Here is a 57671-nt window from a genome sequence, read left to right as displayed (position 1 = left end):
GGCATTGTAGCATCTTTCAATAAGATAACGGAATTTAAAACGAGATGAAAAACAAACACAAACGTCAAAATCAAATACAAAAACGAAAGGCAGGGGCTGTATTCTTGAATTTGATTTTTAAACTTGAATTTGAATTTGAAATATGAATCTATTCGATGTTTATCCATTATACGATGTAACCCCGGTTTCCGCCAAGGGCGTCGTAGTGACCGATGAGAAGGGAGAGGAATATTTGGATTTTTATGGGGGGCATGCCGTCATTTCCATCGGACACTCGCATCCACATTATGTCAGCCGTTTGAAAGACCAGTTAGACCAAATCGGCTTTTATAGCAATGCAGTCCAAAATCCGTTACAGGCAGCACTGGCTACCAAGTTGGGAAATCTTTCAGCCTGTGGGGATTACAACCTATTTCTTTGCAATTCAGGGGCCGAAGCCAATGAAAATGCCCTAAAAATGGCCTCCTTTCAAACGGGAAAATCAAGGATTATTGCCTTTCATAATAGTTTTCATGGTAGAACCTCCGCTGCTGTGGCGGCCACTGATAATCCGGCCATCAATGCCCCTATCAATCAATTACAACAGGTCACTTTCCTAGCGTTGAACGACCTGGCGGCCTTCAAAAGGGAGGTAGATAAAGGGGATGTGTGTGCAGTGATCCTGGAGGCCATACAAGGGGTCGGAGGACTGGATGAACCGACGACCGAATTCTATAAAAACATCGCTCGATTGTGCAAGCAAAACCATGTAGTATTGATTGCCGATGAAGTGCAGTCGGGTTTTGGCCGTAGTGGAAGGTTTTTCGGGTTCCAACATCATGACATCCAACCGGATATCATTAGTATCGCCAAGGGCATGGGCAACGGCTTCCCCGTAGGAGGTATTTTGATTCACGAGCATATCAAAGCCAGATACGGCATGTTGGGTACCACCTTCGGGGGCAACCATCTGGCTTGCGTCGCTACCCTGGCCGTTTTGGAAGTGATCGAACGGGAAAACCTCATCGAAAATGCTGCTGCATTGGGGAACTACTTTATCGAAAAAGCTAAGGAAATACCCCAAGTAAAACGGGTGAAAGGAAGAGGGTTGATGTTGGGGCTCGAATTCGATTTCGAAGTAGCCGAACTGCGTAAAGGATTGATTTATAATCAACATCTATTTACGGGAGGAGCCAAAGACAAACATGTACTTCGTGTTTTACCGGCATTGAATATCACCAAGGAGCATCTCGATATGTTTTTCGATGCACTTAAAAAAGAATTGTACAAAGCCTAAGATCGACACTGCGTCGGGACGAGTCCTGGCGCTTTTTTAAAACAAGGCCCGATGAGACCGTTTGGACTCTACGTTATAAAGGATAATGGACTCTCTCCTTCGAGGGAAGGATTGCAAAGAAATTAGTTATGAAACATTACCTATCTATCAATGACATCGACTCACTACCCGATTGGGTGACCGAAGCCAGGGAGTTGAAAAAAAACCCGAGGGCCCATCGATTACTGGGAGCAGAAAAAACACTATGCATGCTGTTCTTCAACAACAGCCTACGTACCCGCCTGAGTACCCAAAAGGCGGCAATGCACTTGGGAATGGAAGTGATGGTCATGAACTTCGGCACTGAGAGTTGGAGCCTGGAATTTGGAGATGGTACTGTAATGGATCAAGGAAGTGCCGAGCATATCAAGGAAGCAGCTAAGGTTGTGGCCCAATTCTGTGATATTGTCGCAATTCGCTCCTTCGCCGGTTTGAAAGATAAGGAAATCGATGCCGCCGACGTGGTGTTGAACGGATTTGTGGAACATGCCGCTATTCCCGTAGTGAACATGGAAAGCTCGATGGGCCACCCCCTACAGGCGTTGGCCGATGCGATTACGCTGGCCGAAAATGCACAAAAGAAAAGACCCAAGGTGGTACTTTCTTGGGCGCCTCACCCCAAGGCCCTACCCCACGCGGTTCCCAATTCTTTTGTACGGATGATGCAGCGACAAGAGGCCGATTTCGTAATCACCCATCCAAAAGGTTATGAACTCGACCCTTCAATTACCAAAGGAAGTACCATCGAATATGACCAATACAAAGCGCTGAAAGGTGCAGACTTCGTCTACGTCAAAAACTGGTGTTGTTATTCCGATTACGGTAGCGTGTTGAATCGGGATACCAGCTGGATGATGACAAAAGGGAAATTGGGCCAGGCGAAATTTATGCATTGCTTACCGGTGCGCAGAAATGTTGTGGTCGAAGATGCCGTCCTGGACGGATCTCGGTCATTGGTCATTGAACAAGCCAACAATAGGACCTATGCCGCACAGGTGGTGTTGAAAAAGATATTGGATAGCAATCCGTAAAAACCCAACTTCTCGGTGTAACTCATCGAATAACAACAGAAATTGACCAGCGAAGTTACACCGGGACGACATAGAGGCTCAAAAGAAGAAAATGGATTTATGAAACTTTCAATAATAAAAATCGGAGGAAACGTCATAGAGGGGCGTGAAGCGCTGAAACAATTTCTCGTATCCTTTGCCCAAATGGAAGGCAATAAGATCCTAGTACATGGTGGCGGAAAACTTGCGACCCGATTGGCCACCAAACTGGGAATCGAATCCAAAATGGTGGGTGGCCGCCGCATTACCGACGCCCAAACCTTGGAGGTCATTACCATGGTCTATGCCGGCCTGACCAATAAGAACATTGTTGCCGAATTACAAGCCCATGATTGCAATGCCATTGGGTTAAGCGGTGCCGATGGCAATACCATTCAGGCCCATAAACGTCCCGTTAAAGATATCGACTATGGCTTTGCAGGGGATGTTGATGGAATAAATACCGCTACCATCTCAAGATTATTGAGTGCCGGACTCACTCCTGTTTTTTGTGCCATGACGCATGATGGCAAAGGGCAATTATTGAATACTAATGCCGATACGATTGCATCCGAACTGGCTATTGGCTTGAGCAAAAGCTATAAAATCACCCTGTATTACTGCTTTGAAAAAAAAGGGGTTTTATTGGATATTTCGAACGAGGACTCCGTCATCGAACATATCGATTCAAAAAAATATCAAGAGCTTGCAACGGAGGGCATCATAGCCGATGGAATGCTGCCCAAACTCGAAAACTGCTTTCATGCCTTGCATCACGACGTACACCAAGTCTGTATCGGCGATACTTCGATGATTTTGCCCGGAGCAGACTTATTTACTACTATAACCTTATAAAAATGGAACAGGAAACACTCACGGAAAAGGCATTGGAGCTATTGAAAAAATTGATTTCCATTCAATCGTTCTCTGAGGAAGAAGACCAAACAGCTGAGGCCATTCAAGACTGGTTCAAAGCTTTCGACATTCCTTTCCAAAGGATAAACAACAATGTGTTTGCCGTTAACAGACACTTCGATGAGCGAAAGCCCACCTTGCTCTTGAATTCGCACCACGATACGGTAAAGCCAAACAAGGCCTATACCAAGGATCCCTTTCTTCCTCACATAGAGGACGGAAAGCTCTATGGACTGGGAAGTAATGATGCCGGCGGGGCTTTGGTTTCGCTGCTAGCGACCTTTACGTATTTTTATGAAGCCGAAAACCTCGACCACAACATTTTGATGGTCGCCTCAGCGGAAGAGGAGAACGCAGGAAAGAACAGTTTAAGGGGCTTGCTCCCCAGTTTACCAAAAATCGATGTGGCCATCGTAGGCGAGCCTACCCAGATGCAGTTGGCCATTGCGGAAAAAGGGCTAGTGGTCTTCGATGCGGTCGTGAAAGGCACCCCTTCGCATGCGGCGCATCCGAACGGCGACAATGCTATATATAATACGATCGAAGTATTGGATTGGTTTAAAAACTATACCTTCGGGAAGGTCTCCGAAGCCTTGGGAGCTGTGAAATTGACCGTAACCCAAATCAACGGCGGCAGTCAGCACAATGTGGTGCCCGCGCAGGTAAATTTGGTCATCGATGTGAGAGTCAATGATCAGTACACCAATTCGGAAATTGCCCATTTGCTAAAGTCCGAGGCCCCGTGCGAGCTGCAGGAACGCGGGCTGGACCTAAACTCCTCGGCGATTGCCAAAGACCACCCCTTGGTACGGTCGGGCATTTCCCTGGGCAGGGAAACGTATGGTTCGCCTACGCTGTCCGACCAAGCGGCCCTGAGCTGTCAATCATTAAAACTGGGACCGGGAGACAGCACCCGTTCCCATTCGGCCAATGAGTATATTTACGTACATGAAATCGAGGAAGGAATTGATTTGTATATTAAAATTTTAAAAGGATTTTTAAAAAAAATTAAGACCTGAGATTTTAGATTCATTGGAATCGGTCTTAGTCTTACGTCTACAATCTAACATCTGAACAAATGAAACTCTGGGACAAAGGTTTTAGCACCGACCAAAAGATAGACCATTTTACCGTAGGTAACGACCGGGAACTGGATTTGCACTTGGCCAAATACGACGTGATAGCCTCTAAGGCCCATGCAAGGATGTTGGGGAAAATCGGATTGTTGACCCAGCAGGAAACCACAGCCTTGGTCGATCAACTGAATACCATTGCATTGGCTATTGAAGAGGGCCGTTTTACCATTGAGCAGTCGTTCGAGGACATGCATTCCAAAATCGAATACCTTCTTATCGAAAAGCTGGGGGACACCGGAAAGAAAATACATACCGCACGATCCCGGAACGACCAAGTATTGGTCGCCATGCATTTGTACTTAAAGGCAGAGCTTACAGACATCAAGGCAGAAACCAAGACCTTGTTCGATTTGCTGCTCAATTTGGCGGAACGATACAAAAAGGTGCTCCTTCCCGGCTATACACATTTACAGATTGCAATGCCATCCTCCTTTGGACTTTGGTTCTCAGCTTATGCGGAAAGTCTAATCGATGACTTATATTTCATCGATGCGGCCTACAAAGTGGTCGACCAAAATCCTTTAGGTAGTGCTGCTGGTTACGGAAGTTCGTTTCCGATCGACCGAAGCTTTACCACTGAGGAAATGGGTTTTGAAACCTTGAAATACAATGTGGTCGCTGCCCAGATGGCACGTGGAAAAGTAGAGAAAGCCACCGCCTTCGGAATGGCCAGTATCGCTTCCACCCTATCCAAACTGGCAATGGACATCTGTCTCTATATGAGCCAGAATTTCGATTTTATCTCCTTCCCCGATGAACTGACGACAGGTAGTAGCATCATGCCCCATAAAAAGAATCCGGACGTGTTTGAACTGGTCAGGGCCAAATGCAACAAGTTGCAGGCGGTGCCCAACCAATTGGCCTTGGTCATCAATAACCTTCCCAGCGGCTATCATCGCGATTTGCAATTGGTAAAGGAAATTATTGTACCTGCCATTCAGGATATGAAGGCCAGTATTGAGATTTTGACATTCAGTTTAAAGGAAATTCGTGTGAACGAAAACATTCTTCAAAACCCCAAATACGATTATCTTTTTAGTGTGGATACCTTGAACGAACTCGTACAAAAAGGAATGCCTTTTCGCGACGCCTATAAGCAAATGGGGCAGCAAATTCAACAAGGTACCTTTACCCCAAAACGCGATATCGAACACACCCATGAGGGCAGTCTGGGGAATTTGTGTTTGGATGAAATCCGGAAGAAAATGCAACAGGTAATTTCTATGGATAGGTGACTCTTCCGGTTATTGTATCATTCCCAAATTAATAACCTCCTGCTCGCTTAGGTATCGCCAATGGCCACGGGGAAGGTCCTTTTTGGTGAGCCCGCCATAAACCACCCGATCGAGTTTTACGATTTCATATTCCAACTCCTCAAAAAGGCGACGTACGATATTGTTCCGGGTACTATAAATTTCAACACCCACCTGATTCTTAGGCGCCTTATCGACGAAACTGATTTCCTTTACCTTCACCACTTTTTCATCGACCGGCAACCCTTCTTGAATTTTTTTTAAATCGGCACTTCGGAGCGGTTTGTTCAGTTCAACGTGATACAACTGTCGAAGCCCGTTTTTTGGACTGTTTAACCGCTTGCCCATTTCGCCGTCATTGGTGAACAACTGGAGTCCCATGCTGGCTTTATCGAGTTTTCCCACTGGTTTCAATTCCGATTTGGATGCCTTTGAGATGAGGGAAAGAGCAGTACGACGGCCTTTGTCGTCACGTCCGGTGGTAGCAAAATCCTTAGGTTTGTTCAGCAATACGTATTCTCTTTTCGCAGGATTGAGCAAACGCCCATCGAACTTTACCTCATCGGTCAGTCGCACCTTATGGCCCATTTCAGTAATGGGCTTACCGTTTACGGTTATATTGCCTGCCGCAATATAAATATCGGCCTCACGCCGGGAACAGACCCCTGAGTTGGCCACATAGCGATTTAAGCGAATTAAATTAGGGTCTGAGGGTTGCCGAGGCCCCGTTTTTTTTTTGATCGGGGCATTTCCGCGAGCGTAGCTCTTTTTTCGATAAGCACCCCCCTGTCTTCCCGATCGTTTATTGTCTTTGTTAAAGTCTGACCTACCCATGGCTTCATTTTTGGCAAAGGTACACAAGGGTTTTGGATGTACTTGCCTTCCGGCCCTAGGATTTCGTCATTCGTTCTTGAATACGCCTCTTAAATACCTGGGCATAACCGCTCGAAAATGCTTACCGATAATCAGGGATTGGGGTTAATCCTTGAAAAATGTGGTGGACTGGCGCTCCCGATTCACCGATAGCTTTGTGACATCGGGTCGTGAGTAGTGTCCTACTGGGTCAAAGCTCTGCCGCTCCTCATACACCCGGTTGAAATCCAAGGTTTCAAAAATCAGTCCTTCTTTTTGTAATACCGGACTTAAAATCCATTCCCCATCGGGACCCGCAATGCAGGAACCCCCATTGGCCAACACCTCCGGGGCCTTTCTCAGGATAATATCCAAGTGTGGGGTATCGGTTGGAAAATCTTCCTTCCGCATCAAGGAGGACACCGAAATTACGAAGCTACGCGATTCCCTGGCAATAAAACGGGTAATATCCCTGGTGTTATGCTCGCTTCCTGGCCATACGGCGACATGCAGATTTTCCCCTTGGCCATACAAGGCGGCACGTGGCAAGGGCATCCAGTTCTCCCAGCAGTTGAGCCCACCCACGGTAAATTGCTTCAAGGAGTGTACTCGTAATCCATTCCCGTCGCCTGGGGCCCAAGTAAGTCGTTCGTCATAAGTGGGCTGTAATTTTCGATGTACGGAACGAACTACCCCCGTCATATCAATGTAGACCAATGAGCAATAAATACTGTTTCCCCCACGGTCTTTTGGACGTTCAATAATTCCAAGATATACGGCAATACGCTTGTTTTTGGCCAGCTGACAAAGCGTATCGAGTTCTCCCTTTTCTATCTGTATGGAATTTCGAACATAGTGTGCATGCAACTCTTTGTTCACCTTGAGATTCCATGACGCACCCTCAGTTAACGCCAACCAAAAGGGATAGCCAGGTAACAGTGCCTCCCCGAAAACGATCAATTCAGCCTTTTCATTTGCGGCATCGACAACGGTCGCTTCGATTTTTTGAAGGGTCTCCTTTTTGTTCAACCAAACCGGTGCTATTTGCGCCAAGGCTACTTTTAGATGATTTTCCATGAAAGTAATCGATTTAAAACTAGATCTACATCGATCAATAAAATACTGAATACGCCGACGATGATGACAAACTTCAATATGTTATGCAACCAAACATAGTCTTTTTTAGTATTGGAACGCCAAAGCAACATTAGAAACAGAACCAGCAACAGAACGCATCCTTTAAAATAGTAGTCCATCGAACCGATTTCGAATTTTTTTATCAGCAACCAGGAAGGGACTAACGTTAGTAGAATTAAAATGGATATCCCGATTTTAGAGATTCTTGCCCCATAGATTATCGGAATCGTCCTGTAATCTTGGGCAAGGTCCCCGGCGATATTCTCGAGGTCTTTGATCATCTCCCGAGCGAGCATGAGGCAAAAAAGAAAAATAGCGTGTACAAAAATGACGGTTTCAAAGTTTTTGTAATACACAAATACCGCGAAGAAGGGTGCTATGGCCAACGTTACCGAAACGACATTCCCGACAAAAGGAACTTTCTTTAGCTTGTGGGAATAAAACCAAATACCAAAAATGTAAGCCGAAAAGAATACCACAGCTTTAAAGGAGACATAGCTGGCAGCGAATACAGCTAGAAAATTAAGTAAGAAATAGGTGGTTAGTTTAAAACGTTGGCTTACCAGACGATCCAACATACTTTTACGTGGCTTATTGATAAGGTCTTTTTCGGCATCGTAAAAATTGTTGATGATATAGCCACTGGCAATGACCATGGCGGATGCCAAGACTATTAAAAAAAGATTGATGTCGAATACCACCTTCCTAAGCTGCAAATCGGGCGACAATATAAAAATCGAGGCCAGATACTGGGCGATTACAATGATGAGAATGTTGTAACCCCGCACCACGGAAAACAGGCTCAACAACTTTAAAAGCAAGAGCTTGTTCTTTCGACTTAACATGTAGGGAAGGAATTAGAAGTTATAAACCACTTCCAAATTGTAGTCCTTGAGGGCTTTTTGCGCTTTGCCGAAATCTTCGGTAAAGCCTAATATATATCCACCGCCTCCCGAGCCGCAGAGTTTGAGGTAATACTCATTGGTGTCGATACCCCGCTTCCAGAGTTCGTGGAACTTAGCGGGGATCATCGGTTTGAAATGATCCAAGACCACATGGGAAAGCTGTTTCAAATTTCCGAAGAGTGATTTTACATTGCCGTTCACAAAATCTTCGACACAGGCATCGGTGTGTTTAATAAATTGATCTTTTAACATGCTCCTAAAGCCCTCGTTCTTCATTTTTTCCATGAAGATTTGTACCATGGGCGCCGTCTCGCCGGTCATGCCACTATCCAGTAAAAATACGGCTCCTTTTCCTTCGGTGTTTTGCGAGGGAATGCTGGTCGACTCGATATTATCCTGTGAGTTGATCAGTATAGGAAGGCTCAAATAGCTATTTAAGGGGTCGAGCCCGGAAGATTTTCCGTGGAAAAAGGACTCCATCCTCGCAAAAATCCGCTTTAGCTTCAATAGTTTCTCCCTGGTAAGATTTTCAAGAACCGTTATTTTATCGTGGGCATATTTGTCATAAATAGCAGCTACCAACGCACCGCTACTACCTACCCCATAGCCTTGTGGAATAGAGCTATCGAAATACATGCCTTTCGAAATATCGGATGTCATTGCATTGATATCAAAGCGTACCAATTCAGGGTCTTCCACGGCAAGCTTTTCCAGATAGCCCTTAAAGGCCCGAAGGTTCTTATTCGACCTAATGGCGCTTTCCGATTCGTTACCATCGGTCTTTAAAGCTCCTTTAAAAAAATTATAGGGTATAGAGAGTCCTTTGGAATCTTTGATGATGCCGTATTCCCCAAAAAGGAGAATTTTAGAGTAAAACAGGGGTCCTTTCATACGGTTAAAAATACTATTCTTTTAAACATTGTTGACACTTTGTTATATCTATTCAAATAAATGTTCAACAATATCATGGTAAAGATAAACAAAAACTGGACGCTGTCGAAGTATTGCCGCTAAAATCATTTTTCTATCGATACGTTAAGTACCTGTCGCAACGTCATCTTGTTCATACCATTGAAATCAAACCCTTGTTGCTCCCAACCCGATCCGGTCGCAAATATGCTGTCCTTTTTCACAATACGTTAGCAATTCGTCTTGGATAAACCCATAAATCGGTTCTTTCTCATTTTCGGGATAAAGCACATGTACATTCGCACCGGCATCCAAAGTAAAACAAACCGGTTTTTTGGATGCTTCGCGAAATGCCCAAATGCGATTGATAATTTCAAGGGTATTCGGTTTCATCAATACAAAATAAGGGAGGCTGGTCATCATCATAGCATGTAGTGTAAGTGCCTCACTTTCGACAATTTCAATAAATGCCGTTAAGTCCCCGTTTGCAAAAATAGATTTTAATTGGCTCAGATTCGTATGGGCTTGGGCAAAGCGTGTCGGCGCATAGGGATGATCGTGCATCAAATTGTGGCCTACGGTGCTGCTTACTTGCTTTTGCCCTTTATCGACCAACAAGATGGTGTCATGGTAATTTTGATAAACTGGATGTACCTTGTATGGATAGCTGATTCCGAACAGATCCGAGCTTCCTTCAATTTCGTCATGTGCTCCCCATTGCATCAAACTTCCACTAATGCTTCTACAGGCACTTCCCGAACCCAATCGAGACAGAAAAGATGCTTTCTTCTGGAAAAAATCCGATGATATTCCGGGATTCAATTCCCTTTCCAGGTCCATCAGGCATAGCGCCAAAGCGGACATACTGCTCGCCGAGGATGCAATTCCGCTGCTATGCGGAAAGGAGTTGGAGCTTTCAATGGTGAATTGGTATTGTTTTAAAAATGGAAGATAGTCCTCGGTGCGCTCAAAAAAAGCTAAAATCTTTGGCTTGAAGTCTTCCTTGGGTCGCCCTTCAAAAAAGAAATCGAAACTGAACTCCTTGGTGGCTTTGTCCATTTTCTTGAAACTGACCGTAGTAGTGGTGGTAGCTGCACTCAGGGTAAAACTGATGGAAGGATTGGCCGGAATCTGATGCTTCTTTTTTCCCCAATACTTAACCAAAGCGATATTACTGGGTGATTTCCACCGAATTGTTCCCTCAGACTTTTCTTGGGTGTAGGGCAATGGGACAAAATCGTTTTCGGTCATGAAATTAAAAATTTGTGCAAAGATAGTTTTTAAGGGGTTTTGCGATGGGGGTCAATGAAATAAATCATTATTTTAGGGGAAATACTCCAACCTCTTGAAAAAAAAACTGACCTATATCGCTATCGCCGTCGGTATTTGCATTGTCATCGGCATTCTCTCCGGTTTCGCCACCCAAAGTTCGGTTAATACCTGGTACACGGGTTTGAACAAGCCTGGATTTAATCCGCCCAACTGGTTGTTTGCACCCGTATGGACCGTTCTCTACATCATGATGGGCGTGGCGGCAGGAATCGTTTGGGCCAAGGGGTTCTATCATTTATGGGTAAAGACGGCACTCTATCATTTTGGATTTCAGCTACTTCTGAACGCTGCATGGAGCATCGTTTTTTTTGGATTACGCGAGCCGTTTTGGGCTTTGATGGTCATCATTACCCTTTTGATATTAATTTTGCTCACGATCCGTTGGTTCAGAGTAGTGAGCAAGGTTGCGGCCTTGTTGATGGTGCCCTATCTTCTATGGGTCTGTTTCGCCACCGCATTGAACTATAAGATTTGGGAGCTCAACTAATTTCAAGATAGACCAATAGTTCGGTAATCCCCAAGTGCACGATGTATTTGGTACGCAACCACATTCCTATCTCTGTTGGCTCGAAGACATCTCCAGTAATTTCATCATCGTACCATGGTTTCTAGTGGTCGCCCCGATTTTAAGCTTCCGTTCCAAGAGATTGTTATTCAACTTAGCCTGGCCGTATCCTTTTAGGCAACAGAGATACACACACTCTTCGGAGACAAAAAACTTTTCGTTCGGATAGGTTTCTTGTCGGAATGCTTCGACCAAAGCCGGCTCTGGGACATCCTTTAGGAGGACATAGTAAATACGATTGGCCTGCAAATCCTCCGGGTTTTTAAAAGGGTTTTGATCGATGATTCCCTCTATGTCTTTTCGGGTCTTTACGAGAACCGGAACGTCGAAACCAAAGGTCTTGGTGATGGCTGTGCCGATTTTTTCCGCCACGCTAGCGGGGTCCGGGTCTGCAGCTTCAAATAAAATGTTACCACTTTGAATATAGGTCTGTACCTTATCAAAACCCAACTGCTGCATCATTTCGCGCAAATCGACCATCTTGATTTTCTTTTGCCCGCTTACGTTGATTCCCCGGAGCAAAGCGATGTACTTTATTGTTTCCTGCATAGTAGGATAATTTACGAGAATCGACTTGCCGGCATGCTTGGTTTGATTCTATAGATAGGTTGCTACTTTTCGATGATTGCTTTGGCCGCGATATAACCACTGGTCCACGCATTTTGAAAATTGAAGCCGCCCGTTATCGCATCTACATTGATGACCTCTCCTGCAAGATAAAGGTTGGGAAGCAATTTACTTTCCATCGTCTTGAAATTGATCTCTTTTAGGTCCACCCCTCCCGCGGTCACGAACTCTTCCTTGAAGGTACTCTTTCCATCGACCTGAAATTCGCAAGCGGTCAGCTGATCGGCTAAATTCTGTAATTGAATTTTGTTGACATCGGCCCATTTGGTAGTCTCTTCCAGACCTGAAGCCCGTACCAAATTGGTCCATAAACGCCTTGGCACGTCGACCGCCTTGGTTCGAAGTATTGTTTTTCTCGCCTCCACCTCCTTTATCTCCATCAAATAGGGGAGTACCGAACCTTGGTTAAAATCCGGCAACCAATTCACCCTAATTTTGAATCGATAGTTGAAATCATGTAACAATTTAGCTCCCCATGCCGATAACTTTAGGATGGCCGGACCGCTCAACCCCCAATGGGTAACCAAAACTGGGCCTTCGGCCGACATTAGGGTTTCTGTTGCTTTCTGGCTTCTTAGTTTGATGGTTATTTTTGGATTGAAGATGCGCTTGGCCAAGATTTCGACCCTCGCCTTGGTACTCAAACCGGGAATACCATTGATTCGCTCATCTTTAATATTGAAGGTAAACAAAGATGGCGTCGGTGGTTCGATGGTGTGTCCTAGATTTTCGAGCAGCTTCCAAATCTTAGGATTGCTTCCCGTTGCGACTAAGACTTTTCTTGCAGTGTAGCTATGTTTTATCGAAACGACCTCCCATAAAGCAACTTTTGATGAGTCCTTAACTTGTCTGATATCATTTACAGAACTATGTTTTAATACTTTCACGCCAAAACGGCCTGCCTCCGCTAAAAAACAATCGATGATGGTCTGGGAAGTATCGGATACGGGAAACATTCTACCATCCTCCTCAATTTTAAGGGAAATACCTCTTCGCTCAAAAAAGGCAACGGTATCCCCGCTACAATGGGTGTGGAAAGGTCCGAGCAGTTCTTTTTGACCCCTTGGATAATTTTTTACCAATTCGCTAGGGTCAAACTCGGCGTGGGTTACATTGCATCGCCCACCACCACTGACCTTCACCTTGGACAGTACCTCCTTGCCACGTTCCAGTATGGCCACCTTTAGCCTGGAATTGGCCTCGGCTATATGGATGGCAGCGTAAAAGCCCGCTGCGCCACCCCCAATAACGATGACATCGAACATCACCGGACACGTTCTGGGTAGTCCGTGATGATTCCGTCAACAGCCCATCTTTTAGCCATATTGATATCGTTGGGATCGTTCACCGTCCATGTGTAGATTTTGAAACCGGCATCCCTGATCTGATTGGCTATCTCAAGATTCAAACGTTTAATGTTTGGGTTAATAGCTTCCGCCTTCAGTTCTTTTGCCACAGGAATGGCCTCCAAGGGATCCCCTTCGGTGAGTACTGCTATTGCAATATTAGGATTGAATTTTCTCATTTCCCTAAGCTCATCCCAGTTGAAGCTGGATATCAAGAAGTTTTCTGGCGACCAACCACGCTCTTTAATATAATAATCGGTGATAAAATTTACCCTATTCGCAGTTCCTGTACCTTTCAATTCTATATTCAATCGTACTTTGTTGTCGACTAGTTTCAATACTTGTTGAAGGATCGGAATTTTATGCCCTCCATCCAATCGTAGTTTTTTCATGTCGGAGAGGTTATACTCCTCGATTCTTCCCGCTCCATTAGTGAGGCGATCTACACGTTCATCATGGAACACCACGGTTTCGCCACTGGTGATTTGGAATACGTCGATTTCGATGGCGTCTACCCCTAAGTCCATTGCCTTTTGTATCGAGGCCAGCGAATTTTCCGTTTCATGGCCCATTGCCCCGCGGTGCCCGATTACTAGTGGTTTTTTTTCATCCATACAACCGTATATTGTGAAGAACAATGCCAACACTATTGCACAATTTTTACCCATTTCTTCTTTATTTTAGGACAAAAATAAACGATTCCAATGGATTTAACGAGATTGCCAATTCCCCTCTCCCATTATGGACTTTGAGGGTATTTTCATCGCCATAAAGGGCATCCCTTAAGGGGTGTGCACCCTCGGAAAGCTTCCATTTTTCTATAATTTCATTGGGTACCTTCAACTCAAGGTCATAGGACTTGTTCGTATCAAAATTGGAAACCACAATTAATCTTTCCCGGTCGGACCATCGTACGAAGGAAAGTACCCGATGGTCGTAACCCGGCGTATGTTCCTTGTTATAAAAATGAATGTCCTCGTAATTACCCATCAAGGCGTCGCTCTGGATGGTAAAGTTGAGCAATCTTTTATAAAAGTCCCGAAGCGCTTTTTCCTCTCTTTTTAATTGGCCGCCATCAAATTTTTTGTCATTGACCCAGCGCTGATGATGGGGTACTCCGATATAATCGAAGATAGAGGTACGGGTGGGTTGGCCATAACCCGCGTTCTCCGCGCCAGGCTCCCCTACTTCCTGCCCAAAATAGATCATGACAGGGGCCGAGGTCATGGTAGCGGAAACTACCATGGCCGGTTTTCCCTTTAAGGCATCACCTGCAAAATCCGGACTGGCGATACGCTGCTCGTCATGGTTCTCCAAGAAGTGCAGCAAATGATGTTCGATATCCCAGGTGCCCTGTTTAACAACAGGAATATGGTCTGTCCACCCATGGCCCTGTATAATATGCTTCAGCGAATCGTACATCTCGACCTTGTCGTAGAGGTAATCCATTTTACCCTTGTAAATATAATCCCGATACAGACCTGGATTGTAAACTTCGGCCAACAGGAATGCCTCCGGATTTTTCCTTTTAATATGGGAATTCATGTAACTCCAAAATTCGACCGGTACCATTTCGGCCATATCGAAACGAAAGCCATCAACACCCATTTCGAGCCAATACAGCGCAATATCCTTAAACTTGATCCAAGAGTCCGGTATATTTTTATCGGACCAGAATTCGTAATGTCCCGAATAGTCGACCGCATCAAAACCCTGTGGAAGCCTATCGAAATCATATGATCCATCGGGCCGAACCCCATAGTTGATTTTAACCGTCTCATACCAATCGTTCATCTGGGGTCTGGCGAGCCTCGATCCGTTGCCGGTCCATTTAGCGGGATTCTCATTGAACTTCCCATCAACAAGTTCGTGGTTCTGACCCCCCAATGGCACATATCCGTTTTCCCATTGTGGTACTTGGAAAGCTGTATCGGGAATATAGTAGAAATTATTCTCCCTGGCGTATTCGACCGAAGTGTCGTCGTTCGCCCCAAAAGGCTTTTGACCTTCCGGAGTGCTACCGCCTTCGTAGTTACGGGCTACATGATTCGGGACGATGTCGATCAACAGTTTGAGCCCCACCTTATGGGTGCGATGGACCAACTGTTTAAACTCCTCTAAACGTTCCTTGGGCTTCTCCGCCAAATCTGGATTCACATTGTAGTAGTCCTTCACTGCATAAGGGGAACCGGCCCTTCCTTTTACTACATCGGGATCGTCCTGTGAAATACCATATGCCGTGTAGTCGGTAACCACTGCGTGATGGGGAACGCCGGTGTACCAGATATAGGTTACGCCCAAATCCTTGATCTCGCGTAACGCTTTTACTGAAAAGTCCGAAAACTTGCCCACTCCGTTTTCCTGAATGGTACCCCATGGTCTATTGGTGGTATTGGTATTGCCGAATAGTCGGGTAAAAACCTGGTAAACTACTTCTTTCTTTTTCACGTAGCGCTTTTCTTCTATGTTTTTGGGTTCGGTCTTACAGGCCAAAAGAACCGTACAGCCAAAAACCACTAAACCAAACCTTCTGGCGGACATCTTATTAAGCAGTTGTTTCGCTTCCGGGATTCAATACAAGGCGGTTGCCATTGACCCGAATCGACATTTCCTCTTTTCCTTCCAGTTTGAATTTGCTTCCCTCCTGGTCAACTGTAACCTTTAGAATCCGGTTCCTGAAATTTATCTTGAACGAGTACGATTTCCATTGATCCGGTATTCTCGGGGTAAACGACAGTTTGTCGTCAATGACGCGCATCCCACCAAAACCTTCCACAATACTCATCCAGGTGCCGGCCATCGAGGTGATGTGCAGTCCCTCTTCAACCTCTTTGTTATAATCGTCCAAATCGAGCCGGGAAGTCCTTAGATAAAAGGTATAGGCCTGGTCCATTCTATCCAATTTGGCAGCCTGAATACTGTGTACACAGGGAGAAAGGGATGATTCGTGAACGGTAAAAGGCTCGTAAAAATCGAAATGTTTCTCCAATTCCTCGATGGTAAAATGGTCTTCAAAGAAATAGAATCCTTGTAGCACATCGGCTTGTTTTATGTAAGGGGAACGCAAGATGCGGTCCCAGCTCCATTTTTGGTTGATGGGGCGTTGCTTCTTATCCAAATCGGCCACTGTAATCAATTCCTTATCTAGAAAACCGTCTTGCTGTAAAAAAATTCCCAGTTTTTCGGATTTTGGGAAATACAGGTTGGAAGCAACTATCTGCCATTGTTCGGTCTCGGCATCGGTTAACTTGGTTTTTCCGATAATACGACCATAATCTTCAGGATAGCCGTCCTTTACCTTTTGCAGTTGTTCCACAGTGTAATCGATACACCATTTGGCAATATAGTTGGTATACCAGTTATTGTTGACGTTGTTTTCGTATTCGTTGGGTCCTGTAACCCCCAGGATTACATATTGGTTTTTTTGGGTTGAAAAGGTAGCTCGTTGATTCCAAAAACGGGCAATCCCTATCAAGACCTCCAAGCCCATCTCCGGTATGTAGCTATAGTCGCCTGTAAAACGATAATAATTATAGATTGCAAACGCAATCGCTCCGTTTCGATGAATTTCCTCAAAAGTGATTTCCCATTCGTTATGGCATTCCTCACCGTTCATCGTAACCATGGGATAGAGTGCCGCCCCGTTTGAAAAACCCAGTTTTTCAGCATTTTCAATGGCCTTCCCCAAATGATTATAACGATATTTCAGTAATTTTCGGGCTACTACCTGATCTTTGGTGGCCATATAAAACGGGATACAGTAAGCCTCGGTATCCCAATAAGTACTACCCCCGTATTTTTCCCCGGTAAAACCCTTGGGACCAATATTTAAGCGACTATCGGTTCCTAGATAGGTCTGGTTCAATTGAAAGATATTAAATCGGATACCCTGTTGGGCCTTTACATCCCCGTCAATTGTGATATCGCTCATTTCCCAAATTTTGGCCCAAGCATCTTTCTGCCTATCCAAGAGTTCATCAAAACCGAAATCGGTAACCTTTTTAAGGACTTTTTTGGCGGCAGTGATCAACCCATCCGCTTTATGATTACGGGAAACGGTGTAACCACCAAATTTATGGAGTGCCAAGGTCTCCCCTTTGTCGGCCTTTTGTATGTATTCATGACCTACGAATAGTTCACTCGTAGTCGCAGCGGGGGCCACATCTAACTTTTCGCCATTATGGTACAGTTCGGACTCCATAAACGTGCAGGTATCGAAATGGGTCTTCATAGTGTGTGCCTCGATAAAGGCTTGGCCTCCATCCGATATCACGTTGGTGGTATTCCAAAATTTATCGTCCCAATTCGTGTCATGGTTTTTGATTCCACTATCCAAATAAGGCTCAAATTTAATTTCCGCTTGTGCATTTATCGGGGTGACTTCGTATCGGATTATCCCAGCCTCGTCAAAGTCCAAACTAAGAAACCGGGTGACATTTATTCGGACCTCGACCCCATTGGGCAGGGTAGCCTTAAAACTTCGCCGGTACCAGCCTTCCCGCATATTGAGTTCCCGTCGAAAATCGGTTACCTCCTTGCAGGTGTTCAGATCGAGGGGTTCTCCGTTGACCGTCACATTGATTCCGATCCAATTGGGCGCGTTCAATACTTTGGCAAAATATTCGGGGTAGCCATTTTTCCACCATCCTACTCGGGTTTTGTCGGGATAATACACTCCGGCGATATAGCTTCCTTGAAACGTGTCTCCTGAATAATGCTCCTCAAAATTGGCCCGCTGCCCCATGGCTCCGTTACCAATGCTGAATAAACTTTCGGAAGATTTTACCTGTTCTTTGTCGAAACCTTCCTCGATAATACTCCAAGGGTCTGGTTGTATATAGTCTTGATTCATATTTTCAGTTAGATAAAAGAGCAAAGTAGTAAGACCGCTTCGCTGAAAAATACTTAAATGGTTACGCTAGCTATTTAGTCGTTAATCTTTAATTAAGGTATCCAAAAACTTCAAATCGATTTTGGTGAAATCGGCAAAATTATAGTCCGCTTCTGAAAGCACCTGTTCTTCCCCGATTCCAACACTGGTCATTTCAGCCGTGTTGGCGGCAGCGATACCGGCAACCGCATCTTCGAAAACAACGCAGTTTTTGGCATTCACACCCAAAAGTTCGGAAGCGATTAGGAATACTTCCGGATCAGGCTTGGCCTTGGTGACAGAATTCCCATCGACCACTGCGTCAAAATAAGGTAAAAGCTTTACCTTTTCCAAAATCGGTCGCGCATTTTTGCTTGCCGAGCCCAAAGCCATTGGAACCTTATTGGTTTTCAGATAATCGAGTACTTTGGTAACATCGGGAAGAATTTCGGTTTCATCCATGCCTGAAATATATTCCAAGTAGTCTTCGTTCTTCTCGACCAGCCAAGCATCGAATTGCTCTTGGGAAACAGAGAGGCCACCCATCTCCAATAAGATTTCCAGACAGCGCTTGCGACTAACGCCCTTAAAATTTTCGTTGTCTTCCTCGGTGAAGTCGATTCCCAATTCATTGGCCAGCTTTTTCCATGCCAAATAATGATATTTAGCAGTGTCGACAATAACGCCATCTAAATCGAATATAAATCCGGTTTTGTTCATCCTCTACGATTAAATTGATCAATTGGGAGTAGATTCCCTTTCTATTAGTGTAGCCTCTATTACCTCCGTACGGTACGTCTCTTCCTCTTCGTCTATCTCACTTTCAATTTTTTTTATCAACATTTCGGCCGCAATCTGTCCCATTTTCTCGCCATGCTGCTCCACAGTTGTGAGGGTTGGGGTAGCGTATCTTGAAAGAATGCCATTGGTAAAACCGATAAATGAGATATCCTCCGGAATGCGGAGGCCCTTCTTCTGCGCCAAACGCATGCAAAGAATTGCAAAGAGCTCGTTTACGCAGAGGACTGCATCAATTTCATTCGTATCGAAAAATTTGGTTATCATCTCGTCGTTCACTTCAGTGTAGGGAAGTTTAAGCACCAAGCGTTCTTCCATTTTCAGCCCATTATCCTCCAATGCTTTTTGGTATCCTTCGGCGCGTTTCTTACTGACGTTAAAATAATTCTCCGTGGTGACCAGGGCAATCCGTTTTCTGCCGGTCTTGATCAGCTTATCCACAGCCCGATAGGCAATTTCCATATCATTGATAACCACTTTGTCGCAATCTATTTCTTCGGTGACCCTGTCAAAAAGCACGAGTGGAATACCTTGTTCAGTGACTTCCTTCAAATGATTAAAATCGTTTTTTTGTTGGGTTTCGGCTGATAACGACATAATGAAACCATCGATACTTCCATTGGCCAGCAGTTCCATATTGATCACTTCCTTGTCAAACGATTCGTCGGAAACACAGACAATCACGTTGTAGCCGTGCGCATTGGCGTATTTTTCGATACCTCTGAATACGGTCGTAAAGAAGTGATGCACGATATCCGGAATAATGACCCCAATGTTCTTGGTGCGTTTGTTTTTAAGACTAATGGCGATATTATTTGGCTTGTAGTTGTAAAGCTTGGCAAATGCCTGTACCTTCTCCTTGGTGTCCCTTCCTATTTCCTCACTATTCTTGAGTGCTTTTGAAACGGTAGATATGGAAACCTCCAACTCCCTTGCAATGTGCTTCAGTGTGATTTTCTGTTTCAAACTTTCCCTTTAATAATATGCCTCAAAAGTAAAATTAACCATTTAATCGTTATTGGCATCTTTTAACACTTCCGTATGCAGTGAACCAGACCAATATGTGAAAACTTTTAACAATGATAAAAAATACTATATTTGTGACGTATTCTCAATCGGGCAACGAAAAGTTATTAAAAATGCGAAAAATGCATTTTATACGATTGTAAGTTACTATTGTGCTATTTTCAGAAAGTTATTAACACGAAACCGTTTGCGTAACTTTTGAAACTGGTACAACTCGGAGATTAACATAGAATTTACATATTTTTAACTCTTAAAATTAAATCGAATCGAAATTAACTCAACTTTAAATTAACTGTTTATGAAGATTACACTCTTAAGAAGCTTGATGATAGTAGGCACTTTTTTGTGCTTTGCTTTTTCTCAAGCACAGGAAGTATCCGGTACAGTTTCCGATGCCTCAGGACCCCTACCGGGCGCCAGTGTGGTAGTAAAGGGAACAACCAACGGAACCCAAACCGACTTTGATGGCAACTACACCATATCCGGTTTGGACGAAGATGCTGTTTTGGTCTTTAGCTACATAGGGTACAGCACCCAGGAAGTCCCCGTTGCAGGGCAAACGACCATCGATGTGGTCATGCAGGAAGATGCCCAGGCCTTGGACGAGGTGGTCATCGTAGGATACGGTAGCCAAGCGAAAAAGGAGATTACTACCGCGGTAGTCAGTGTGGGTGTCGAAGACTTTAACCAAGGGGTCGTGCAAGAACCTACCCAGCTCTTACAAGGTAAGGTTGCAGGGCTGAGCGTGGTCAACCGAGGTGGAAACCCCAACGCCGATCCTGTAATCCGCTTGAGAGGTATCTCTACAGTAGGTGGTAACCAGCAACCTCTAGTTGTAATCGATGGAATTCTTGGAGGCTCACTTAACAGTGTCGACCCTTCCGATATTGAGAACATAACGGTGTTGAAGGATGGGTCTGCAGCGGCCATTTACGGTTCCAGAGCCTCTGCCGGTGTAATCGTGATTACCACGAAATCGGGAAAAAGTGGACAGCCTTTACAAGTGGGCTACAATGGTCAAATTGGTGTTCAAAGCATTGCCAACCAAATTGAAATTATGGATCGCGGAGAATTTCTTGCGGCCGGAGGGAATGATTTAGGGAGTGACACCGATTGGAGGGATGAAATTACTCAGACCGGCGTTGCCCAAGTACATAATATTTCTGCTGCCGGTGGTACCGACGACATGACCTACCGCATCGCAGCCAACTTTAGGGATACGGATAATATTCTGATTAATTCCGGGTTCCAGCAAGCCAACTTCAGGACCAATTTCACAGGAAGGTTGTTTGATGATAAATTAAAAGTGACCGTAAACACGGCCTTTACGACGAGGGATACGCAGTTTAATTTTAACGAGGCCTTTCGGTATGCTACCCTTTACAATCCGACCGCTCCCGTTTTTGGGGATGATGCACCTTTTCCCTTTAATTCGGCACAATTCGGGGGCTATTTTGAAACCCTGGGATTGTTCGACAGTTTTAACCCGGTGGCCATTGCGGAGCTAAACCGGAACGATGGTTCTTCCACCACCTTGAATTACAATATTAATTTGAACTATCGCATTTCAGATGCTCTTGCCCTCAACGTTAATTACGCCGAGCAGGACAGGAAGAACAATAGAAACCAGTACTACCCAACTACAGGTCTATGGCGTGGAAACGCTTTGAGCCCTACGCGCCGCGGTCGTGCCGACTTTTTTACGGAAGAAGAGGATTTCCAATTGTTTGAAACCTATGCTACCTACACAGGGCAAATTGGTGACTTGGTCGGTTTAACGGTTACAGGTGGGTATTCTTTTCAAGAGACTGATTATAACAACAACTACTTCCAGATAGGTGATTTCCCTCCAGGAGTGGATTTTGATTTTAGCAATAACATTCAAGTGGCCCAAGATTTGTTGGAAGGTGGTCGAATCGTTGCCAACAGTGAAAGACAGGACGGGGATCGCATTATCCGTTTCTTCGGCCGGGTAAACGCCACCTTTGATGACGCCATTTATTTGAATGCCGCTCTGAGCCGGGAAGGTTCAAGCCGTTTTGGTTCGGAAAACCAGTGGGGTATATTCCCTGCGGTAGCGGTCGGTGCCGATTTAAATAAATATTTACAATTGGATAATGTAAACCTTCTTAAAGCCCGTTTGGGGTGGGGGGTCACAGGATCTATTCCTCCAGAAGTAGGTTTGTATCGACAGATATTTAACGTACAGAATGGGGCGGACGGCCAGAGTGGTGCCGCAACCACACAAGATCAAGGGCGGGCCGCCAACCCTGATTTGAAATGGGAGGAAAAATCTGAAATCAACCTTGGTTTCGAATTTGCTACGGATCGTTTTGGAGCAACACTCGATTTGTTCTCCAGGGACATCAAAGACTTCATCATCTTGGCCAACGTAGACGCAGCAGAAAACAACGGTTTCAGCCAACGTTGGGAAAATTCTGGTATTGTTGATGTTAAAGGTATCGAATTTGCCGCCAATTATGACTTGATAAAAAAAGACAATTTGACCTACAATACGGGGGTTATCCTTACGCACAACAAAAACGTCTTGGAGGAAAACCCGCAAGGTGATCAGGTACTGGGCAATCTTGGAGCACCCGGACAAAACAACACCAATGTTATCCTTGTAAGGGAAGGTGAGGAAATCGGACAAATCTGGGGTCCAGTATGGTCCGGCAATGTTGACGCTGCTGGCACACCCATTTTGAGCGATATCAATGGCGACGGTGAGGTAATCGCAGGGCAAGGAAGTGCCTTGGACCCGAATGCCGACTTCGCTGTCTTGGGTACCGGCCTGCCGGATTTGGAAATAGGTTGGACCAACCAAGTGACTTTTGGCAAATGGGACGCCAATGTATTTTTCCGCGCCGTATTGGGCCATAGCCTAGTGAATAGTTTCCGGGCGTTCTATGAGCCTATCATCGGCTCACAGGCATCTTACAACTTTGTAAACACCGCCAACGCCAACCCGAATATCAAGACGGCCCAGTTTAGCGATTATTATGTAGAAAAAGCCGATTTCCTCCGTTTGGATAATATGTCTATTGGTTATAACTTTGATTTAAACGAAGACAGTTATATCAAGGGATTACGACTTTCGCTTGCCGCACAAAATCTTTTTACCATCACTGGCTACGATGGGGTCGATCCAGATCCTGCCCTCCAAGATGGCGGTTTAGGGTTGAGTAACCTTCGAGGTAATAATCCAAACCAAACGGTAAGTCAGTCACAGCCAAATGTTTTGATACCAGGTATCGAACGAAGGGAAGCTTACTATACCGCTACAACCATAACCTTTGGTTTAAATGTTAACTTTTAAAAAAAAAACTATGAAACGATTTTTTAAACTTGCTTTGGTCAGTACGGCATTGATTACGTTCAGCTGTACGGACCTTGATGATCCTTTAGAGGATACCCTTACGGAGGAATTTTCTGTGGATGGTGTATCCACAGGCGGCGGCGGTTCAGACGGCCCACTATTGGCTACTTTCGGACGCTTACGTGCCGGATCGGCCACCAACAACGGCTTCTTTGCCTCGCAAGGGGTACCTGGTGATGACATGGCCGTACCGCAAAAAGGAGGTGACTGGTTCGATGGTGGTGTATGGATCCAATTGCACCGTCATACGTGGGATGCCGCCCACCCACAAATTGAAAACGCATGGAATGATGCCTACGGGGGTATCGGGGAATGTAACATCGCCTTGGATGGTGGTTCCTTGGATGCCAACCAAACCGCCCAAGTACGGGCATTACGCGCCTATTTTTACTGGAGGCTGCTCGACCTTTTTGGAAGGGTGAAAATTATTACCTCTCCAGGGGGTGATGCACCACAGTCAGAAAGGACAGCAGTTTTTGACTTCGTGGAAAGTGAATTATTGGCTACCCTGGGCATATCTGCGGTCACCGCAAGTATGGATCTGTCAGGAAGTGATCTGAACACTGAGATTTCCAACTATCGCATCAATCAATATGCCGCATTGGGCATTTTGGCCAAATTGTATTTGAATGCGGAGGTCTATACCGGTACCCCAAGGTACCAGGAGGCCGATTGGGCAGCGACCTATATCATCGATAACAGTCCGTATCAATTATGTGCGGAAGGTTGTGTAGAGCCTAACTTGGCCAAACGTCCCGATGTAGAGTCTGACCCGGCCGAGTTGGAAGGCTATGCGGCTATTTTTGCACCTACCAATCAGAACAATCCTGAAATCATTTTTGCCATTGAATACGCTTCAATCGGTGCCGGTGGAATGAATTTTGCACAAATGACTTTGCATGGGCCTAGCCAATTAACTTTTGGTTTGGACGCAGCACCATGGAACGGTTTTGTAACCTTGGAAGAGTTCTACAACAGCTATGAGGACGGTGATTTGAGAAAGGAAGCTAATTTCTTAGTAGGCCCTCAAACCGATTTTTCAGGAAATCCCTTAATTGACTTTGCCGCGGACGACGACGACTTGCAAGTCGTTTACACTCCCGCTATCAACGAATTGGAGCCTAATGCACTCCGACAAGGAGGAGCTCGTTTGAAAAAATTCAGCTTCGAGGTGTTGGGCCGTCAAGATATGAACAACGATTATCCTATCGTGAGATTGGGTGACGTACACCTGATTAGAGGCGAGGCAAGGGCAAGAGCGGCAGGAGATTGGAATCTTTCCTTGCCTGACGTGAATGCTATTCGAGCCAGGGCCGGTTTGACCACCGCCCTTGGTACGATTACCGCCGATGAGTTTTTGGCGGAACGCGGAAGGGAAATGCATATGGAATCGAGCCGTAGAACCGACTTAATCCGTTTCGGAAAGTTCCAAGATTCTTGGTGGGAAAAGACCAATGCCGACTCCTTTAAAAACTTAATGCCGATACCCGTCGAACAAATCAACGCTTCCGACGGTACCCTAACCCAGAATCCAGGGTATTAATATCTAATAAAAAGTCAATTTAACAGGGGTTGCTCTTAAATAGGGCAACCCCTTTTTGATACAACAAATCTTGATCTGTATTTTTGCATGTATTTGCCACAGCTTTGGCATAGTAACGGAGTTCATTCATGAAACAAGTAGTCGCAATAGTTTTGATGGTCGTTTTTAGCGGTTGTACTGCTCCCGTGCCGTCAAAGGAATCCAGCCCGCTTTTCGTGTTAAAGGATAGCACGATCGGCATTTCCTTTGAAAACGTCCTTACCTATGACGAAAGCTTCAATCCGTATCTATACCGTAATTTTTATAATGGCGGAGGTGTTGCTATTGGGGATATCAACAACGATGGCCTAGAAGACATCTACTTTACAGGCAACATGGTAGACAACAAGCTATTTTTGAACAAAGGGAATTGGCAATTTGAGGATATTACCGAAAAGGCAGGGGTTTCCTGTCCCAATGTATGGTCCTCGGGAGCCACTTTCGCAGATATCAATGGTGACGGCCTACTGGACCTATATGTATGTAAGGCAGGGAAGCCCTCTGGCGCAAATCGCCACAATGAACTATTTATAAATAACGGGGATCTTACCTTTACCGAAGCGTCCAAACAGTACGGATTGGCCATAGAAGGCCTGTCGGTACACGCCGCTTTTTTCGACTATGACCGTGATGGGGATTTGGATGTCTATATCCTCAACAACTCCCTGCGCTCCATAGGTGCCTTTGACTTGGTTAAAGACCAACGAACCATCCCCGATATAAGCGGAAACGGGAACAAGTTCTTTAGAAATGACCAAGGTAGCTTCGTCGATATCACAGAGGAAGCTGGGATATATACTAGCAAAATCGGGTTTGGACTGGGTATTACCCTGGGCGATTTTAACAATGATAATTGGACGGATATTTTTATATCCAATGACTTCTTCGAACGCGATTATTTGTATATCAATGACACTAAAGGAGGGTTTACCGAACAGTTGGAAGATTATTTTGCCTCGATATCCATGGGATCGATGGGTGCCGATTTGGCCGACCTGAACAACGATCTTTTAACGGATCTCATGGTTACCGAAATGCTTCCAACTACCCACGAACGACAAAAGACCAAGACCATTTATGAGTCCTGGGACAAACAGCAACTGGCGGTGCGACAAGGTTATCACCATCAATATCCGCGAAATACGCTTCAACGGAACATGGGAAACGACCAGTTTGTAGAGATAGGAAGACAAGCGGGTGTTTCGGGAACCGAATGGAGCTGGGCCGCCCTATTATTTGATATGGACAACGATGGATTACGCGATATATTCGTCAGCAACGGAATCTACAAAGATCTCTTGGACAGGGATTACCTCAACTTTGAGGCCAACGAGGAAACCATAAAAATACGTATCGCGAAAAATGAAAAAGACGTCATCACCCGATTGATCGATGCCATGCCCTCAAAAGCTATTCCGAATGCCGCCTTTCACAATTTAGGGAATTTCGAATTTGAGGACAAAGCGTCGGAATGGGGATTGAACACGCCAAGTTTTAGCAACGGCAGTGCCTATGGCGATTTGGACAACGATGGCGACCTCGATTTGGTGTTGAACAACGTAAACATGCCCTCCTCTGTCTACGAGAACAAAACGGACACCTTGACCCATCGGGGTATCCGGTTCAAGTTCTCCCAAGATAATAGCAATTCAAGAGCCGTTGGCGCGAAGGCGGTCATTAAATATGGGGATGGTACTTTGAGCTATAGTGAGAACTATGTATCCCGTGGATTCGAAAGCAGTGTTGCCGAGGGCACCCATTTCGGAGTGGGGAACGTTCGGAAAATCGATTCGGTATGGATCACATGGCCCGACGGTACCGTTTCGGTCGAGACCGACCTACCCACGAACCAGATCTACACCCTGGAATATCCAATGGGAAGAGATAGCACCAAGGCTGCCTATAAATATCCTGGGCGCAGGTCCGCAGCGAAGGCGATCGCCCCCTTGTTCAATTTTGTCCACAAAGAGAACAACTATATCGACTTTGACAACGAGCGCCTTTTGGGCCAGATGTATAGTAATGAGGGTCCCGCCTTTGACGTGGCCGATCTCAACGGGGACTTCAAAACCGACTTCTTCGTCGGGGGCTCAAAAAACCAATCGGGGAGTTTGTTCCTTTCCGATACCTCAGGTTATACTGAAATAACGCATCCTTTCAGCAACGAACGGAATTCCGAGGATACGGACGCCCTGTTCTTCGATGCCGACAAAGATGGTGATCTCGATTTGTATGTCTGCCACGGCGGAAGGGCCTTCTCTCCCTACTCTACCGACCTTCACGACAGCTTCTATACCAACGAAAAAAATGGTTTTGAAAAAGGGGAGTTGCCCGAATTTCCCAATCCTATAAGCTCTTCGGTCGTCGTGTCGGCAGATTATGACCAAGATGGGGATTTGGACTTATTTGTAGGGGAACGATATAAAACCAATAGATATGGCTTACCGGGTTCGGGCTATCTGCTGAAAAATGATGGCAAGGGTCATTTTAAAGCCGAACAGGAAAACACCCTCAAAAATATGGGAATGATTACCGACGCGCAATGGTCCGATATTAATTCGGACGGATGGCCAGACCTGATTATTCTTGGAGAATGGATGCCCATTAAATTGTTTATAAATGAAAAAGGGAAGCTGGTTGATAAAAGCACAGCCTATGGTTTTCAAGGTACCTCGGGGCTTTGGAAATCGATTCACGTTACCGACATAGACAAAGATGGAGACGAAGACATCGTTGCCGGGAATATGGGTGCCAACAATTTTTATGAGCCCCAAATGAAGCTATTCGTTGCCGATTTTGACGGGAACGGTTTTCAAGAACAGATTATTTGCAAGTATATTGGCGGCAAATATTACCCAATAGCGGACAAGGATGAACTCGTTTCGCAACTTCCGGCATTGAAAAAGAAATTGTTGTACTATAACGAATATGCACAAGCAGATATGGCAACACTGTTTCCAAAAGAAATTCTTAAAAAAGCGTACACCGTAGAAATAAAGATGCTAGAAAGTACCATCTTCTACAACGAGAACGGTAAATTTGTACCCGTGAAATTACCCCCTGAAATCCAGTATTCACCCGTGTATTCGATTACCACGGAAGATATCGATGCCGATGGGAATCCCGATTTGTTTTTGGGGGGAAACCAATTTATGGTGAAGCCGCAATTCGGACGCTATGATGCCTCTTTTGGATGGGTACTTTACGGTGACATTCAAAAAGAAAAAAAACTAAGAAGGCCGCTTCCTCTTCGAATAAAAGGACAAATTCGAGAAATGAAATGGATAAAGGATACTAATGGCAAAATACTTGTTACCGCCATTAACAATGATACCGTTAAGTTCTATGGTTTTGAAAAATAGATTAACTGCCATAGCATTGGTCGGCATGACCATGATGCTGGGGTGCACCCAATCAAAATATACCCAGTTGGTCAAGGAAGAAATGGCCTCTGGGGTCACATACGATTCGCTTTTCCTGGGTTTGAAATTAGGCCAGACCAAACGGCAGTTCTTTGATCTCTGCTGGCAATTGAACCTAGAAAAAAAGGTCACTAATTCCGAAGCGCAATTGGTGCAATACCAACTCCCTTCCAAGGATGACGCAACATCGGTTGACGATATTACGATGCTTTTTTATGGGGATTTCGATGACCAAAACAAAATGATCGGAATGGACCTACAGTTCTATTACGATGCTTGGTCGATATGGAACAAAGAGCTGCAATCAGACCAACTGGTCCATACCCTAAAAGACACGCTTCAAAAGTGGTATCCCGGTAACGAATTCATAAAAATTCCCATGAAAAAAGACTCGATGGAACTGTGGGTAAAGGTAGATGGCAATCGTCGAATAGTCATCCGGCCTTTGGATGATAAACGGATCGTAAAAGCACGTATAGATGATCTCAGATATGTATTGGAGAAATAAAAAAGTAAACAGCACTCCTATGAAAGGCTTTTGGTGTTTCACGATTTGTGCACTTTTCCATGCATGTGGCCCGAACTCCGAGCAAACCAAGGCCATTAGTGGCGAAAAAACAGTGTATGAACTTTTGGACGCTACCCGCACCGGTATAGACTTTGCCAACACCCTATCCTACGATAACGAATTCAACGTATATCTGTACCGAAATTATTACAACGGAGGGGGGGTTGCCATTGGTGATGTTAATAATGACGGCTTACCCGATATTTATTTTACGGCCAACCAACAACCGAACCGTCTCTACCTCAATCTAGGAAATTTCGAATTCAAGGACATCACGGAGCAAGCACAGGTCGGCGGGAACAAACCGTGGTCTACCGGGGTGGTCATGGTTGATATCAATGCGGATGGCTACCTGGATATATATGTTTGCAATTCGGGCGATCTGAACGGTGAAAACAAACACAACGAGCTGTTTATAAACAATGGCCCTTCGGGAAGTATGGGAGAGGTGACTTTTACCGAAAAGGCCGCTGAATACAATTTGGATGACCAAGGATTTTCTACCCATGCCTCTTTCTTTGATTATGACAAGGATGGAGACTTGGACGCCTATATTCTGAACAATTCCTATAAAGCGATAGGAGGCTTTGACCTAAAGCTGAACCAACGCAATAAAAGGGATGCCCTGGGTGGAGATAAACTGATGGAAAATCAAAATGGCAAATTCATCGACGTAAGTGAAAAAGCAGGAATCTACGGTAGCGTCATCGGTTTTGGCCTGGGAGTTACGGTCGGTGATGTCAATAATGATGGGTGGGAAGACATCTATGTGTCCAACGATTTCTTTGAACGCGATTACCTGTACATCAACAATAAGGATGGTACTTTTTCCGAAGAGCTGGAAAAGCAAATAGAGGCGACCAGCGTAGCCTCGATGGGAGCCGATATGGCGGATATCGATAACGATGGTTACAACGATATTTTTGTGACCGAAATGCTCCCCTCTGACTACCAAAGGTTAAAATCGGTAACCACTTTTGAGAACTGGAACAAATATCGGTTGAACTTGAATTCGGGCTATTACCATCAGTTTACCCGAAACACCTTTCAGCTCAACAACGGGAACAATTCTTTCAGCGAAATTGGAAGGTTGAGCGGTGTCGAGGCCTCGGACTGGAGTTGGGGTGCATTGATTTTCGATATGGACAATGATGGCCTTAAGGATCTTTTCATAGCAAACGGTGCCTATAAAGACCTTACCGACCAAGACTACCTGCAATATATTTCAAACGAGGAAATCCTCCGGTCGATGATTTCCGAGGATAGCATCAATTATGCCAAATTGATAGACATAATTCCTTCTAACAAAGTGGAAAACCACGCCTACAGGAATTTGGGTGATTTGAACTTTGAGGACTTTGAGACCTCCGGTCTAAAGACACCCAGTTTCTCCAATGGTTCGGCCTATGGAGATCTTGATAACGATGGCGACCTGGATTTGGTGGTCAACAATTTGAATATGGAGTCATTCGTATACCGTAACACCACGAACGAGGAGACCGAAAAGAGTTACTTGAAATTTTCACTCCATGGTGAAAACGGAAATACGTATGCAATAGGCTCAAAAATTGAAATCGAACCCTTTGGCATTTCCGTCGAAAACCAACCGGTAAGGGGATTCCAATCGAGTATGGATGTTCGCCCTAATGTAGGCCTTCCAACATCCGATCCGGTTTCTGTAAAAGTGACATGGCCCTCTGGAAAGGTCACCCAGTTGGCCAAAGTGGGCGTAAACCAAACCCTAGTGCTTTCGGAAAAGGATGCCATAGACCCCAAGGAGACGACTCCCTCTGAAGAAAAGCAACTTTTTGTACGGATGGACCCGAAATTTGACTTTGTACACCGCGAAAACCGTTTTGTGGATTTCGACCGTGATCGGTTGCTCAACCATATGTGCAGTACCGAGGGGCCAAAAATGAGTATGGCCGATGTGAACCAGGACGGCTACAACGATTTTCTGATCGGTGGGGCAAAAGGTCAGGCGGCCACCTTGATTTTTGGGGGTAAGAATGGTATGCGACCGCAGGCTACATCCGTTTTCGAAGAGTCAAGTGGTTCCGAAGATATGGCAAGCCTCTTTTTCGATGCCGATAACGACGGTGATCAAGACCTTTACATCTGTAGCGGTGGTGTGGAATTTTCGCAATTTGCCCCTGCCTTTGTCGACCGTTTATACTTTAATGATGGTTCTGGAAATTTTAGCCTTTCAGACCAAAAGCTTCCCACTGGCGCCACGGTGCACAGTACTTCCACGGTAGTCGCCTCGGATATTGATGGGGACGGGGATCAAGACCTTTTCGTGGGTGAGCGTATTGTACCTTTAAAACATGGGGTGCCCTGCTCCGGTTTCATCCTCGAAAATGACGGAAAAGGAAATTTTACCGATAGTACACAAAAATATGCTCCCGATCTCAGTGGAATTGGTATGATTACCGATGCTTTGTTCGAAGACCTTGATGGGGACGGCGACGACGATTTGATCATTGTGGGTGAATTTATGGGAATCGAAATACTCCTCAATGAGAACGGTTTTTTGTCCAAATACGCTGAAAACGGGTTGGCAGACTACAAAGGTTGGTGGAACACCATACACCCGGCGGATTTGGATGGCGACGGAGATACCGATTTCGTAGTTGGTAACCACGGGCTGAATAGCAGGTTTAGTGCTAGTGCCGAGCATCCCATCACCTTGTTTTCAAAAGACTTCGACGGCAACGGTTTTATAGATCCCATATTGGCGTTCAAAGCCGAAAATGGGAAGAACTACCCCTATGCTTTGCGCCACGACCTCATAGATCAAATGAAAGGGCTGGCGAAAAGGTTTCCCGACTACAAGTCGTTCAAAAATGCCTCGATCAGCGATATCTTTAGCCCCGAAGAGCTACAGGGAGCGCAACAGCTAACCGCCAATATGCTTGCATCGGTTGTACTGATCAATGAAGGAAATCTGATGTTCAGGGTAGAAAAGCTTCCGATAGAAGCCCAGTTTTCAACCGTCTATGCCGTCGCCACGGAGGATTTTGACCAAGACGGTGATCAAGATATCGTCTTGGGGGGGAACCTTTACGGTGTAAAGCCGGAGGTGGGCAGATATGATGCCACCTATGGGGTATATCTTGAAAATCTGGGGGAAATGAGATTCCAATCGCATAAGGGAGGGAATGGCTTCGCCATCAAAGGCGAAATACGGGATATCGTCAGCGACGGCTCCTTGCTTTATGTAGCCCGAAACAACGACTCGTTGGCAATATTCAAGTATTGATGAGGGTTGCCCCGGATAAACGGCGCATAAGCACAGCAGTTCGTACAAAGTGAGATTACTCGATAAAACATTAAATAACGGTCATAAATGAAATACATCTTACCTGTTGCCTTCTTGGTATACCTACTTACGGGCTGTACCGAAAAAGAAAGTGTATTGCCCACGACCAAAGGGGCCATCTACTTCAAAGAAATACCTTCCGACAGTAGCGGCATTGTTTTCGCAAATACTTTACGACCTACCGCTGATCTTAACATCATCGAATATCTTTACTATTATAACGGTGGTGGGGTAGCCATCGGCGACATCAATAGCGACGGACTCGAAGATATCTACTTCACCGCTAATCAAACCCCGGACAGGTTGTATTTGAATCTGGGTGGCTTAAGATTTAAGGATATCACCGAAGAGGCGGGTATCACTGTCGACTCGACCTGGTCTTCCGGCGTTACTATGGAAGATATTAACAACGACGGACATCTCGATATCTATGTTTGCAAAGTAGGCAACTATAAAAACCTTCAGGCCCATAACCTTCTATACCTCAATAATGGTGACGGTTCCTTTAGGGAGTCGGCTTCCGAATTCGGATTGGATTTTTCCGGACTCTCTACCCAGTCGGCCTTTTTGGATTACGACAATGATGGCGATATGGACATGTATTTGATGAACCACTCCGTTCATACCGCCCGAAGCTACGGTGGTATCGAACAAAGGGAAAAGGTCGATTCGCTCGCAGGAGACCGTTTCTACGAAAATCAGTTGAATCAAGGCATTTTGAAGTTCAAGGATGTCACCGATCCATCGGGCATTTACAGCAGCGCTTTAGGATATGGCTTGGCCTTGACCACTTCCGATATCAACAACGACGGTCTTATCGATATTTACGTAGGAAATGATTTCCACGAAAACGATTATTTATACATCAACCAAGGCAATAAGACGTTCAAGGAATCAAATGCCGACTATTTGAACCATACCACCCGATTTACCATGGGCGTCGATATCGCCGATATGAACCATGACCAAAGACCTGATATCTTCACCTTGGACATGATGCCCTTTGACGCCGAGGTGTTCTTAAAGTCCGGCGGAGAGGACAGCGACAAGGTGAACCAAATCAAAAAGAATTTCGGCTATGAAGATCAATACGCCCGAAACACGTTTCAATTAAACCGTGAAAATCGGTTTTTTTCCGATGTCGCCCTGATGACCGAAACCTATGCTACCGATTGGAGCTGGTCGGTGTTGCTCCAGGACTATGACAACGATGGAAAAAATGATGTATATATTACCAACGGTATCTTCAAACGTCCGAACGATTTGGATTATATCAACTACATCAGTAACGTCGATTATGCGAATTACGACCAAACGCAACAAGATGAGATCGAGAGAAGGCTCATCGACAAAATGCCAACCCTCAATATAGCCAATATTCTATTTCATAATAACGACAACTTACAATTCGACAGGCTTACCGAAAGCGCTGGCACCAGGCCTTCCTATTCCAACGGGGCTGCTTATGGCGACTTAGATAATGACGGAGACCTGGACCTGGTGGTAAACAATATCAATGAACCTGCATTTCTACTCGAAAATCAAAGTCCAGCCTTGGCGCAAAACCATTTTATTTCGATCAGCTTGGAAGGTAGCGGCACTGTACAAAACCCAACAGGTACCAAGCTGTTGCTCTATGCGGATAACGACGTATTCTCGCGGGAATTGACGCCTACCAAAGGATTTCAATCGGCTTCTACCAGACGCCTTCACTTTGGCCTCGGAGCCATCGAACGAATCGATTCCTTGAAAATACGTTGGTTGGATGGTACCGTACAGATTGAAACAGACCTGGCGGTAGATCAATTTCATACGATTAAAAAGTCCGATTCGCTATCGAAACAGACTACAGTTGCCGACTACCGTAGCAATGCCTATGAACGTTTCCCCTATGTGCATATCGAGGACAACTTTTTAGATTACGAAAGAGAACCTTTAATGCCCGAAAAACTCTCCTCAGAGGGGCCGCCGATGGTCAAAGCAGACTTTACTGGTGATGGCCTTATAGATATGTTCATCGGGGCCGCAAAATATCAGTCTCCATCACTCTTCATCGCCCAGCAAAATGGAGGTTACAAAGAAGATAAAAACAGTATCCTAAGAAAGGATATCATGTACGAAGACGTGGATGCGACCGCCTTTGACATTGAAAATGACGGCGACTTGGACCTTTACGTTATGAGTGGTGGCAATATCACTTCCGAAGGGAATCCCAGTTTGGAAGACCGTATCTATATCAACCAAGGAAACGGCACGTTCGAACGACTTAAAATTCCACTTCTAAAGAGTAATGGCGGTAGTGTATCATCGGCCGATTTCGATGGGGACGGCTACGTAGATCTCTTTATAGGCAACCGATCGATCCCCGGGGGCTATGGCCTGTCGCCCTTTAGTTATATTCTCAAGAATGATGGTACTGGGAAATTCGGAGTGCTACAACAAGAAAGAATCGGTATGGTAACCGACAGTAAATGGGCCGATCTCAACAATGACGATTTATTGGATTTGGTAATCGTCGGTGACTGGATGCCGGTAACCGTGCTTATCAATCAGGGTGATTCCAGTTTCTTAAATCAAACTAGGGAATTAGGTCTAGAAAGTACCCAAGGAATGTGGAATACCGTCGCCATCGCGGATTTTGATGGAAACGGTTTTAAGGATATAATCGTCGGGAACGCCGGGCTCAATTTTAAGTGGAAGGCTTCCCCTGAAAAACCGGTGAAACTGTATTTGGACGATTTTGATGACAATAGCCAACCCGATCCCATCATCTTCTACGATTTTTTTGGAAAAAACGTTCCCTTCGCATCCAAGGACAAATTAACGGATCAACTTCCATATTTGAAAAAGAAGTTCCTTAGTTATGATACCTTTTCCAAGGTGACCTCCATAGAGTCGTTAACAGGTAAAAAGGAAACGGACCTATTGGAAATCAAACGTATTTCGGAACTTCGTTCCATGGTCTACTTCAATTCCGGCACTACCTTTAAGGGAAGGGCCCTTCCTCGACAAGCGCAAATGAGCACCATTGAGGACTTCCATATCAATCCTGGCACAAAGCAGGTGTATTTCGTGGGAAACTATCTTGACTATGTGACCGAGTTGGGGCCAAGCAGCGCAAACAGTGGGGGCGTACTGAAGTTTACAGAGGAAGGTGGTTTCCAATTCGAAGCGTATCTTCCACTGCCCGCTGGATTGAATGCCCGCAGCATTGTAAAAATGGACAACGATCAATTCTTGGTGGTTTCGAGCGACAACAATTCGTATCTTTTTGATATATCCTCTGGCGAAGAAAACTGATTTTCTGGACCAAAGCCGACCAAATCCGAAATTGAAAGTGGTTTTTATCGGCTTCCTGCCGAAAAGTTGATAAAAATCACGTAATTTCCATTCAGTGACATCAAATCCTGGTTCCACTGTATTTTGGTGATACCGGTGCAGCGGTATATTATAAGGATTGCAGCACGGAAGGAAAATAACCCCTATGATTACGAGGAACAGCCTTGGATAATGGTTTATAACCCTTTTCGATAGCATCCTTTGTTTTACGTAATTTCCGGTTATACCTGTTTTTTTAATTAAGATAGTCAATTTCACGAATGCATGGGAATAAAACCTCGCGTTTAGCCCTAAAAACAATCCCTAACCGAAATTCATCAAAAGAGTACCACAAGCTCAAGAAAATATTAACATACCCGAACGCGTCTTCTTTGGCACAATCCCTGCATAGAACGCAAAAATGATGTAATTTTGCCCTCTAGTTCAATTTTCTGTCTTGAGAATTTGTTGGTATCGGGTACAAGCCGCTGGTTCAACAAGCCTAGAGAGAAATAGAAAAAGAAAAAGCATGAAAAAAATTATGTGTTCGGCGCTTACCGTTTTTTTGGTGGGATCTTGCGGAGACAAGAAAGAATCGGTGAAACAGGAAGAAATCGTCATAACCCCGAACGAGCTGCACGGGGCTATCGATAAGGTTACGGAAATTATGATCCACGATATATTTTCCCCGCCCGTGGCAAGTAGGATCTTTGCCTATCCCAATATCGCAGCCTACGAAATCATCGCTCTTGAAAGTGACAACTACCTCTCCTTGGCGGGTCAGGTAACGGACCTGACCGCCATACCAAAGCCAGAAAAAGACAAACCTATCAATTACCAGTTGGCTGCTTTGGTCGCGCATATGGAACTGAGTAAACAGTTAATTTTTTCCGAGCAGAAAATGGAAAAGTATCGGGATAGTCTTTACACCATTTGGGAGGGAAAAAACCCGTTGCTTTTTAACAGCTCAAAAGACTATGGGCTTACCGTAGCCGATCATATTTCGGAATGGATGGGTAAAGACAATTACGCCCAAACACGTACAATGCCGAAGTTCACCGTCAACACCGACGATCCAACCCGATGGCAGCCGACTCCCCCAGCCTATATGGAGGGAATTGAACCCCATTGGAGCAAGATCAGACCATTTTTGATCGATTCTGCCGAACAGTTCAAACCTGTACCCCCACCCCCATTTTCGATGGAAAAAGGATCCAACTTTTACAAAGAACTAAAAGAGGTTTACGATATCAGTAAAAAAATCGAAAAGGAAGGCGACAGTTCGGAAGAGATACAGATAGCCCAATTCTGGGATTGTAATCCCTATGTGTCGGTTACCCGGGGACATCTGATGTTCGCCACTAAAAAAATTACTCCCGGGGCACACTGGATCGGAATCGTAAAGATAGCCTCCAGAAAGACCAACAGTGATTTTGACAAAACGGTTTACGCCTATACCAAAACCTCTATGGCCATTGCCGACGCCTTTATCAGCTGTTGGGATGAAAAATATCGGAGTAACCTCATTCGCCCCGAAACACTCATCAACCAAAATATCGATGAGGATTGGAAGCCAGTATTACAGACACCTCCCTTTCCCGAGTACACCAGTGGGCATAGCGTGGTTTCGGGTGCCGCATCGGTGGCTTTGACCGATATTTTTGGGGATGGTTTCGCTTTCGATGACGATACCGAGGTTGCCTATGGGCTTCCTGTCAGGAGTTTTGACTCCTTCGAGGAAGCTGCCGACGAAGCCGCCATTAGCCGCATGTACGGAGGCATTCATTACCGTGCCGCGGTGGAAGTCGGAGTGAAACAAGGCCGTGACTTAGGAGAATACATTATGAACAAGGTGAAGATGACCCCAAGCCCTTCGATGGCCTCAAACCAAGACTAAACAACTGAAATTCATCGGTTCAATCGATTTTCGACGATAGCGACTATGGCCTCTTATGTCCATGGTATAAGCAATCATTTTTGGGTCGGAAGCCCTTCCCCCAAGTGCCATGCCAAACACTTTCATTTGATCGACATAGCCGTTAATTCATGGTAAGATGAAAAAATACTTTCTTTCGCTCCTGGTTATAGGTCTGCTGTTCAGTTGCACCAATTACGGCCAATTGACTTTTGTGACCAAACTTCCAAAAAAGCTCGATGAGAATTCCGGGATCCTTCACCTAAATGACTCGACTGTCTGGTTTATTCAAGACGGGGGTAATTCGGATGAACTTTATCAAGTTGGGCTCGATGGAAGCCTCCTTAACGAGCTTAAAGTAAAAAATGGAAAGAATGTAGATTGGGAAGACTTGGCCAAAGATGAAAAAGGAAATGTTTACATCGGGGATTTCGGAAACAATGATAGCGATCGAAAAGACTTGGTTATCTACAAGGTTCCCAATCCCGAAATTGAAAAAGGGGACAAAATCGATGCCCAAAAAATAAAATTCCGTTACCCTGATCAAAAGAAGTTCCCTCCTAAGAACAAGAAGGAACAATTCGATGCAGAGGCCCTTTTCTATAAAAAGGGATACCTTTTTATCATTACGAAGAACCGGACCCACCCTTTCACCGGGAAAGCCCGAATCTACAAAGTACCCGCCAAAAAAGGAAAATACAAGGCGGTGTATGTTGGCGAATTTACCACCTGTATGGAAGAGGCAAGTTGCCGTGTAACGGCCGCCACCATTTCCGATGATGGGAAGACCATCGTACTATTGGGAGAAGGTAAACTGTGGATTTTTTCCAATTTTTCGGGAGATGACTTCTCGAAAGGAACTATGAAAACCATTGATCTAAAGGCCACTTCCCAGTTAGAGGCCGTCTGTTTTTTGAATGAACACACCTTATTGATTTCCGATGAGGAACGCTCCAATACAGGTAGAAATCTGTATTCCTTCAACTTAAAATGACTACACCGCTTAAAGTAGCCAATTAGCGTTTTGCTATTGCTCATTTTCTTAAATCTTTAATCGAATGGCAGTGCGTAGCGATAGCCCGTGACTATTGTCCAACAATAAAATATTATCTTTTTGACCATCCCGTAGTTGCAAGTCTCGAACGATGATATACGAAGAACGGAGAAAAAACTCCAGATGTTCACTAAAATGGAATTCGTACTGAAGCCCCGATAAAATAGACGACATATTAATACTCTCGGCCACCTGTCCTGTAGTAAGCGAAAGTCCGTTTTGAATATTGGCAGTGAAACCATCCAATTGCAGATTGGCCTTCATCCGATGTTTCTCAGAGATGTGGTATTGAAGATTGGTCTTGGGGATACCTAAATTATATGACCATTTCGGATGAAACTTTCTGTAGTAACTGATAAAAGGTAGAGGATATGGAAACCCTCTATTACCGCCATACGACAACCCGACAATGAGTCGAAAAGGGGTATCGATACCAGGGGATGACTTTTTATCCTTTATGAATACCAAATCCCCCGACAGTACTGCATCATCAAAACCCAACTTTTGGGCAGAGAGATTGCTACTGAATCCGGGGACAACGCGCACACCAAACCGCCAATCTTCGTTAATTTTTGCGGTATATCCAATATTAAAATCAAAAATCTGAAAACCGTCGATTTCCCGTTGTTCAAAAGGACGTTCCCCGTTTCCTAAAATGAGGTTGATATTGCTGTAGTCAAGACCAATAAGCAAATAGCTGCCCTTCCCGTCGAGCTTTATCGGATAGTTTACCAAGGCGCGGGTGCGTACAAACTCAAAATCTGTTGATAAGGACGGTAAATTGGTGTACTCGAGACGGGCTAAATCGGAAAGCTGACCTAGGAGAAGACCGGGCAGTAAAAACAAAACCCACCGAACATTCAGCTTATCGAAACGGTTATTGGAAATCATAATGGCAATGAAGATAGTTGCAATAGGGTTAAAATTCAGTGTTTTCTTTTGACATCATTAAAACCCAAAACCGATTCCAAAGGTAAATCGCAACCCGTCATCACTTCCGAACAAGGCTGTCCTGATAGACGCCACATTGGCAGCATTCAAGAAGAAACCACCTCCGTAAGAGGTATGCCATCGGCCGGAATCTTGGGTCGGGAGCCATACCCTGCCGTAGTCGAACCCTCCATACAATCCGATTGCGGTAGGCAAAATCCCCGTATTCAAACGACCCAGATTGAGTCGAAAATCGGTGTTCTGGTAATAGGCTTTCTTACCCGTAAAACGCTGGTTGCGGAATCCCCGAAGGCCATCGACCCCTCCGATACTTGCCGCCTGGTAAAACTCGTAACCATCCCCAATGATAAAGTGGGCCTTCCATTTGGTCGCAAACACCAATCGTCCATTGGGCACCAGTTTATGGTCTATTGCCAGTGTTGGAATGATATAACCGAAATTCCTTCCTTCCAAATCCACATTACTCCTGAATCCAGCCTGTAACGAAGTAGCCATCCCGATTGTCGGGAACGCTGAATTGTCCCTGTTCTCAAAAGTATACTCCGCATCCATTCCTATAAAATCGTTGCTGGCCTCCGCACCGTTCTCCTGATAAAAGGTATTTATAAATCTATTCTCTGTCTCCTCGACTTCTATGGACTCATAGGATATCCCTGCTTTGAACTTGGATCCTAAAGCTCCCCGCCAAACTAAGGAGGGTGAAAATCGAAGGGTCTCTAATTTTACCCTATTAAAATCCAGGTCGAGCTCGTCATCAAAATTCTCGGTTTCATTGCCGAAGCCAAAGAAATTGATGGCGAAGTTAGGACTCGTAAATCGGGCTGCCAGTTCCAAATTGGTCTTCCCGATAAAATGGGCGAATTCCCCTTGGTAGCCCAATTCGAATCCGCTGGTAGCGAAATAAAACGCACCATTAACAAGGTGCTGTTGCGTAAAAGGATTCTGTCGAAATCCGTTATAAGTATATGTATTACTCGCCCCGATCTTAATTCCGTCATCGGGATTAAAACCAATGGTAGGTATTATTTGGTTGGTACTCGCTCGGAGCCCCAAGGGTTGATAGGTGTTGAGCACGTAGTCATCGGTAAGCTTTACCTTGGCCCTGGAAACATCCTTAAAGCTGTTCTTTTTCGTTCGGTAATCATAAATATGGGTTTTGGCACCCTCCCGAATGTCATAAATATCGTTGTTCTGCCCGCCTATTAACCGTACTTTTATTCTGCTCTTCGGCACACCCTTTACCTCAAATCGGTCTTCATCGTCCAAACCGTAAATCCATATTTCTTTGGTCACATCTGCGAAGAATATTTTTTCGAAAAACTTCTTTTTCTTTTTTCCGTCAATGATTCGATAGCCTTTCACCTCTGTCTCTCTAGCGCTTAGGTACATGACTTCGAACCAATCGTCCTTGTCGGTACCCGTGACCACCGCATACCTGTTCAGGATACCGAAATAAGTGTCTGCAACTTGGGCAATATCCTTTGTTCTTGACAACAGCATACGTTTAATACCGTCGACCGTTTCATCGCGTACTTCCGTTGGAAAGGCTTTAAAGGCTTTGTCGATTATCTCAGGGGTTAGATTTTCCTGAATGTATTTTGCTTGCTGCTGCCACTGCTCCCGGGTCGTTTCCGATAAAATGGCATTATCAAGTACATAGGTTTTCGGGGAGGAATTAAAGCCTTTCACATTGCGAATATGGTCATCAAAGCCCTCCATCAACCTTAGCGGTGGCACCAACCGGGTGGCAAGCCCCATGAACAGGCCATCACCCATCACCGAATAGGCCATATCACGATCCCGGGGCATAGGCCTGTAAGATATTTTGCTACTTCCTTTTTTCTTAAAGCGTGCCCATCGCCACTGATCTACATGGCGATCCCAATCACCAAGGATCATGTCAAAAAGTCGGGCTCGTATATACGTTTCCGCATCCACTTCGTACTTCTCATCGTCACGTAGGTCCTCGAACATTTCATCGGTGCTGATCAGTTTATCGGAATATCCAAAGCTCCTCTGATCCCCATGGTCATCGCCGGCATGTTCCTCGATCATATACAGCTCGTTTCCAAAATTTTTGTTGAAGTCTTCCAAAGCCGGCTGTTTGGGAACATAGTATAAGACCGGATTCGTATGATAAATGTCGATTGCATCTGCCAATGGACCAATCGTAAAAGGCGCATAGGGATGGGCGCCTGTATAAAAATCCTGCATAAAAGCCTGTAGGTAGGTGTCCTCCAAGTCTTCCATAATATATTGGTCTTGAAACACCATGGCTTGAAGATAGAGTTCCGAAAGTTTCCGTAGAGCGCGCATCACATATTCCCTACCGCTTTTATCCCGCAATCGGAGCGACTTCGATTGATGTCCCCCACCCTTCCGCACAGGGGTCAATCCACCGAACAAGGTGTCTAAATTGACGGTTGGGGCCGTGACCTCGGCGCCGTAATACTTGCGATATCGCTCGCCCCAGAGCGTTTTAAAAAAGCCGCTTTTATCTATTTCTTCCTGCGTATATATCGATGCTTTGGCCTCCGCAGGAAAATCGGAATCGTATTTATCCTCATTGAAATCCCGATCTGGTGGTAATACCTGTGTAGTAAACAGTGAGGTTTTCGTACCGCTATCGGAAACCCCGAAGTAGTTGACCAAGGACGACCCATCGGTATACACTTCCAAGACCGCATAACCCCTGTGACCAGTTGAAAACTTACTACCTCCCAACAATCGGGTCATCCCTTTTTTCGCCCCGGATCCGCTTACGATCTGTGGGGTATTGTTTTCAACGATATATTGTAAGGTATGTTCGTGACCGGAAGTGAATATCACCTTGTCGGAATACTGTGCCAAAGTAACCATACGGTTTTTGAACTCCCGATAGCGCTTATTCTGCTGGTCTTCCCTAGAGGCACCAGTGGTTTTTCGCAGCAGATTGATGACAGACCCCAAAATAGGTAATGGGATTTTGCTACTACTGGGGTAGAATTGCTTTTTTAAAGAGAACTGCCCTCCGTGGGGTCCATAGGTGAACATGGGGTGATGTAGCGCGACAATGGTTGTTTTTCCAATGTTCTTTTTAATGGCTCCTTCTATTTCCTCCCAAAACTTAATACGGCTTTTAATATCGCATTCATCGTTCATGGTCGGATGTTTGTTCCAATCAGCCAAATACCACTCGGTGTCGATAGCGATTATAACGGTTTGCTCGTTTACTTTGACAACCTCCAAGGGGCAACCGTTTTCGGGTAGAAAAGGATTTTTTTGTTCGAGCTTTTCCTTAATATAATCTTCTTGGCGCTCAAGGCCTTTTAAGCCCTCGTTGTACCAATCGTGATTACCGGGAATGAACAACGGCCTGCCCTTATAATTCTCTAGGGTGTTCAGTTGCGCATCCAAATGGCTCTTCGCCACCCGGTACGCGATGGTTGAATCTTTTTTGTCGGGCAAGCCGGCCGGGTATATATTATCCCCCAAGAAAATCGCGGTGCTATTTTCAGTTGCCTGATCTAATTCCTGCTTGAACGCCCGCAACACTGGATTCATACCACCAATGGGGGAAAGACCCGCGTCCCCAATCAAGTAGTAAGTGTGGGACAATTTCTTATCATTTCTTATCTCCGGGGTATTCACCGTTGTACCATATTTCGTTTTATAGGTAGCACAATTAGTCAATAAAATAGCCAATAGAATGGTTTGGAGATATTTCTTCATAGCGTGTTTGTAACGTTAAGAATTTCGTATTTTGGAGGGTCCTAAAATGTGCAATCCATATGTCGGAGATTATCGAAAAAACCAAACTCTTTGCAACCGATTTGTTGACCAATCAATTAGATCCCAAATTTCTATACCACAATCTTCGACACACCCAAAGAGTCGTTAAAAATACTAAAGAATTACTGGACCACTATAAACTTGAAGGGAAAGAGGAAGAAACAGTACTGCTTGCCGCTTGGCTGCATGATACCGGTTATACCAAAGGCTGTAAGAAACATGAAGAGCAAAGTTGTAAAATTGCCAGGGAATTTTTGGAAAAACAACGGTATGAAAAAGAAAATATCGACCGAGTGACCGACCTAATTATGGCAACCGAACGTTATTATGAGCCACAGAATCTTTTGGAACGGATTTTACGGGATGCGGATGCATCCCATTTTGGAAAAGACAGCTACCTGGAAACCTCCGAGCATTTAAGGGAAGAACTATCCCTTTTGGGATTGGCCGATTATAGTGCCAGTGAGTGGCGCAATGCCAACATTAAAATGTTCGAATCCGAGCAAAAATTTTATACCGATTACGCCAAGGAACATTGGGAACCCGGCAAGAAAAAAAACCTTAAAAAACTCAAGAAAGATCGAAAAACAGAAAAGGAAATTGCCAAAAAGGAAAAGTTAAAAGCCCAATTCAAAGCAGAGAGTCCCGATCGTGGGGTACAGACCCTTTTCCGCGTTACGCTAAAAAATCACCTTACCTTGAGTGATATTGCCGACACCAAGGCCAACATACTGCTGTCGGTGAACGCCATTATCATTTCGGTCGTACTTTCAAACTTGATTCCGAAATTAGACAATCCTTCGAACGGATATTTGATTTACCCAACGGTCATCTTTGTTACTTTTAGTGTAATCTCCATGATTTTAGCGGTACTGGCCACCCGGCCCAATGTAACAAGCGGAGAGTTCGATAAGGAAGATGTGAAGAACAAGAAGGTGAATCTATTGTTTTTTGGAAATTTTCACAAGATGAGTTTATCCGATTACGAATGGGCCATTCAGGAGCTCGTAAAGGATAAGAACTATATCTACACTAGCCTTACCAAGGATCTTTACTTTTTGGGATTGGTGCTCAATAGAAAGTATAATATTTTACGGTGGACCTATACTATCTTCATGATCGGTATTGTAGTTTCCGTAATTGCTTTCGCCGTCGGATTTCATTTCTTTGGTCCCGACAGGTAGTGGTAGTGTTCGCTAAGCTTTCAACTCTTCCATCAAATCATCGTAGGTATATGTTTTCTCAGACTCCTTGTCTTTTGTGTAGAGTATCTCGGCGCGTATGGCTTTGAGTCCCGCCACTCCTTGTAATCCTTCCAATTCCACGATTTCGATTTTACCTGTGAAATATCCTTTGGATTTTAAAAACTTGATATATCTCAAATACTCGAGCTCATCGCTCTTTTGGGAATAAACGATAACCATCTTGCCTGTTTGCGTAAGACGCTCATTGGTACCTTTTACGTACGACTTGTCTATTCGTTTCTTTATGATTTCATAACGGGCGTTGTAGGTGCCATCGACATCGAATCGTTTTTCGTCCATCCTGAAACGAATAGAGAGCGAGGTATTGTATACCAAGATCAATGACGCCACATCCAAAGGTACGGGAAGCTTCGGTTTGAGGGCATAGTGCGTATTTTCCATTTCACACATAACCTGTAACTGCCACAAACGTAGATTATTCAGGTACAACGAACTGAAATTCCCGCCTTCTGCGATGCTTTCACCGATGTACATGTTGTGCTCGATACCATCGGTCTTGTACCGTTCAAAATAATGGGGAAACATGGCCTGGGCATCTTCCTGTTTTTTATCGATTAAGGAGCTGAGCTTCTGATTAATGGCCATCACACTTTGGTCATAGTTCTTTCGGTGATCATAATAACTCTGGGTCTCGGGATTGATCTGCGCTTCGTATGTCTCAATCAAACTGTTAAAGGAAGGATCTGTTTTTTTCAAATGATCGAGAACGGGATTGATCTCTTCCATTACAAAATTAAAGATGGCCTGCTCCGTATTCGTATGAAGTGTCTCCTTAACACCATCTATGTGATTGTTGACCCTAAAAATGAGTTCTTCATAGATTGGTAGTTTCGTTTTTTCCAACGCCTTTGACAGTACGGTTTTGATTTCTGAAAGTTGGATCATTAGGTCACGTTGAATAGCTGTATTTCTTGCTTGAGACGACTCTTTAATATCCACCTGCCCATAGAGGGGACTTACATCCTTGAATACGACTTCATTGAACGAAGGCTGTAACCCCTTTAGACTGTCTTTGATAAAATTCTTTGCCTCTTCCTGGAACCGCCAGTATACAGAACCATGTACCGAGGTACATTCATTCTGAATGACCGCATCGATCAAGTTCTCCTCCTCTGCCTTGGAACGTAAAACTGCGGTTACGATGAAAGGCATGATGTCTTGCAACTTGTTGGCGTTAACACTGTTGAGCTCATTTTTGTTGGGTGAACCCAGCTCAAGAATCCCAAGCAGATTGCCATTATCGGCGATAGGTGCAAAAATGGCACTTTTATATCCCTCTTCCTTTAAGTTCTTATAGGGAGCCATCCCCCCTGATAGCTCGTAATATTTATCTACGTCGGTTATGGCAAAGTATGAATTATTCTGCATCATCGACTGATATGATTTTGGGCAGAGGGCCTTACCGCTTGAAATTACCTCTTTTTCCCCAAGAATGATGCTACTAATACCATTCCCATGAACACATTCAAACTGATCTTGTTTGTGATTGTAGGCCACAAAGCCTACGGTAACCGTTTTTAAGTTAAAGAAAGATCGGAAGGTTTCCTGTAGCTCCGTCATGAAACTATCCCCCTCGTTTTTCTTCTCATTGGCGATCAGTGCCGATTTGATTTCCGAAATCGAATGCTCGGCGGTCACATCGAACATATTAGAAATGACAAAACCTTTAGAAATAAAGCTACCGGGCGGAATTTTATCTTTCCAAAGTTCCAGATTATCGTAGTTTTCCAACAACTCCTCGATATCGGCCTTGGACAACTCCTTGGCTTTTTCGGTAGGAAGGATTTCAATAAAATCGGCATTATAGAGAATACGGTAATGCCGCATCACCCCATGGGCATCGGGAATATCGTAAAATAAGGGCTTCTTGAAGTCGACCGGATGCCCATAATGCATTCCAAGGATTACCGTACAGGCCACGATATAGTACATATGATCGGACAAACCGCTCAACTGGGGTTTGAAAGCCTCACCCCCTGCATCCTTCAAAATCTTTTGAAATCGTTTTGAAGCGTTAAACACCGTATCGTCAAAGGGCAAGGACGCCGTTTTTATCTCGTTATGGGTAAGCACTTCCGAAAAAGTGTCCTGCAGGATAATATGAATCACCTTTTCATACTTCTTCAATAAGGATAGGTCACTGAAACCATCCCGCAGTTCGGGATAAGGTTCTTGCGCTTTCAGGATACGCTTTGCTTTTTTGGCCAGAAATTCATCCTTACTTTCAGCCATAGCGTCGTATTGCTCCAACAATTTGTTAAAGCTAATTAGCTGTACCAACGGTGATTCCTTATGTTTCAACGTACCCATCTATTTGTTCTTAGACGTACTAAAGAGGGTAAAGTTACAAAAGATAGGCTCAAATTTTGTTAAAAGAAACCTTACATCATGCCAGTATTTTTTTGGATATTTATACAAACTTGAAAAATGTCTTCTAATTATAGGTTGTCGAGAGCGTACGAAAAGGCGAAAGCGATATCATTCGATGACAGTTCGAAATTCGTACTCTTTAGTGATTGTCACAGGGGCGATAACAGTTTTGCCGACGATTTTGCCAACAACCGCAATATCTATTTTCATGCCCTAAAGCATTATTTCAGGGAAGGTTTTCAGTATTGTGAGCTTGGAGATGGCGACGAGCTCTGGGAAAATTTGCATTTTGAGCCTATTTTTCAAGCCCATAAAAATGTGTACAAATTACTCCGGGAATTTCATTTACAAAATCGTTTGCACATGGTTTGGGGCAACCATGATATGGTCTATAAGGATCCTACATATATCAAAAAACATCTTTCGACCTATTTTGATCGGGTAGAAGGTCGAGAAAAGGAGTTATTGGGGGATATCGTCTACCATGAGGGTATCATTTTAAAACATACCCAAACCCAACAAGAGCTTTTTCTGACCCATGGCCATCAGGCCGACTGGTGGAACTATACATTTTGGCGATGGGGACGTTTTTTGGTACGTGTGCTATGGAAACCGTTGCAAGTGTGGGGCATTGCCGATCCAACAAGTCCTGCCAAGAACTATAAAGAGCTCATTAAGGTTGAGCGTCGTATTAAAAAGTGGATTTTGAATAACGGCCTGTTGATTACCATCGTCGGTCATACCCATCGACCACGATTTCCGGAACCGGGAGACATTCCCCTATTCAACGACGGAAGTTGCGTGCATCCCAGAAGTATCACCGGAATCGAAATCGAAAAGGGTCAGATTTCTTTGATCAAGTGGCATATTGCCACCAAAGATGACGGCACGCTGCAAATTGTCCGTGTGCTGTTGGAAGGCCCTCAGAACCTAACCGACTATATGGAGGCCGCTGACTAGCGGTCCGGCCCCGGGTCAAAAATCCAGAAACAATCTCCCGTAAAATCGCTTGGCAAAAACCCCGGTATCAAAAAAACCCCGCCAAAAAGGCGGGGCAAGTGTTCATATGCTACTATTACACTTCATTCTATTCTTTATTGCGCCATTTTAAAGGTTACAGGAATACTGTAGGGAACTTTTACAGCCCTGCCCCTTTGCAGACCAGGAGACATTTGTGGCAAGGCGGCGATAATACGACCTGCTTCTTTCTCCAACGTCTTATCGGGACCGCGGGTTCTAATCCCGGTAACCAAGCCCTTGGAGTCGATTGCAAATTGTACGTATACCCGTCCTTGAATACCCAACTCAAGTGCGGTTGGGGGGTACTTGAATTCTTTTATCACATGTTCCTGTATTTTCTTTTGAAAACAAGCCTTTCTTGCTTCATTTCCCTGTACATCCTCACATCCAGGGTAAACAGGGACATTTTCGATTACGGCGAAGGGAACGGAAACCTCTTCCTCTATCTCATCGACTTCCACGTCATCGACCTGTATAACTTCTTCAATCACTGTTTCCTGATTAATTTCAGTACTTTCGATAACCGTCTCTTCTATTTCGGCGGCATCCTCGATAATCTCGATAACCTCCGGGGCCGAAGGTGGCGGTGGGGGTGGTGGGGTATTGATGGTTTCCGTCATAGGGACATCTTCCTTTAAATCTTCCTGTACATCCAGTAACTGAACAATCTCTTCAGTACTTTCATAACTTTTGTATTCCAAGGCTCTCCAAGTGATGAAAAGCACTATGGTAAGGCCAATTACAAAGAAAAGGCCACTGTCACGATTCAAATCTGCTTTAGGGTTTTTCTTGACTTCCATGACTATTGATTTTATTTACCTAAAATTAGATCGTAGCCAGCAGGATTTTAATGACATTTGTCATGTTTATAATTTTATCGTACAAAAATTGGATTTTTTGCTGCTCCAAATTCCAATTTTTGAAAATCACGTAATTCTGGAGGATGGTAACCGGTATATGCATTCTTTTTATAGCGTATTAGTCGGGTAGGGAAGTAAGCCCCGAACGGGACCTGGGCCTGTTGTAATAAACCGGCCCGATTCTCAGTTGATTAAGTGAAGATCGGTACTGAACTAGAGATACCGACTATTGTACAGAACTGGTACAACCATCCATTTCTTCGAGGCATTGTATACAATGAAATGTCGAAGGTGGAGAAAAGTTTGACCGATGAAAAAAGGGGAACCCGAAAGTGATGGATCATGGAAGTCAGCCGGAACCATCACTTTCATAAAATGGTTGGTGCTGCCCAATTGTTCGGTTTCCCCCTTTGCGTTATGTGTCTTTTCAAGTTGAAGTCAACAAAGACTGGCTTTCAAATGGGTTGGCAAGCAGTGCTTGGTCAAAATCAATGCCTTCGATAGGCTTGAGAATCTCCAATTCCGGATCCCAATCGATACGTCTTCCAAGTTTGTAAGCGAGTCCGGCCATGTGGGAAGCAATCGCTTCCTCGAAACCTTCTTTGATACCACAACTTACCTTCCCTCCATTTCGGGTGGCGCTCAACCATTCGCGCATGTGCAAGAAGGTAGAGTCGACCCGTACGCCGTTGATATAGGTCCACATAAGACCTTTATCGGCAAAATACTGGGAAGTGGCCGAAGCCACTGCATCGGGAACCGTTGCGGTCGGATTGTATTGGTAAATCGGAATGTTGGGATTCATCTTTTCCGCCTCGATCATCTCGGCGTACCTTGTGGAGCGGCCATCGGGCCAAATTGTTAACCGATTGCCCAACTCCATGGTTCCGTCATGACCCATTAAGATGGTTGGACGACTAAAGCCATTCCCGAGCGTGGCGCTATAGACGAACGTCATTCCCTTTTCTTTACCTGCTTTTTGGCTACTTCCCGTAGTAAAATTCGGGAATTCCATATTTACTTGAAGTACGTCGGGCACATTTCGACCATCCCGATGGGTATAGATACCTCCTGAGGTGGTCACCGATTCCGGGATTCCCATTTCGAGTACACAGTTCAACCGATCGTAATCATGCGATAACAGGTCTCCGGAAAGTCCCGATCCATAGGCCCACCATTTTCGCCATCTAAAGAAATGATTCTTGTTGAAGGGTATTTTAGGTGCCGATCCCAGGAAAAGTTCCCAGTCGATTGTTTGTGGACTAGCATCTTCATGAATGTGATAGTTCCAGGCCCCATTATCGTCGTTCCTGTTGGTGTTGGTCTGAATTAGCGATACATGGCCGATCGTGCCCTTGTTCATGATATCCCTGGCCGTTTGAAAGCTAAGGGTCTGTCGGTGTTGGTGACCGACTTGCAATACAGCCTTCGATTTTTGGGCCGCCTCCCGTAAACGATAGGTCTCTTCCACGGTGTGGGTCATTGGTTTTTCCACATAAACATGCACATTGTTTTCAAGGGCATCAATGGCCATCGGTGCATGCCAGTGATCAGGGGTAGCGATGATTACGGCATCGACCTTTCCGCTACGGATCATTTCTTGATGCGTTCTGAAGCGTTCCATTTTGTTATCCTCCGTATTAAACGAGGCCAACGCTTTATTGGCACGGTAGTCGAAGATATCACAGATTCCGACCAGCTCGACGTTCAATTTCTCTTGGGCCATAAAATCCTTTAGGGCGGTATGTTTCTTTCCCTCTGCCTCGGCCTCCGCCTCGGCCGTTTTCATATCCTCTATCCATTCCTTGGTGGCAAACCCCAAGGAGCGGCACAATTGCTCCCCGCGTATTCCAAAACCGATGATACCCACGCGCACGGGTGCACCTCCGATACCGGGTACCGCCGGGGGTAAGGAAGGTTGGATGTTCAATTGTTCCAGAAGGGCGGCACGTTCTTTTTTCTTGGAAACGGTGTTTGCAGCACCTGCCCACCAAACAGCACCTAAAATGGGGATTCCACCAAGCCCCTTGAGGGCATCTCTTCTTGTCCAGCTCATGATAGTTCGGTTTTAGTGATTTCTTTTTTAGTATTAAAAAGCCGCTTGAGACCAAAACGGTCGGCGGTAGGCATTTGAAAAAGGAGGATACAGGCCACCAATTCGATCAAGTTTTTGTTCACGAACCAATAGCTGCCTTCTACGTTTAATTGGGTCACCCACGGGAATGCCGGGTGGGCCAAATAGTAGAGTGCCAATAACCCGATGGCGACCAAGGCCCCCACTCTTTCAAATACCCCCAACAACAGGGTGAGGCCTACAAAAATCAAGGCGATTTTGTTGCCCCAGTCGGCAATACCGATCATTGATTCACTGCTCATCCATAGGAAGAACGACTCGAAAGGCCCTTGGGCCGAAGCCAAGTATCCAAAAGAAGTCCAATCCGGATTATAGAGTTTGATTACCCCTTCATACAAAAAATGCCATCCGACAAGAAGGCGCAACACTACCAGGGTATCTTTGAGATCCCACCTTTTTTTCGTTTGTTCCATTGAAATTGCTTTAAGTTGATTCTCATGTTTAGCTACTAGATCTGTACTTTTCGATACTATTTTTGAATGCACAGCAAATCTCTCTTTTTTAGAAGGATAAGAATGGTTTAAAATTAGTGTTGTAAAAGCGCATAATCCATGATAATTGTCATGTTTTAAAGCTAACGAAAAGATTTGATATGTGGTTGGTGAACACCGAGACATCCAAGAAAATGCTACATATCATCATTTTTAAGTGACTATCCATGCACAGGCGAAACCCGTTGGAAATTGTATATTTACACTTCCATTAACTAATTCCCGACCATGGTGAAAAAATCGTTTTGTATTGTCCTAGTATCCCTTTTGTGTATGTCTTGTTGGAAGGATAAGAGCCCCGAGGATCTCATCCGCTTGAAAGACCGTTTCAAATCACAGGTCGCAACTTTTGAAAAACGCAAGGAAACCGCTAATAAAAATGTCAACAGGGGCCTCGAATCACTAAGCGCTCTCAAAAGTGCCCTAGAGGATACCAAAAATGAGGATAAGGAGTTCGCGAAGGTTTATGGCGACTGGGAGAAGGTCAACAAAAGAGTAGAAAACCTCAACAAGGAATATGGGGATTTAAAAACCAAAGCTTCCAACCTCTTCACCGCAATGGAAACCCAGACCAAAAGCCTAAGCGATGAAACTAGTAAAAAAACACTGTTAAGCGCCATCGAAAAAGCGCGAACCAAATACAATGCAACCTTGGCGAACACCTCCCAGGCAATTGAAAAATTACGTCTTTTGCACGGGGATGCCGTGGAGGTGGTGAAAGCTCTTGAAGTAGCCGCTGCTTTGAATTCTTTTGACAATATCAACGATCAAATGAAAAGCATCGAAGGGCGTGTCGACGGAATAATGCAGGAATTGAACATGGCAGTAGTAGAGAGTAAAAAATTATACGAAAAGAAAATTACGGAGTTGGGGGAGTAAAGAAACATAATCATAAGTAGCTGGCAAACAACTACAACGATGAAGGAGGCCAAATTCATTCTGTCAAAGAGCGCTCCCGTCTACTCGAAGGCACTTAATGATTCAGTAAGAATTACAACATAAGGACCCGACCAAGATCAACATCAATTACAAAACGGATGTAAAAAGAAACGCTATGGAACGGAATAATTTATATCCGATTTTTCTAAAGGTTTCACAACTGAACATTTTAATCGTTGGAGGCGGCAATGTTGCGGAGGAAAAATTGACCTTTTTGTTGAAATCGAGCCCGAATGCACAGGTAGCGATGGTCTCGACTATGTACCGTGAAGCAACTGCCGCATTGGCAGAAAAATCCGGGATTCCTATGCATACCGATGCATATCATCCGAAATACTTAAATCAAAAACATTTGGTAATCGCCACTACCGATCGGGTCGAAGTAAACGAAAAAATATATCACGATTGCAAGGCTCGACAAATCTTGGTAAACGTGGCCGATAATCCACCATTATGCGATTTTTACATGGGTGGTATCGTAACAAAGGGCAACGTGAAGGTAGCGATTTCAACCAATGGGAAATCCCCCACGACGGCAAAGAGGCTTCGCCAATTCTTTGAGGATGTCATTCCGGAGGATATTGATGATCTTGTAAAGAATTTAAACGAATACCGAAAGACCATCAAGGGCGATTTTGAAGAAAAAGTGGAGACGCTCAACGAATTCACTAAGGGATTGGTAGAGAAAAAGAAAACCAATGACAATTAAGGTCAAGGAAATATGGTAGGATTTTCCCCCAAACTTAAAATCGCGTCAGCCGCACTTCCCGTCCCTTCCGCAACCCCTAAAATGGTTTTAATAATAGTTTTAGACAAAGAGAAATTCGCTATAGGTACACAAATTTGACTATTATCCATTGCAGAAAATGTTCGCAGCCACGAAGCCCGAAGGAACCATACTTCTTTTCAAAGCATAAAAAAAGCCCTCCGAACGGAGGGCTTTTCAGTACCTTGGGTGGGAATCGAACCCACACTCCCGAAAGAACTGGATTTTGAATCCAGCGCGTCTACCAATTCCGCCACCAAGGCATCTCAAAATAGGACTGCAAAGCTAAAAAATATTTTTATTTATGGAATGAAAATAACAACAATTATCCTTTAGCAAGACAAATTAATTTTTAAATTTGCACCTCCTTAGAAAACAGGGACTTCCGAGTCTCCACCATCGGTACTAAGGACAGAACAGAAAAGCCATGCCATACCAAGTTCCGGAACCTAAAATTTTTGCTTGTACCGACAGCCGGGAATTAGCGGAAAAAATTGCTGATTTCTACGGTACCGAACTGGGGAACGTTCACATTTCACGCTATAGTGATGGGGAGTTTCAACCCTCCTTTGAAGAGTCGGTACGCGGGGCGCGTATCTTTATCATCGGCTCTACCCATCCGAGTTCCGAGAATTTGATGGAAATGCTACTGATGCTGGATGCGGCCAAAAGAGCCTCCGCCAGGCATATCACCGCTGTCATCCCCTATTTTGGATGGGCCCGTCAAGATCGGAAGGATAAACCAAGGGTGCCTATTGCGGCCAAATTGATTGCCAAGATGTTGGAAGCGGCCGGTGCTACCCGTATTATCACGATGGACCTGCACGCCGATCAGATACAAGGCTTCTTTGAGAAGCCGGTCGATCATTTGTTTGCTTCGACCATGTTCCTGCCCTATCTGAAATCGCTGAATCTGGACAACCTGACCATTGCATCGCCCGACATGGGAGGATCGAAAAGAGCCTATGCCTATTCCAAGGCCTTGGAAAGCGACGTAGTAATCTGTTACAAGCAACGCGCCAAAGCAAATGTGATATCACATATGGAACTTATCGGGGATGTTCAGGGTAAAAATGTAGTCCTGGTCGATGATATGGTCGATACGGCGGGCACCTTGACCAAAGCGGCGGATTTGATGATGGAGCGTGGCGCATTAAGTGTTCGGGCCATTACCACACACGGGCTGCTTTCTGGCAATGCCTATGAAAAAATTGAAAAATCGCAGTTATCGGAATTAATCGTTACCGATTCCATTCCCATTAAAACAGAGAATGATAAAGTAAAAGTATTAAGTTGTGCCGAGCTGTTTGCAGATGTGATGCATAGGGTACACCATAATACCTCGATTGCATCGAAATTTTTGATGTAGTCCCCCCTCATTCTGGAGGGGAGTAGATGATTCGTGGGAACAATTAGAGTAGAAAGTAAGTATTAATTTTAAACTATATAATGAAGTCAATTACAATTAAAGGATCAGAAAGAGAAAGCGTGGGCAAAAAGGCGACGAAGGCCCTACGTAATGCTGGAAAGGTTCCTTGCGTGATATACGGAGGGGAAAAGCCTGTACACTTTTCGGCAGATGAGCTAGATTTTAGGGATTTGGTGTACACCCCCAACGCACACACGGTCGTGGTTGAATTTGAAAACGGTACTAAAATTGACGCGGTTATGCAGGATATTCAGTTTCATCCTGTGACCGACAACATTTTACACATTGATTTCTACCAATTATTCCCGGACAAAGCGGTAACGATGGACATACCGGTTCGGCTACAGGGGAACTCCCCAGGTGTTCGAAACGGGGGCCGTTTGTTGTTCAGAAAGCGTAAACTGGCCATCAAGGCCCTACCGGATAAGCTGCCCGATTTCTTTGATGTGGATATCTCCAAGCTAAAAATCGGACAAAATATTTCGGTGGCCACCCTACTCAATGATGATTTTACCATCTTACACCCCGATAACACCGTAGTTGTGCAGGTCAAGACTGCACGTGCTGCAATTGTTATGGACGACGAGGAAGATGAAGAAGAAGGTGTGGAAGGTGCAGAAGGTGCGGAAACCCCTGGAGAGGAGGCTCCTGCAGCCGAAGGAGGGGAAGCCCAAGAGTAATTCTTGTAAACTTATACGAAAGTATCCCTTCCCGAATGCTATTCGGGATTCGGGATGCTTTCGTATTTTTATGTCCATTGTACCGTTCCATGCTTCAATTCCTAAAATCGCTATTTAAGCCAAAGTCCGCATCCCTAAACGAAACAGACCCCATGAAAAAATTTTTACTCGTAGGTCTCGGCAATGTCGGTGAGGAGTACGCCGAAACGCGCCACAACATCGGTTTTAAGATTTTGGACGCCTTGGCGACCAAAGAGGATTTTGCTTTCGCTACCGCTAAACTGGGGGAAATAGGAAGCTTTAAGATCAAAGGGCGGAGTGTGCTTTGCCTTAAGCCATCGACCTATATGAATCGAAGTGGCAAGGCGCTGAAATACTGGATGGAAAAAGAAAAAATTCCTCTTGAGAATGTCTTGGTCCTTACCGATGACATTAATTTACCTTTTGGAACCCTACGATTAAAGACAAAGGGAAGCGATGGGGGTCACAACGGTCTAAAGGATATTCAGAACCTACTTCAAACAACCAAATACAACCGGCTCCGTTTCGGTGTAGGTGCCGATTTCGGGAAAGGAAGACAGGTGAATTACGTACTCGGGAAATGGAACGCGGAGGAACAAACTGCACTGAAAGAGCGACTTGCCCGAAGTGTGGAACTCATTCACTCATTTGTATTGTCGGGGGTATCCATAACCATGAATCAATTCAACGGCACCTAAGTTTTATAACACTTTAAAGCTCAGAATTCCGGAATCGGAGGTGTTCCCCTCTCTATCCTTGGTAATGACCCTCCAATAGTAGAAGGTATTGCCCGAAACACTTACTTTTTGACTAGTGGTGCCGGCGGTCGGGGAGGCTAATAAGGTCTGTGGCGGGGTTTCCAAAGAAAAATAGAGGTCATAACCTTCTATATCACCATCGAGATCAGCTCCAGACCATTCCAGGGTAACTTCGTTATCGGTATCCATAAATACACGCCCTCCCGGAAGTGGCTGAAGAATTTCAGCGGGAAAGGGGGCAAAGGTGGTCAACGACCCAGGGTTGTAAAAGAACCAGGTTTCACTAACGGCAGTTTCGGCGACTTCGCTATTTTTTGATATGACTGTCCAAGAGAAGGGGGCCCCTTGATCCAATGTGAGTGTCTCACTTAATGCGGATGTTGTCTTGGTTTGGGTAGTATTTGTAATCAAATTTGTGACCCTCAGTTCATAACTCTCCGCATTGGCGCCGGCCTGCCACCTGAACGCTACGACGCTTTTATTTCCGGATACGGACTCTATTGGGTTGCATTCATTGTTCTTGGCAGGTGCTACCAAGGAAACGGCGCTGGGTGGCTTAGGATCTTTCTTGCAAGCCACCAACAGCATCCCCAATATCAGAATGGTTAGAATCTTCCTCATCGCTTAATCATTTTAACGGTTTGGTTCCGAGTTTTTCCCTGAACCCTAAGAAAGTAAGTGCCCGCTGACAATCCGGTAACATCCAATACCGCCTCGGTTCCGCTGATCTCTTTGGTCTCACGCATTATTCTCTGCCCGTTCAAAGCGTAAATCTCCATTACATAGACACCCGCAATCTGTACATTCACCATAATCAAATCGATAAACGGATTCGGATAGGCTACCACCCCATCCGACAAAAAGAATTCTTCCTCATAACTTCCCTGACAGGCCAAGTCGGTAGTGACTTTTAGACTGTTGGTCCCCTTTTGTAAATTGAGAACCAATGCTGCCTCCGTAGTTTGAATGTTCTCACCATTGAACTCGATACGGTACAAATCGGCGCCCTCCAAGGTAATGTTCAGCAATCCTGTTATAGCATCGACCTTAGAACTCACCGCCAGAGGTTCCGGTTCGGAAAGGGTTACTTCAAAACACACCTCCTCATAGGTAATCAAACCATCCACTGCTATGATACATATAGTATAGGTGCCCGCGGATAGGTTGCCCAATGTATAGGTGCTGTCAAAACTGTCCGTTATGTCGGTTCCATTGCCTGTAATGGTAACGGCATACTCCAAGGGCAGGTTCGCGTCAATAGCAATTGCCCCATCATTATTGGCCCTACAGGATTCACTTTCAATAGCGACCTCAAAGTTATCGCTTGGCAACCGGTATATCGCGCAACCGGTTAAATCGACCTCTTGACCGGCCGGGGTCCCGGGACAAAGATCATCCGAATCAAAAATGCCATCACCATCCTCGTCGGGGCTAAAGAAACCCTCGACACAGACATCCATTGAGAACAACCTCAGGAAACCTCCATCGGCAGGCGCGGTGTCGGAAATTTGCAAGGTCCATTCCCCAAGAATCGATTCCCCATTAAAAGTACTCAAAGCACCCACAGGTTTAACGGTACCACTTATTGCAGGAGTACCACTACAAGTAAAACTGTTGGCGT

42 protein-coding genes and 1 tRNA gene (2 of these 43 running past the window's edge) are annotated in these 57671 nt (G+C 44.8%); 22 read left to right on the top strand and 21 right to left on the bottom strand.

The features are described 5' to 3' along the window. The 6 genes from proC to argH all read left to right on the top strand — a co-directional run. A protein-coding gene (gene proC / locus FK220_RS15085; RefSeq protein WP_152575170.1) for a pyrroline-5-carboxylate reductase crosses the window boundary here: on the top strand, positions 1–48 show its 3' end. 747 nt of this gene lie to the left of the window's left edge; only the last 48 of its 795 coding nucleotides appear in the window; the start codon falls outside the window, past its left edge; it ends in the stop codon at positions 46–48. 94 nt (positions 49–142) lie between these two features. Then, positions 143–1276: an aspartate aminotransferase family protein gene (locus FK220_RS15080; RefSeq protein WP_152575169.1), complete on the top strand. Its 1134-nt coding sequence runs from the start codon at positions 143–145 to the stop codon at positions 1274–1276. A gap of 128 nt (positions 1277–1404) precedes the next feature. After that, complete coding sequence (locus FK220_RS15075; protein WP_152575168.1) at positions 1405–2346, top strand: Rossmann-fold NAD(P)-binding domain-containing protein; 942 nt, start codon at positions 1405–1407, stop codon at positions 2344–2346. A 99-nt stretch (positions 2347–2445) separates the two neighbouring features. After that, entirely contained in the window at positions 2446–3219 is a 774-nt protein-coding gene (gene argB, locus FK220_RS15070) for an acetylglutamate kinase (RefSeq protein WP_152575167.1), read from the top strand. Between the two features lie 2 nt (positions 3220–3221). After that, positions 3222–4298 carry a M20 family metallo-hydrolase gene (locus FK220_RS15065; RefSeq protein ID WP_152575166.1) on the top strand — a complete coding sequence of 359 codons (1077 nt, stop codon included), beginning with the start codon at positions 3222–3224 and terminating at the stop codon, positions 4296–4298. Between the two features lie 59 nt (positions 4299–4357). Continuing rightward, positions 4358–5650, top strand: coding sequence for an argininosuccinate lyase (argH, locus tag FK220_RS15060; protein WP_152575165.1), 1293 nt, complete (start codon positions 4358–4360; stop codon positions 5648–5650). Between the two features lie 9 nt (positions 5651–5659). Here argH and FK220_RS15055 read toward each other — a convergent pair whose 3' ends face one another. The 5 genes from FK220_RS15055 to FK220_RS15035 form a co-directional block, all read right to left on the bottom strand. Continuing rightward, positions 5660–6502: a pseudouridine synthase gene (locus tag FK220_RS15055; RefSeq protein ID WP_152575164.1), complete on the bottom strand. Its 843-nt coding sequence runs from the start codon at positions 6500–6502 to the stop codon at positions 5660–5662. Between the two features lie 144 nt (positions 6503–6646). Further along, positions 6647–7597 carry a carbon-nitrogen hydrolase family protein gene (locus FK220_RS15050; RefSeq protein WP_152575163.1) on the bottom strand — a complete coding sequence of 317 codons (951 nt, stop codon included), beginning with the start codon at positions 7595–7597 and terminating at the stop codon, positions 6647–6649. Next, a complete protein-coding gene (locus FK220_RS15045; RefSeq protein ID WP_152575162.1) occupies positions 7582–8502 on the bottom strand; it encodes a geranylgeranylglycerol-phosphate geranylgeranyltransferase in 921 nt (306 codons plus the stop codon). Before FK220_RS15045 ends, FK220_RS15050 begins: the two co-directional genes overlap by 16 nt. A 12-nt stretch (positions 8503–8514) precedes the next feature. After that, positions 8515–9453 (bottom strand): mevalonate kinase family protein, encoded by a 939-nt coding sequence (locus FK220_RS15040; protein ID WP_152575161.1) that lies wholly within the window; start codon positions 9451–9453, stop codon positions 8515–8517. 186 nt (positions 9454–9639) lie between these two features. Next, positions 9640–10722, bottom strand: a complete 1083-nt coding sequence (locus tag FK220_RS15035) for a diphosphomevalonate/mevalonate 3,5-bisphosphate decarboxylase family protein (RefSeq protein WP_152575160.1) — start codon at positions 10720–10722, stop codon at positions 9640–9642. A 94-nt stretch (positions 10723–10816) separates the two neighbouring features. Here FK220_RS15035 and FK220_RS15030 point away from each other — a divergent pair, with 94 nt between their 5' ends. Then, on the top strand, positions 10817–11290 hold the full coding sequence (locus tag FK220_RS15030) for a TspO/MBR family protein (RefSeq protein WP_152575159.1): 474 nt from the start codon (positions 10817–10819) through the stop codon (positions 11288–11290). A gap of 66 nt (positions 11291–11356) precedes the next feature. On the opposite strand, the gene FK220_RS15025 is transcribed toward FK220_RS15030, so the two are convergent. From FK220_RS15025 to FK220_RS14995, 7 genes are all read right to left on the bottom strand, one after another. Beyond that, complete coding sequence (locus FK220_RS15025) at positions 11357–11917, bottom strand: DUF1697 domain-containing protein (protein ID WP_152575158.1); 561 nt, start codon at positions 11915–11917, stop codon at positions 11357–11359. Positions 11918–11979: 62 nt separating this feature from the next. Then, on the bottom strand, positions 11980–13260 hold the full coding sequence (locus FK220_RS15020; protein ID WP_152575157.1) for a BaiN/RdsA family NAD(P)/FAD-dependent oxidoreductase: 1281 nt from the start codon (positions 13258–13260) through the stop codon (positions 11980–11982). Further along, positions 13260–13955 (bottom strand): glycerophosphodiester phosphodiesterase, encoded by a 696-nt coding sequence (locus FK220_RS15015; RefSeq protein WP_152575156.1) that lies wholly within the window; start codon positions 13953–13955, stop codon positions 13260–13262. The genes FK220_RS15020 and FK220_RS15015 overlap by 1 nt, the downstream gene beginning before the upstream one ends. Positions 13956–14016: 61 nt before the next feature. Continuing rightward, positions 14017–15882: an alpha-amylase family glycosyl hydrolase gene (locus FK220_RS15010; protein ID WP_152575155.1), complete on the bottom strand. Its 1866-nt coding sequence runs from the start codon at positions 15880–15882 to the stop codon at positions 14017–14019. 4 nt (positions 15883–15886) lie between these two features. Continuing rightward, positions 15887–18193, bottom strand: a complete 2307-nt coding sequence (locus FK220_RS15005; protein WP_152575154.1) for a glycoside hydrolase family 65 protein — start codon at positions 18191–18193, stop codon at positions 15887–15889. Positions 18194–18274: 81 nt separating this feature from the next. Then, positions 18275–18931 (bottom strand): beta-phosphoglucomutase, encoded by a 657-nt coding sequence (pgmB, locus tag FK220_RS15000; protein WP_152575153.1) that lies wholly within the window; start codon positions 18929–18931, stop codon positions 18275–18277. An 18-nt stretch (positions 18932–18949) separates the two neighbouring features. After that, entirely contained in the window at positions 18950–19975 is a 1026-nt protein-coding gene (locus FK220_RS14995) for a LacI family DNA-binding transcriptional regulator (RefSeq protein WP_152575152.1), read from the bottom strand. Positions 19976–20333: 358 nt separating this feature from the next. On the opposite strand from FK220_RS14995, the gene FK220_RS14990 reads away from it, so the two are divergent. The 8 genes from FK220_RS14990 (at position 20334) to FK220_RS14955 (ending at position 38535) form a co-directional block, all read left to right on the top strand. Further along, positions 20334–23354: a SusC/RagA family TonB-linked outer membrane protein gene (locus FK220_RS14990; protein WP_152575151.1), complete on the top strand. Its 3021-nt coding sequence runs from the start codon at positions 20334–20336 to the stop codon at positions 23352–23354. A gap of 10 nt (positions 23355–23364) precedes the next feature. Beyond that, complete coding sequence (locus FK220_RS14985; protein ID WP_152575150.1) at positions 23365–24957, top strand: RagB/SusD family nutrient uptake outer membrane protein; 1593 nt, start codon at positions 23365–23367, stop codon at positions 24955–24957. Between the two features lie 128 nt (positions 24958–25085). Next, positions 25086–28358, top strand: a complete 3273-nt coding sequence (locus FK220_RS14980; RefSeq protein ID WP_152575149.1) for a VCBS repeat-containing protein — start codon at positions 25086–25088, stop codon at positions 28356–28358. After that, the gene (locus FK220_RS14975; protein WP_152575148.1) at positions 28348–28926 is read left to right on the top strand and encodes a hypothetical protein; all 579 of its coding nucleotides are present in this window, start codon (positions 28348–28350) and stop codon (positions 28924–28926) included. The genes FK220_RS14980 and FK220_RS14975 overlap by 11 nt, the downstream gene beginning before the upstream one ends. Before the next feature lie 19 nt (positions 28927–28945). Further along, a complete protein-coding gene (locus FK220_RS14970; protein WP_152575147.1) occupies positions 28946–32248 on the top strand; it encodes a VCBS repeat-containing protein in 3303 nt (1100 codons plus the stop codon). A gap of 87 nt (positions 32249–32335) precedes the next feature. Then, positions 32336–35608 (top strand): VCBS repeat-containing protein, encoded by a 3273-nt coding sequence (locus FK220_RS14965; protein ID WP_152575146.1) that lies wholly within the window; start codon positions 32336–32338, stop codon positions 35606–35608. A 547-nt stretch (positions 35609–36155) separates the two neighbouring features. Beyond that, a complete protein-coding gene (locus FK220_RS14960; RefSeq protein ID WP_152575145.1) occupies positions 36156–37523 on the top strand; it encodes a vanadium-dependent haloperoxidase in 1368 nt (455 codons plus the stop codon). Positions 37524–37680: 157 nt separating this feature from the next. Further along, positions 37681–38535 (top strand): hypothetical protein, encoded by an 855-nt coding sequence (locus FK220_RS14955; protein ID WP_152575144.1) that lies wholly within the window; start codon positions 37681–37683, stop codon positions 38533–38535. 48 nt (positions 38536–38583) lie between these two features. Here FK220_RS14955 and FK220_RS14950 read toward each other — a convergent pair whose 3' ends face one another. Continuing rightward, the gene (locus tag FK220_RS14950; RefSeq protein ID WP_152575143.1) at positions 38584–39486 is read right to left on the bottom strand and encodes a DUF6268 family outer membrane beta-barrel protein; all 903 of its coding nucleotides are present in this window, start codon (positions 39484–39486) and stop codon (positions 38584–38586) included. Between the two features lie 57 nt (positions 39487–39543). After that, on the bottom strand, positions 39544–43257 hold the full coding sequence (locus tag FK220_RS14945; RefSeq protein WP_152575142.1) for a metallophosphoesterase: 3714 nt from the start codon (positions 43255–43257) through the stop codon (positions 39544–39546). A gap of 59 nt (positions 43258–43316) precedes the next feature. Between FK220_RS14945 and FK220_RS14940 the strand changes: the two genes are divergently transcribed. Further along, complete coding sequence (locus FK220_RS14940) at positions 43317–44501, top strand: Pycsar system effector family protein (RefSeq protein WP_152575141.1); 1185 nt, start codon at positions 43317–43319, stop codon at positions 44499–44501. A gap of 12 nt (positions 44502–44513) precedes the next feature. Here FK220_RS14940 and FK220_RS14935 read toward each other — a convergent pair whose 3' ends face one another. After that, positions 44514–46892 (bottom strand): GAF domain-containing protein, encoded by a 2379-nt coding sequence (locus FK220_RS14935; protein ID WP_152575140.1) that lies wholly within the window; start codon positions 46890–46892, stop codon positions 44514–44516. A gap of 117 nt (positions 46893–47009) precedes the next feature. Between FK220_RS14935 and FK220_RS14930 the strand changes: the two genes are divergently transcribed. Beyond that, positions 47010–47912 carry a metallophosphoesterase family protein gene (locus FK220_RS14930; RefSeq protein ID WP_152575139.1) on the top strand — a complete coding sequence of 301 codons (903 nt, stop codon included), beginning with the start codon at positions 47010–47012 and terminating at the stop codon, positions 47910–47912. A 134-nt stretch (positions 47913–48046) separates the two neighbouring features. Here FK220_RS14930 and FK220_RS14925 read toward each other — a convergent pair whose 3' ends face one another. The 3 genes from FK220_RS14925 to FK220_RS14915 all read right to left on the bottom strand — a co-directional run bounded on the left by FK220_RS14925 (position 48047) and on the right by FK220_RS14915 (position 51379). After that, entirely contained in the window at positions 48047–48772 is a 726-nt protein-coding gene (locus tag FK220_RS14925) for an energy transducer TonB (protein WP_152575138.1), read from the bottom strand. A 487-nt stretch (positions 48773–49259) separates the two neighbouring features. After that, on the bottom strand, positions 49260–50888 hold the full coding sequence (locus FK220_RS14920; RefSeq protein ID WP_152575137.1) for a Gfo/Idh/MocA family protein: 1629 nt from the start codon (positions 50886–50888) through the stop codon (positions 49260–49262). Beyond that, the gene (locus tag FK220_RS14915; protein ID WP_152575136.1) at positions 50885–51379 is read right to left on the bottom strand and encodes a DoxX family protein; all 495 of its coding nucleotides are present in this window, start codon (positions 51377–51379) and stop codon (positions 50885–50887) included. Before FK220_RS14915 ends, FK220_RS14920 begins: the two co-directional genes overlap by 4 nt. A gap of 351 nt (positions 51380–51730) precedes the next feature. Here FK220_RS14915 and FK220_RS14910 point away from each other — a divergent pair, with 351 nt between their 5' ends. Further along, positions 51731–52336, top strand: coding sequence for a hypothetical protein (locus tag FK220_RS14910; protein WP_238719041.1), 606 nt, complete (start codon positions 51731–51733; stop codon positions 52334–52336). Positions 52337–52511: 175 nt separating this feature from the next. Then, positions 52512–53105 (top strand): precorrin-2 dehydrogenase/sirohydrochlorin ferrochelatase family protein, encoded by a 594-nt coding sequence (locus tag FK220_RS14905; RefSeq protein ID WP_152575134.1) that lies wholly within the window; start codon positions 52512–52514, stop codon positions 53103–53105. 238 nt (positions 53106–53343) lie between these two features. Here FK220_RS14905 and FK220_RS14900 read toward each other — a convergent pair. Next, positions 53344–53425: transfer RNA gene (locus tag FK220_RS14900), tRNA-Leu, on the bottom strand. Between the two features lie 164 nt (positions 53426–53589). Here FK220_RS14900 and FK220_RS14895 point away from each other — a divergent pair. From FK220_RS14895 to pth, 3 genes are all read left to right on the top strand, one after another. Further along, a complete protein-coding gene (locus FK220_RS14895) occupies positions 53590–54531 on the top strand; it encodes a ribose-phosphate pyrophosphokinase (RefSeq protein WP_152575133.1) in 942 nt (313 codons plus the stop codon). Positions 54532–54611: 80 nt separating this feature from the next. Further along, on the top strand, positions 54612–55271 hold the full coding sequence (locus tag FK220_RS14890; protein WP_152575132.1) for a 50S ribosomal protein L25/general stress protein Ctc: 660 nt from the start codon (positions 54612–54614) through the stop codon (positions 55269–55271). An 89-nt stretch (positions 55272–55360) separates the two neighbouring features. Then, positions 55361–55990: an aminoacyl-tRNA hydrolase gene (gene pth, locus FK220_RS14885; protein WP_152575131.1), complete on the top strand. Its 630-nt coding sequence runs from the start codon at positions 55361–55363 to the stop codon at positions 55988–55990. A gap of 3 nt (positions 55991–55993) precedes the next feature. On the opposite strand, the gene FK220_RS14880 is transcribed toward pth, so the two are convergent. Further along, on the bottom strand, positions 55994–56671 hold the full coding sequence (locus FK220_RS14880) for a hypothetical protein (protein ID WP_152575130.1): 678 nt from the start codon (positions 56669–56671) through the stop codon (positions 55994–55996). Further along, on the bottom strand, positions 56668–57671 hold the 3' portion of the coding sequence (locus FK220_RS14875) for a zinc-dependent metalloprotease (protein WP_238719040.1). It continues 2797 nt past the right edge of the window; the window shows 1004 of its 3801 coding nt (coding positions 2798–3801); its start codon lies off the right edge, out of view; it ends in the stop codon at positions 56668–56670. The genes FK220_RS14880 and FK220_RS14875 overlap by 4 nt, the downstream gene beginning before the upstream one ends.

It is taken from the genome of Pelagihabitans pacificus, assembly GCF_009371985.2.
Lineage (GTDB): Bacteria > Bacteroidota > Bacteroidia > Flavobacteriales > Flavobacteriaceae > Pelagihabitans > Pelagihabitans pacificus.
The sequence above is the reverse complement of the archived record's forward strand: the minus strand, read 5'-3'. Positions and strand labels throughout refer to the sequence as shown.

Excerpts from the sequence above, each read along its gene's own strand:
- FK220_RS15080 (WP_152575169.1), top strand. The coding sequence starts at position 143 with ATGAATCTATTCGATGTTTATCCATTATACGATGTAACCCCGGTTTCC.
- FK220_RS15075 (WP_152575168.1), top strand. The coding sequence starts at position 1,405 with ATGAAACATTACCTATCTATCAATGACATCGACTCACTACCCGATTGG.
- argB (WP_152575167.1), top strand. The coding sequence starts at position 2,446 with ATGAAACTTTCAATAATAAAAATCGGAGGAAACGTCATAGAGGGGCGT.
- FK220_RS15065 (WP_152575166.1), top strand. The coding sequence starts at position 3,222 with ATGGAACAGGAAACACTCACGGAAAAGGCATTGGAGCTATTGAAAAAA.
- argH (WP_152575165.1), top strand. The coding sequence starts at position 4,358 with ATGAAACTCTGGGACAAAGGTTTTAGCACCGACCAAAAGATAGACCAT.
- FK220_RS15055 (WP_152575164.1), bottom strand. The coding sequence starts at position 6,502 with ATGGGTAGGTCAGACTTTAACAAAGACAATAAACGATCGGGAAGACAG.
- FK220_RS15050 (WP_152575163.1), bottom strand. The coding sequence starts at position 7,597 with ATGGAAAATCATCTAAAAGTAGCCTTGGCGCAAATAGCACCGGTTTGG.
- FK220_RS15045 (WP_152575162.1), bottom strand. The coding sequence starts at position 8,502 with ATGTTAAGTCGAAAGAACAAGCTCTTGCTTTTAAAGTTGTTGAGCCTG.
- FK220_RS15040 (WP_152575161.1), bottom strand. The coding sequence starts at position 9,453 with ATGAAAGGACCCCTGTTTTACTCTAAAATTCTCCTTTTTGGGGAATAC.
- FK220_RS15035 (WP_152575160.1), bottom strand. The coding sequence starts at position 10,722 with ATGACCGAAAACGATTTTGTCCCATTGCCCTACACCCAAGAAAAGTCT.
- FK220_RS15025 (WP_152575158.1), bottom strand. The coding sequence starts at position 11,917 with ATGCAGGAAACAATAAAGTACATCGCTTTGCTCCGGGGAATCAACGTA.
- FK220_RS15020 (WP_152575157.1), bottom strand. The coding sequence starts at position 13,260 with ATGTTCGATGTCATCGTTATTGGGGGTGGCGCAGCGGGCTTTTACGCT.
- FK220_RS15015 (WP_152575156.1), bottom strand. The coding sequence starts at position 13,955 with ATGGATGAAAAAAAACCACTAGTAATCGGGCACCGCGGGGCAATGGGC.
- FK220_RS15010 (WP_152575155.1), bottom strand. The coding sequence starts at position 15,882 with ATGTCCGCCAGAAGGTTTGGTTTAGTGGTTTTTGGCTGTACGGTTCTT.
- FK220_RS15005 (WP_152575154.1), bottom strand. The coding sequence starts at position 18,193 with ATGAATCAAGACTATATACAACCAGACCCTTGGAGTATTATCGAGGAA.
- pgmB (WP_152575153.1), bottom strand. The coding sequence starts at position 18,931 with ATGAACAAAACCGGATTTATATTCGATTTAGATGGCGTTATTGTCGAC.
- FK220_RS14990 (WP_152575151.1), top strand. The coding sequence starts at position 20,334 with ATGAAGATTACACTCTTAAGAAGCTTGATGATAGTAGGCACTTTTTTG.
- FK220_RS14985 (WP_152575150.1), top strand. The coding sequence starts at position 23,365 with ATGAAACGATTTTTTAAACTTGCTTTGGTCAGTACGGCATTGATTACG.
- FK220_RS14980 (WP_152575149.1), top strand. The coding sequence starts at position 25,086 with ATGAAACAAGTAGTCGCAATAGTTTTGATGGTCGTTTTTAGCGGTTGT.
- FK220_RS14970 (WP_152575147.1), top strand. The coding sequence starts at position 28,946 with ATGAAAGGCTTTTGGTGTTTCACGATTTGTGCACTTTTCCATGCATGT.
- FK220_RS14965 (WP_152575146.1), top strand. The coding sequence starts at position 32,336 with ATGAAATACATCTTACCTGTTGCCTTCTTGGTATACCTACTTACGGGC.
- FK220_RS14960 (WP_152575145.1), top strand. The coding sequence starts at position 36,156 with ATGAAAAAAATTATGTGTTCGGCGCTTACCGTTTTTTTGGTGGGATCT.
- FK220_RS14955 (WP_152575144.1), top strand. The coding sequence starts at position 37,681 with ATGAAAAAATACTTTCTTTCGCTCCTGGTTATAGGTCTGCTGTTCAGT.
- FK220_RS14950 (WP_152575143.1), bottom strand. The coding sequence starts at position 39,486 with ATGATTTCCAATAACCGTTTCGATAAGCTGAATGTTCGGTGGGTTTTG.
- FK220_RS14945 (WP_152575142.1), bottom strand. The coding sequence starts at position 43,257 with ATGAAGAAATATCTCCAAACCATTCTATTGGCTATTTTATTGACTAAT.
- FK220_RS14940 (WP_152575141.1), top strand. The coding sequence starts at position 43,317 with ATGTCGGAGATTATCGAAAAAACCAAACTCTTTGCAACCGATTTGTTG.
- FK220_RS14935 (WP_152575140.1), bottom strand. The coding sequence starts at position 46,892 with ATGGGTACGTTGAAACATAAGGAATCACCGTTGGTACAGCTAATTAGC.
- FK220_RS14930 (WP_152575139.1), top strand. The coding sequence starts at position 47,010 with ATGTCTTCTAATTATAGGTTGTCGAGAGCGTACGAAAAGGCGAAAGCG.
- FK220_RS14925 (WP_152575138.1), bottom strand. The coding sequence starts at position 48,772 with ATGGAAGTCAAGAAAAACCCTAAAGCAGATTTGAATCGTGACAGTGGC.
- FK220_RS14920 (WP_152575137.1), bottom strand. The coding sequence starts at position 50,888 with ATGAGCTGGACAAGAAGAGATGCCCTCAAGGGGCTTGGTGGAATCCCC.
- FK220_RS14915 (WP_152575136.1), bottom strand. The coding sequence starts at position 51,379 with ATGGAACAAACGAAAAAAAGGTGGGATCTCAAAGATACCCTGGTAGTG.
- FK220_RS14910 (WP_238719041.1), top strand. The coding sequence starts at position 51,731 with ATGTCTTGTTGGAAGGATAAGAGCCCCGAGGATCTCATCCGCTTGAAA.
- FK220_RS14905 (WP_152575134.1), top strand. The coding sequence starts at position 52,512 with ATGGAACGGAATAATTTATATCCGATTTTTCTAAAGGTTTCACAACTG.
- FK220_RS14895 (WP_152575133.1), top strand. The coding sequence starts at position 53,590 with ATGCCATACCAAGTTCCGGAACCTAAAATTTTTGCTTGTACCGACAGC.
- FK220_RS14890 (WP_152575132.1), top strand. The coding sequence starts at position 54,612 with ATGAAGTCAATTACAATTAAAGGATCAGAAAGAGAAAGCGTGGGCAAA.
- pth (WP_152575131.1), top strand. The coding sequence starts at position 55,361 with ATGCTTCAATTCCTAAAATCGCTATTTAAGCCAAAGTCCGCATCCCTA.
- FK220_RS14880 (WP_152575130.1), bottom strand. The coding sequence starts at position 56,671 with ATGAGGAAGATTCTAACCATTCTGATATTGGGGATGCTGTTGGTGGCT.